The 57,671-nt window shown below is 61.4% G+C and carries 48 protein-coding genes and 1 tRNA gene (1 of these 49 cut by a window edge); 29 read left to right on the forward strand and 20 right to left on the reverse strand.

The features are described 5' to 3' along the window. The 7 genes from GXB78_RS25860 to GXB78_RS25890 all read left to right on the forward strand — a co-directional run. A protein-coding gene (locus tag GXB78_RS25860) for an autotransporter (protein ID WP_329517594.1) crosses the window boundary here: on the forward strand, nucleotides 1–1,154 show its final stretch. The gene continues 1,291 nt to the left of window position 1, outside the view; 1,154 of the gene's 2,445 nt are visible here — the last part of the coding sequence; the start codon falls outside the window, past its left edge; its stop codon occupies nucleotides 1,152–1,154. A 104-nt stretch (nucleotides 1,155–1,258) separates the two neighbouring features. After that, a complete protein-coding gene (locus tag GXB78_RS25865; protein WP_329517551.1) occupies nucleotides 1,259–2,323 on the forward strand; it encodes an NAD(P)H-dependent flavin oxidoreductase in 1,065 nt (354 codons plus the stop codon). A gap of 135 nt (nucleotides 2,324–2,458) precedes the next feature. After that, the gene (gene modA, locus GXB78_RS25870; RefSeq protein WP_329517552.1) at nucleotides 2,459–3,226 is read left to right on the forward strand and encodes a molybdate ABC transporter substrate-binding protein; all 768 of its coding nucleotides are present in this window, start codon (nucleotides 2,459–2,461) and stop codon (nucleotides 3,224–3,226) included. Next, nucleotides 3,227–3,907 carry a molybdate ABC transporter permease subunit gene (modB, locus tag GXB78_RS25875; RefSeq protein ID WP_065616245.1) on the forward strand — a complete coding sequence of 227 codons (681 nt, stop codon included), beginning with the start codon at nucleotides 3,227–3,229 and terminating at the stop codon, nucleotides 3,905–3,907. 3 nt (nucleotides 3,908–3,910) lie between these two features. After that, entirely contained in the window at nucleotides 3,911–4,990 is a 1,080-nt protein-coding gene (gene modC, locus GXB78_RS25880; protein ID WP_329517553.1) for a molybdenum ABC transporter ATP-binding protein, read from the forward strand. A 72-nt stretch (nucleotides 4,991–5,062) separates the two neighbouring features. Beyond that, nucleotides 5,063–6,100, forward strand: a complete 1,038-nt coding sequence (locus GXB78_RS25885) for a DNA topoisomerase IB (protein ID WP_329517554.1) — start codon at nucleotides 5,063–5,065, stop codon at nucleotides 6,098–6,100. Between the two features lie 242 nt (nucleotides 6,101–6,342). After that, nucleotides 6,343–6,573, forward strand: coding sequence for a hypothetical protein (locus GXB78_RS25890; protein ID WP_329517555.1), 231 nt, complete (start codon nucleotides 6,343–6,345; stop codon nucleotides 6,571–6,573). Between the two features lie 64 nt (nucleotides 6,574–6,637). Here the strand turns inward: GXB78_RS25890 and GXB78_RS25895 are convergent, their stop codons facing one another. Continuing rightward, nucleotides 6,638–6,805: a con-10 family general stress protein gene (locus tag GXB78_RS25895; RefSeq protein WP_329517556.1), complete on the reverse strand. Its 168-nt coding sequence runs from the start codon at nucleotides 6,803–6,805 to the stop codon at nucleotides 6,638–6,640. A 313-nt stretch (nucleotides 6,806–7,118) separates the two neighbouring features. Here GXB78_RS25895 and GXB78_RS25900 point away from each other — a divergent pair, with 313 nt between their 5' ends. The 5 genes from GXB78_RS25900 to GXB78_RS25920 all read left to right on the forward strand — a co-directional run bounded on the left by GXB78_RS25900 (nucleotide 7,119) and on the right by GXB78_RS25920 (nucleotide 9,409). Then, nucleotides 7,119–7,295 (forward strand): con-10 family general stress protein, encoded by a 177-nt coding sequence (locus GXB78_RS25900; protein ID WP_016774938.1) that lies wholly within the window; start codon nucleotides 7,119–7,121, stop codon nucleotides 7,293–7,295. A gap of 468 nt (nucleotides 7,296–7,763) precedes the next feature. Next, nucleotides 7,764–8,048, forward strand: coding sequence for a con-10 family general stress protein (locus GXB78_RS25905; RefSeq protein ID WP_253502332.1), 285 nt, complete (start codon nucleotides 7,764–7,766; stop codon nucleotides 8,046–8,048). A 97-nt stretch (nucleotides 8,049–8,145) separates the two neighbouring features. Then, nucleotides 8,146–8,697 carry an ATP-dependent Clp protease proteolytic subunit gene (locus GXB78_RS25910; RefSeq protein WP_329517557.1) on the forward strand — a complete coding sequence of 184 codons (552 nt, stop codon included), beginning with the start codon at nucleotides 8,146–8,148 and terminating at the stop codon, nucleotides 8,695–8,697. Nucleotides 8,698–8,903: 206 nt separating this feature from the next. Beyond that, nucleotides 8,904–9,161, forward strand: coding sequence for a DUF6555 family protein (locus tag GXB78_RS25915; RefSeq protein ID WP_042606839.1), 258 nt, complete (start codon nucleotides 8,904–8,906; stop codon nucleotides 9,159–9,161). Next, entirely contained in the window at nucleotides 9,158–9,409 is a 252-nt protein-coding gene (locus GXB78_RS25920; protein WP_329517558.1) for a hypothetical protein, read from the forward strand. The genes GXB78_RS25915 and GXB78_RS25920 overlap by 4 nt, the downstream gene beginning before the upstream one ends. A 12-nt stretch (nucleotides 9,410–9,421) precedes the next feature. Here the strand turns inward: GXB78_RS25920 and GXB78_RS25925 are convergent, their stop codons facing one another. After that, nucleotides 9,422–9,835, reverse strand: coding sequence for a cupin domain-containing protein (locus GXB78_RS25925; protein ID WP_329517559.1), 414 nt, complete (start codon nucleotides 9,833–9,835; stop codon nucleotides 9,422–9,424). Between the two features lie 123 nt (nucleotides 9,836–9,958). Next, the gene (locus GXB78_RS25930) at nucleotides 9,959–10,852 is read right to left on the reverse strand and encodes a transcriptional regulator GcvA (protein WP_329517560.1); all 894 of its coding nucleotides are present in this window, start codon (nucleotides 10,850–10,852) and stop codon (nucleotides 9,959–9,961) included. Between the two features lie 109 nt (nucleotides 10,853–10,961). On the opposite strand from GXB78_RS25930, the gene gstA reads away from it, so the two are divergent. The 3 genes from gstA to GXB78_RS25945 all read left to right on the forward strand — a co-directional run bounded on the left by gstA (nucleotide 10,962) and on the right by GXB78_RS25945 (nucleotide 14,358). Beyond that, entirely contained in the window at nucleotides 10,962–11,573 is a 612-nt protein-coding gene (gene gstA / locus GXB78_RS25935; protein WP_329517561.1) for a glutathione transferase GstA, read from the forward strand. Between the two features lie 71 nt (nucleotides 11,574–11,644). After that, nucleotides 11,645–12,025: a RidA family protein gene (locus tag GXB78_RS25940; RefSeq protein WP_329517562.1), complete on the forward strand. Its 381-nt coding sequence runs from the start codon at nucleotides 11,645–11,647 to the stop codon at nucleotides 12,023–12,025. A gap of 344 nt (nucleotides 12,026–12,369) precedes the next feature. Further along, nucleotides 12,370–14,358, forward strand: coding sequence for a peptidase U32 family protein (locus tag GXB78_RS25945; RefSeq protein WP_329517563.1), 1,989 nt, complete (start codon nucleotides 12,370–12,372; stop codon nucleotides 14,356–14,358). A gap of 113 nt (nucleotides 14,359–14,471) precedes the next feature. On the opposite strand, the gene GXB78_RS25950 is transcribed toward GXB78_RS25945, so the two are convergent. Beyond that, nucleotides 14,472–14,546 (reverse strand) — tRNA-Gln (locus tag GXB78_RS25950). Between the two features lie 307 nt (nucleotides 14,547–14,853). Here GXB78_RS25950 and GXB78_RS25955 point away from each other — a divergent pair. Continuing rightward, nucleotides 14,854–15,888 carry an alpha/beta fold hydrolase gene (locus GXB78_RS25955; RefSeq protein WP_329517564.1) on the forward strand — a complete coding sequence of 345 codons (1,035 nt, stop codon included), beginning with the start codon at nucleotides 14,854–14,856 and terminating at the stop codon, nucleotides 15,886–15,888. Between the two features lie 360 nt (nucleotides 15,889–16,248). On the opposite strand, the gene GXB78_RS25960 is transcribed toward GXB78_RS25955, so the two are convergent. Both GXB78_RS25960 and GXB78_RS25965 read right to left on the reverse strand, forming a co-directional pair. Then, on the reverse strand, nucleotides 16,249–17,274 hold the full coding sequence (locus GXB78_RS25960; protein WP_329517565.1) for a GlxA family transcriptional regulator: 1,026 nt from the start codon (nucleotides 17,272–17,274) through the stop codon (nucleotides 16,249–16,251). Between the two features lie 49 nt (nucleotides 17,275–17,323). Beyond that, nucleotides 17,324–18,253: a LysR family transcriptional regulator gene (locus tag GXB78_RS25965; RefSeq protein ID WP_329517566.1), complete on the reverse strand. Its 930-nt coding sequence runs from the start codon at nucleotides 18,251–18,253 to the stop codon at nucleotides 17,324–17,326. Nucleotides 18,254–18,367: 114 nt separating this feature from the next. Between GXB78_RS25965 and GXB78_RS25970 the strand changes: the two genes are divergently transcribed. The 5 genes from GXB78_RS25970 (at nucleotide 18,368) to phnE (ending at nucleotide 22,166) form a co-directional block, all read left to right on the forward strand. Next, nucleotides 18,368–18,766: a RidA family protein gene (locus tag GXB78_RS25970; RefSeq protein ID WP_253502364.1), complete on the forward strand. Its 399-nt coding sequence runs from the start codon at nucleotides 18,368–18,370 to the stop codon at nucleotides 18,764–18,766. A 157-nt stretch (nucleotides 18,767–18,923) separates the two neighbouring features. Further along, nucleotides 18,924–19,787, forward strand: coding sequence for a putative selenate ABC transporter substrate-binding protein (locus GXB78_RS25975; RefSeq protein WP_329517567.1), 864 nt, complete (start codon nucleotides 18,924–18,926; stop codon nucleotides 19,785–19,787). Continuing rightward, nucleotides 19,784–20,581: a phosphonate ABC transporter ATP-binding protein gene (locus GXB78_RS25980; RefSeq protein WP_329517568.1), complete on the forward strand. Its 798-nt coding sequence runs from the start codon at nucleotides 19,784–19,786 to the stop codon at nucleotides 20,579–20,581. Before GXB78_RS25975 ends, GXB78_RS25980 begins: the two co-directional genes overlap by 4 nt. Further along, complete coding sequence (locus GXB78_RS25985) at nucleotides 20,575–21,402, forward strand: PhnE/PtxC family ABC transporter permease (RefSeq protein WP_042606825.1); 828 nt, start codon at nucleotides 20,575–20,577, stop codon at nucleotides 21,400–21,402. The genes GXB78_RS25980 and GXB78_RS25985 overlap by 7 nt, the downstream gene beginning before the upstream one ends. Next, the gene (gene phnE, locus GXB78_RS25990; protein ID WP_329517569.1) at nucleotides 21,399–22,166 is read left to right on the forward strand and encodes a phosphonate ABC transporter, permease protein PhnE; all 768 of its coding nucleotides are present in this window, start codon (nucleotides 21,399–21,401) and stop codon (nucleotides 22,164–22,166) included. The genes GXB78_RS25985 and phnE overlap by 4 nt, the downstream gene beginning before the upstream one ends. A 13-nt stretch (nucleotides 22,167–22,179) precedes the next feature. On the opposite strand, the gene GXB78_RS25995 is transcribed toward phnE, so the two are convergent. Genes GXB78_RS25995 through GXB78_RS26010 form a run of 4 tightly spaced genes read right to left on the reverse strand, consistent with a single transcriptional unit; the run spans nucleotide 22,180 to nucleotide 28,461 of the window. After that, a complete protein-coding gene (locus GXB78_RS25995) occupies nucleotides 22,180–25,089 on the reverse strand; it encodes a bpX6 domain-containing protein (protein ID WP_329517570.1) in 2,910 nt (969 codons plus the stop codon). Continuing rightward, complete coding sequence (locus GXB78_RS26000; protein ID WP_329517571.1) at nucleotides 25,082–26,908, reverse strand: hypothetical protein; 1,827 nt, start codon at nucleotides 26,906–26,908, stop codon at nucleotides 25,082–25,084. Before GXB78_RS26000 ends, GXB78_RS25995 begins: the two co-directional genes overlap by 8 nt. After that, entirely contained in the window at nucleotides 26,909–27,343 is a 435-nt protein-coding gene (locus GXB78_RS26005) for a bpX5 domain-containing protein (protein ID WP_329517572.1), read from the reverse strand. After that, nucleotides 27,340–28,461, reverse strand: a complete 1,122-nt coding sequence (locus tag GXB78_RS26010) for an AAA family ATPase (protein ID WP_329517573.1) — start codon at nucleotides 28,459–28,461, stop codon at nucleotides 27,340–27,342. Before GXB78_RS26010 ends, GXB78_RS26005 begins: the two co-directional genes overlap by 4 nt. A gap of 271 nt (nucleotides 28,462–28,732) precedes the next feature. On the opposite strand from GXB78_RS26010, the gene GXB78_RS26015 reads away from it, so the two are divergent. From GXB78_RS26015 to GXB78_RS26040, 6 genes are all read left to right on the forward strand, one after another. Next, nucleotides 28,733–30,412, forward strand: coding sequence for an MFS transporter (locus GXB78_RS26015; RefSeq protein ID WP_042606823.1), 1,680 nt, complete (start codon nucleotides 28,733–28,735; stop codon nucleotides 30,410–30,412). Nucleotides 30,413–30,519: 107 nt separating this feature from the next. Next, a complete protein-coding gene (locus GXB78_RS26020; protein WP_042606898.1) occupies nucleotides 30,520–30,738 on the forward strand; it encodes a hypothetical protein in 219 nt (72 codons plus the stop codon). 230 nt (nucleotides 30,739–30,968) lie between these two features. Continuing rightward, nucleotides 30,969–31,163, forward strand: coding sequence for a type II toxin-antitoxin system RelB family antitoxin (relB, locus tag GXB78_RS26025; RefSeq protein ID WP_329517574.1), 195 nt, complete (start codon nucleotides 30,969–30,971; stop codon nucleotides 31,161–31,163). Continuing rightward, nucleotides 31,126–31,437, forward strand: coding sequence for a type II toxin-antitoxin system RelE/ParE family toxin (locus GXB78_RS26030; protein ID WP_329517575.1), 312 nt, complete (start codon nucleotides 31,126–31,128; stop codon nucleotides 31,435–31,437). The genes relB (GXB78_RS26025) and GXB78_RS26030 overlap by 38 nt, the downstream gene beginning before the upstream one ends. Before the next feature lie 294 nt (nucleotides 31,438–31,731). Continuing rightward, nucleotides 31,732–31,926 (forward strand): type II toxin-antitoxin system RelB family antitoxin, encoded by a 195-nt coding sequence (relB, locus tag GXB78_RS26035; RefSeq protein ID WP_056789559.1) that lies wholly within the window; start codon nucleotides 31,732–31,734, stop codon nucleotides 31,924–31,926. Between the two features lie 37 nt (nucleotides 31,927–31,963). After that, nucleotides 31,964–32,185, forward strand: coding sequence for a type II toxin-antitoxin system RelE/ParE family toxin (locus GXB78_RS26040; RefSeq protein ID WP_329517595.1), 222 nt, complete (start codon nucleotides 31,964–31,966; stop codon nucleotides 32,183–32,185). A 56-nt stretch (nucleotides 32,186–32,241) separates the two neighbouring features. On the opposite strand, the gene GXB78_RS26045 is transcribed toward GXB78_RS26040, so the two are convergent. The 9 genes from GXB78_RS26045 to gspG form a co-directional block, all read right to left on the reverse strand. After that, a complete protein-coding gene (locus GXB78_RS26045; RefSeq protein ID WP_329517576.1) occupies nucleotides 32,242–44,715 on the reverse strand; it encodes a filamentous haemagglutinin family protein in 12,474 nt (4,157 codons plus the stop codon). A 192-nt stretch (nucleotides 44,716–44,907) separates the two neighbouring features. Then, nucleotides 44,908–46,011, reverse strand: coding sequence for a substrate-binding domain-containing protein (locus GXB78_RS26050; protein ID WP_329517577.1), 1,104 nt, complete (start codon nucleotides 46,009–46,011; stop codon nucleotides 44,908–44,910). Nucleotides 46,012–46,449: 438 nt separating this feature from the next. Continuing rightward, nucleotides 46,450–47,661, reverse strand: a complete 1,212-nt coding sequence (gspF, locus tag GXB78_RS26055; RefSeq protein WP_329517578.1) for a type II secretion system inner membrane protein GspF — start codon at nucleotides 47,659–47,661, stop codon at nucleotides 46,450–46,452. Next, the gene (gene gspE, locus GXB78_RS26060; protein ID WP_329517579.1) at nucleotides 47,661–49,067 is read right to left on the reverse strand and encodes a type II secretion system ATPase GspE; all 1,407 of its coding nucleotides are present in this window, start codon (nucleotides 49,065–49,067) and stop codon (nucleotides 47,661–47,663) included. The genes gspF and gspE overlap by 1 nt, the downstream gene beginning before the upstream one ends. 843 nt (nucleotides 49,068–49,910) lie before the next feature. After that, complete coding sequence (gene gspD, locus GXB78_RS26065; RefSeq protein ID WP_329517580.1) at nucleotides 49,911–52,280, reverse strand: type II secretion system secretin GspD; 2,370 nt, start codon at nucleotides 52,278–52,280, stop codon at nucleotides 49,911–49,913. After that, nucleotides 52,277–52,825: a type II secretion system protein GspM gene (gspM, locus tag GXB78_RS26070; protein WP_329517581.1), complete on the reverse strand. Its 549-nt coding sequence runs from the start codon at nucleotides 52,823–52,825 to the stop codon at nucleotides 52,277–52,279. The genes gspD and gspM overlap by 4 nt, the downstream gene beginning before the upstream one ends. Further along, nucleotides 52,818–53,939, reverse strand: coding sequence for a type II secretion system protein GspL (gene gspL / locus GXB78_RS26075; RefSeq protein WP_329517582.1), 1,122 nt, complete (start codon nucleotides 53,937–53,939; stop codon nucleotides 52,818–52,820). Before gspL ends, gspM begins: the two co-directional genes overlap by 8 nt. After that, a complete protein-coding gene (gspK, locus tag GXB78_RS26080; protein ID WP_329517583.1) occupies nucleotides 53,936–54,856 on the reverse strand; it encodes a type II secretion system minor pseudopilin GspK in 921 nt (306 codons plus the stop codon). The genes gspL and gspK overlap by 4 nt, the downstream gene beginning before the upstream one ends. Nucleotides 54,857–54,903: 47 nt before the next feature. After that, the gene (gene gspG / locus GXB78_RS26085) at nucleotides 54,904–55,362 is read right to left on the reverse strand and encodes a type II secretion system major pseudopilin GspG (protein ID WP_024013159.1); all 459 of its coding nucleotides are present in this window, start codon (nucleotides 55,360–55,362) and stop codon (nucleotides 54,904–54,906) included. A gap of 148 nt (nucleotides 55,363–55,510) precedes the next feature. Between gspG and gspI the strand changes: the two genes are divergently transcribed. Next, nucleotides 55,511–55,897 carry a type II secretion system minor pseudopilin GspI gene (gene gspI, locus GXB78_RS26090; RefSeq protein WP_329517584.1) on the forward strand — a complete coding sequence of 129 codons (387 nt, stop codon included), beginning with the start codon at nucleotides 55,511–55,513 and terminating at the stop codon, nucleotides 55,895–55,897. A 366-nt stretch (nucleotides 55,898–56,263) separates the two neighbouring features. Here the strand turns inward: gspI and GXB78_RS26095 are convergent, their stop codons facing one another. Beyond that, a complete protein-coding gene (locus tag GXB78_RS26095) occupies nucleotides 56,264–56,623 on the reverse strand; it encodes a DUF6124 family protein (protein WP_329517585.1) in 360 nt (119 codons plus the stop codon). A 515-nt stretch (nucleotides 56,624–57,138) separates the two neighbouring features. Between GXB78_RS26095 and GXB78_RS26100 the strand changes: the two genes are divergently transcribed. Then, nucleotides 57,139–57,660, forward strand: coding sequence for a hypothetical protein (locus GXB78_RS26100; RefSeq protein WP_329517586.1), 522 nt, complete (start codon nucleotides 57,139–57,141; stop codon nucleotides 57,658–57,660). The last annotated feature ends 11 nt before the right edge of the window (nucleotides 57,661–57,671 follow it).

Raw genomic sequence — 57,671 nt, forward strand, 5'->3', positions numbered from 1 at the left:
GTTGGTGGGCCGTGGAGAACGGCATCTGGTTCAGCGCCACCGCGGTGAACGGCCCCTGGAGCGTGGCCACTTCGGTGCCAGCGGTGATTTATTCGATTCCGCCCAGCTCGCCGATGCACTACCTCACGTACGTCAAGGTTTACGAGTCCAGCGGCGATACCGTAGTCGTCGGCTACACGCCGGGCTATCAAGGCTCGAATATAGATCCGGCGAGCGGTGTCGTGGTGTACGGCACCGGTTATCCGTACACACCGTGGGTCGGCAGCGCCTGGTACGGGCCACCGGTGACTTATGGTTTCGGCGTCGCGATTCGCTACACACCCTGGACTGGCTGGACCTTCGGCTTCGGTTTCGGCTGGAGCTGGGGCGGCAGCACGATCGCCATGGGCTGGGGTTGGGGCGCGTATCCGTGGTGGGGCAATTACGGCTGGGGCTATGCGTGGGGTCCGCGTCTGTACCCGGCGCCCCTGGCCTGGGGCGGCGCGGCTTACGGTTATCGCGGCGGCGCCGTGGCGTGGGGCCCGGGTGGCTGGGCCGGAACCACCGGCAACATTTATCACCAGTGGGGTGATCGCGCGACCGTCAACCGTTACGGCGCCGGCTACAACGCCTGGACCGGCAATCGCTGGGCCGGCCAGGTCGGCGCCTCTTACAACTCGCGCACCGGCATTGCCGCCGCCGGGCAACGTGGCGCGGTGCACAACGCCTACACCGGCAACTACGCCGCCGGACGCAGTGGCGTAGCAGTCGGCCCGAACGGCAGCGCCATCGCCGGCGAACGGGTCACCGCTGGCAACGTCCGCAGCGGGACGCATGTCACCGCAAATCGCGGTACCGCTTACAACCCCAATACCGGAAACACCACGCAATACGGCGGCGTCCACGGACGCAATGGCGGCGCCGCGCGGGTCGGCGATAACGTTTATGCCGGGCGCGACGGCAACGTTTACAAGAAAACCGACAACGGCTGGCAGTCCGTGGCCGGCAGCGGTGTCAACCGAACCCGAGCCGCGAACAACAATGCCCAACTGCAGAATCTCAACCGCGAATCCGCCGCGCGCAATTTCGGCAACCAGCGCACGCACAACTTCAACCATTCTTCACAAATGATGAACCGCTCGTTTGGCGGGGGCGGCGGATTGCACCGACGCTGAAAAACTGCACATGATGTTCAGAATTTCAGACTGGCCCCGCATCCGGTTCTCCTGCTAAAACCGGGTGCCGTTCCTGCCCGTTTCATCGTTCGGAGAATTGCTATATGAGCCAATGGCCAGACACCCGCATCGTTGATCTTCTCGGTATCGAACTGCCGATCATCCAGGGCCCGATGGCCGGCGCAACCAATTCTTCGATGGTGATTGCCGTGTGCAATGCCGGTGGCCTCGGTTCAATGCCGGCAGCGATGCTCAGCATCGACCAACTGCGTGAAGAACTGAAAACAATTCGCCAGCACACTACCAAACCGTTCAACGTCAATTTCTTCTGCCATCAGCCACCAGCGCCTGATGAGCAGCGAGCCCGTGACTGGAAAAATCTGCTCGAACCTTACTACCGCGAACTGGGTGCAGATTTCGACGCGCCGACACCGGTTTCCAACCGAGCTCCATTCGACGAAGCCGCATGTGCAGTGCTCGAGGAATTCCGACCCGAGGTGGTGAGTTTTCATTTCGGGCTGCCGGAAAAAAACCTGCTCGATCGGGTCAAGGCCACCGGGGCGAAAATCCTTTCGTCTGCGACCACGGTCGAGGAAGCGATCTGGCTCGAGCAGCATGGCTGCGATGCGATCATCGCTATGGGCTATGAGGCGGGCGGCCATCGCGGGATGTTTCTCAGCGATGATCTGAGCACCCAGGTGGGCACTTTCGCGCTGGTGCCACAGGTGGTCGACGCGGTGAAAGTGCCGGTGATTGCGGCTGGCGCGATCAGCGATGCCCGGGGCGTTGCCGCAGCTTTCATGCTCGGCGCCTCGGCAGTGCAAGTCGGCACGGTGTATCTGTTCGCCGCGGAAGCGAAAGTCAGCGCCTCGCACCACAAGGCCTTGCGCAGCGCGAGGGAAAGCGAGACCGCCATCACCAACATTTTCACCGGGCGTCCAGCGCGGGGTATTGTCAATCGGGCGATGCGCGAACTCGGCCCGATGTCAGCGCAGGCGCCGGCCTTCCCGTTGGCCGGAGGTGCGCTGATGCCGCTGCGGGCCAAGGATGACGCCGACTTTGCCAATCTCTGGGCCGGTCAGGCGTTGACGCTGGGCAAGGATATCGGCAGCGCTGAGCTGACCCGGCAACTGGCCGAGGGAGCATTGGCAAAGCTCAACCGTCACTGAATTTATCCGGCGAGCGGATTTCTTCGCTCGCCACTGGGCGACGTCTCGCTATATATTTCCGTATACAGCGATTGCGCCCGCGTATCGGCGTTATCACCACCAGAGCACTAACCCGCCGATCACGGAGTTATTTACATGACCCAGGCTGCCACGCGCTTCGCTCCTGCCTGCCTCGCTTCATTTCTCGCTTTTTTCAGCATCGGCGCCGTGCAGGCTGACGAAGTACAGGTGGCGGTCGCTGCCAATTTCACCGCGCCGATCCAGGCTATCGCTGCAGAGTTCGAAAAAGACACCGGCCACAAACTGGTTGCTGCTTACGGCGCGACCGGCCAGTTCTACACCCAGATCAAGAACGGCGCGCCCTTCCAGGTGTTCCTCGCCGCCGACGATACGACTCCGGCAAAACTCGAGCAGGAAGGCGAAACCGTCAAAGGGTCGCGTTTCACCTACGCCATCGGCACGCTGGCGCTGTGGTCAGCCAAAGAAGACTACGTAGATGCGCAGGGCGAAGTGTTGAAAACCAACCGATACCGGCACCTCGCGATTGCTAATCCAAAAGCCGCGCCATACGGTCTCGCCGCCACCCAAGTGCTGGAAAAACTCAAACTGACCGACGCTACCGAAGCAAAAATCGTCGAAGGCCAGAACATCACTCAGGCCTACCAGTTCGTCTCTACCGGCAACGCCGAACTGGGCTTCGTCGCTCTGTCGCAAATCTACAAGGACGGCAAAGTCAGCAGCGGTTCGGCATGGATTGTCCCGGCCACCCTGCATGATCCGATCAGACAGGATGCAGTGATCTTGAACAAAGGCAAGGACAGCGCCGCCGCCAAGGCCCTGGTCGATTACCTCAAGGGCCCGAAAGCCGCTGCGGTGATCAAGTCCTACGGGTATCAACTGTAAATGTCGCTGACCAGTGCCGATTTCGCCGCGATCTGGCTGACCCTGAAACTGGCGTCGCTGACCACCGTGATCCTGCTGGTGATCGGCACACCAATCGCGTTATGGCTTTCGCGCACATCGTCATGGTTGCGCGGGCCGATCGGCGCTATCGTCGCCCTGCCGCTGGTGTTGCCGCCGACGGTGATTGGCTTTTATCTGTTGCTGGCGCTGGGGCCGCACGGTTTTCTCGGCCAGTTCACTCAATGGCTGGGGCTGGGCACGCTGACGTTCAGCTTCACCGGTCTGGTCATCGGCTCGGTGATCTACTCCCTGCCGTTCGTGGTGCAACCTCTGCAAAACGCTTTTTCAGCGATCGGCACGCGTCCGCTGGAAGTCGCCGCGACGTTGCGCGCCAATCCCTGGGATACGTTCTTCAGCGTGATCCTGCCACTGGCGCGCCCCGGTTTCATCACTGCAGCGATCCTCGGCTTCGCCCACACGGTCGGTGAATTCGGCGTGGTGCTGATGATCGGCGGCAACATTCCCGACAAGACCCGGGTGGTCTCGGTGCAGATCTACGACCACGTCGAAGCACTGGAATATGCCCAGGCGCACTGGCTGTCCGGGGCGATGCTGGTGTTCTCGTTTCTGGTGTTGCTGGCGCTGTATTCCAGCCGCAAGACCCGCGCAGGCTGGAGCTGATCGATGATTGATGTACGTCTGCAACGCACTTATCCGGGGTTCCAACTGGATATCGATCTGCAAGTGCCGGGCCGCGGCGTCACTGCGCTGTTTGGCGATTCCGGCTCCGGCAAAACCACCTGCCTGCGCTGCATCGCCGGGCTGGAGCGTGCGGAACAAGGTTTCGTACAGATCAATGACGAGGTCTGGCAGGACAGCGCCAAGGGCATTTTCGTACCCCCGCATAAACGTGCGCTCGGCTACGTGTTTCAGGAAGCCAGCCTGTTCCCGCATCTGTCGGTGCTGGCCAATCTGCAGTTTGGCCGCAATCGCATCGCCAGGTCGCAACGCCGGGTCGACATGAACCAGGCCACCGAACTACTCGGCATCGGCCATTTGCTCGAGCGTCATCCGGAGCATTTGTCCGGTGGCGAGCGGCAGCGCGTCGGCATCGCCCGCGCTCTGCTGACCAGCCCGAAACTGCTGCTGATGGACGAACCACTGGCGGCTCTCGACAGCCGGCGCAAAAGCGAAATCCTCCCGTACCTGCAACGCCTGCACGACGAACTGGATATTCCGCTGCTGTACGTCAGCCATGCGCAGGATGAAGTCGCACGACTGGCTGATCATCTGGTGTTGCTCAGCGATGGCAAAGCCCTCGCCAGCGGCCCGATCGGCGAGACCTTGGCGCGTCTGGACCTGCCCTTGGCCATGGGCGATGACGCAGGCGTGATCATCGAAGGCCAGGTCAGCGCCTACGACTCCACTTATCAATTGCTTAGCCTGCAACTCCCTGCTACTGAAATGAACATTCGCGTCACCCATGCGCCGATGGCCGTGGGCCAGGCCTTGCGCTGCAAGGTGCACGCGCGCGACATCAGTCTGGCGCTGCACAACGATGCCGCCAGCAGCATTCTCAATCGTCTGCCGGTTACGGTGTTCAGTGAACAGGCGGCTGACAATAGTGCCCATGTGCTGATCCGCCTGGACGCAGGAGGTACGCCGCTGCTGGCGCGGATCACCCGCTTTTCTCGTGATCAATTGGGCGTGCATCCGGGCCAGCGGCTGTGGGCGCAGATCAAGGCGGTGGCGGTGCTCGCGTAAATCATTCGGCACGACGGCCAGCGCCTGCGGTCAATCCAGTTACAGACTGCCGTATGACCGAAGGAAACCGCCATGCCCGATACCGTGCTGACAGATGCTCTGCCTGCCGATCTGCATTACGTCGATGACACTCAGCCTGGTATCACCCGGAAAAAACTGCGCGGCAAGTTCGTTTATTTCGAACCGTCGGGGCAGCGCATCACCGACCCGGACGAAATCAAACGCATCAATGCCCTCGCGGTGCCACCGGCCTACACCGATGTGTGGATCTGCGCCGACCCCTGCGGCCATTTGCAAGCCACCGGGCGCGATGCTCGCGGGCGCAAGCAGTACCGTTACCACGCACGCTGGCGAGAAGTGCGTGACGCCGACAAATATTCACGTCTGCGCGAGTTCGGCCTGGCCTTGCCAAAACTGCGGCGCAAGCTCGAGGCGCTGCTCGATGAGCCGGGTTTCAGCCGCGACAAGGTAATGGCCACGGTGATTACCTTGCTCGACGCCACGCTGATCCGCGTCGGCAATACCCAATATGCGCGGGACAACCGCTCCTATGGTTTAACTACGTTGCGCAGTCGGCATGTCGAGGTCAACGGCAGCGCGATCCTTTTCCAGTTCCGTGGCAAGAGCGGCATCGAGCACCAGATCACCGTCAAGGACCGTCGCCTGGCGCGAATCATCAAGCGCTGCCTGGAGATCCCCGGGCAGAACCTGTTTCAGTATCTCGATGAACACGGCGAGCGGCATACCGTTACCTCTTCCGACGTCAACGCCTATCTGCAAAAGCTCACCGGCGCGGCGTTCACCGCCAAGGATTACCGCACCTGGGCGGGCAGCGCCCTGGCCTTGTCGGTGCTGCGCGAGTTGCAGCATGAATCGGAAACCGAAGCCAAGCGCCATGTGGTCGAAGCCGTGAAGAATGTGGCCAAACAGTTGGGCAACACACCGGCAGTGTGCCGCAAGTGCTACATCCACCCCGCCGTGGTGGAACATTTCATGCTCGGCGCCCTCGCCGAACTGCCCCGCCCGCGGATACGCAAAGGCCTGCGCGCCGAGGAAGTGGCATTGGCGATGTTTCTCGAACGCATGTGCGAAGTGACCGAGGCGTCCTGATTCGCAGCAAAACGTAACCCCCTGTGGGAGTGAGCCTGCTCGCGATAGCGGTGTGTCAGTCGACATCTTCATAAACTGACAGTCCGCTATCGCGAGCAGGCTCACTCCTACAGGAGCTTCGCCGACGAGCTGAGTTGGGTATTTTTTGCACGATTGCTCAGGGCTTCTATAGTTGATCTGAAGGTTCGCGACACGCGGGCTTTTTGTTGCAACTCAGCCGTTTCATTGAACGGAGGTGTTCCATGTCAGAAAAAGAGTCCATCACCACCCTCCTCACCCTGCTCGACGCCCGCCAGGCGCGCCTCACAGCCGCCTGCAAAGAGATCGCCGACTGGGTCGATCATCAAGGCGGACACCCGACAGCACTGCGCATTCGCGATCGTCTGCATGACATCGAAAAAGATGCACCGCTGATCCGCGACACGCTGTCGACGCTCAAGCCGCTGGATCGGCCGCTGCCACGGTTCAGATAGAGTCAGCGTAGAAGTCCTCTCTGCATTGGCACAGAGAGGACGGCGATTGTTGGTTTCCAGCGCCTCAGTCACCCTTGCCCGTGCGCGCACCGCCATGACTGTGTTGCCCACCGACGCGCGCTTTCTCCGCCCGGTCGACTTTCACATTGACTGAAGTTCCGCCCTTCTTGCCGGCCTCCTTGATTTTTTGCGGATCCTCAGCGAATGGTTGCTCCTTGTGATGATTGGTCATGTTCATATCCTCGACATAGTTGTGACATACACTTCAGAGACTCTAGATCGAGCGAACCACGCTTCAACTTCCCGCCGACAAACGGTTGAGAAGCAAAGCGAAACGGTAACAAACCCTGACTTTCTCAATACTTTAAAAAGTTATACGAAGCGGCGAAAAATCAACAAACCGTATAAGTTTCATCACAAACTTACCGTTCATCGGGCTACGTAAAAATTTTCAAAACATTCTTCGCCGGCTCGTAATCGGAGTAGATGTCCGGTGCGACAACGGACATAACTAGCGAAACGTTAATTGATATCGGAGAGCTATCATGACCACAGGAAATAAAAATCCAGGTAACTTCGCAAACGATCGTGAAAAGGCATCTGAAGCCGGCAAGAAAGGCGGTCAGTCGTCCGGCGGCAACTTCGCCAATGATCGTGAAAAAGCATCCGAGGCTGGCCGCAAAGGCGGGCAGAACAGCCACGGTGGCGGTCGCAAATCCTGAGTAAGCGGTACAAGGGCAGCCTCGCTGCCCTTTGAAATCGGCTGATGGAGCGCAATCATGAGCATGGCAACAGATTTCGCACGAGGCGAAGTGCAACGAAACAAGGGAGCGGAAGTGTATCCCGAAGCAGCGCGCAGTTCGCACGTGACGAAGTCGGATATTCCACCGGTGTCACCTTGTGTTGAACGACAGCAAATAAGTCCGAGGCACAGGGAGCGCGTTCAGCAGGAATGTTATGAGCGCCGGGAATTGACAGTAAACTCTGAAAACTCCCGGACACCTGATGCAACGCCAACTTATGAGCGCTCTTCTTAGCACAAGGGTCAAACTTGTAGTTATAAGACAAGCCAGACCAACCAAAGCAAACGACATCAGTAAACTATATGAGTACTTTGCGGACAACGACGGCACGCAGTGTGTGCATCTTTGATTCGCAAGTGCCTGTACAGAGAAATGAGGAAGTTTGAAATGGCACAGGATAAACAACAAGGCAGCATGTCGGTTAATGAAGCAGGTAAAAAAGGTGGTGAAGCCACTTCGGCTTCGCACGACAAAGAGTTCTATCAGGAAATCGGCAGCAAAGGCGGCCAGAACAGCGGCGGCAACTTTGCGAACGATCGGGACAGAGCGTCCGAAGCCGGCAGCAAGGGCGGCCAGGGCAGTGGCGGCAATTTTGCCAATGATCGGGAAAAGGCTTCTGAAGCCGGACAGAAAGGTGGTCAAAACAGCCATGGTGGCGGGCGCAACAGTTGATGCGCCGGGTGCAGGGGAGCCTGGCTCCCCTGCACACTTTCATTCCAGCGAAATCACAGCTATTGCTTAGGAGTCCTGACCAGCCGAGGGAATCGCCATGCCTGTTCACGTCATCAACTTCACCGGCCCGATCAATGCCTCGACTTGCGGCCAACTGATCGATAAAGCCTCGCTCGCCGTAAAGGAAGATGCCCCCCGACTCATCGTCAACATCGCCACCATGGGCGGTGAGTGCAGTTACGGCTTCACCATGTACAACTTCCTGCTGGCCCTGCCCATTCCGGTGCATACGCACAATCTGGGAACGGTCGAATCAATGGGCAATATCGTCTTCCTCGCCGGCCAGCGCCGCACCGCCTGTACTCACAGCAAGTTTCTCTTTCACCCATTCCATTGGCACCTGCAAGGTTCAGTCGATCACTCGCGCATGTCGGAATACGCCATGAGCCTGGATTACGACTTGCACCTCTACGCGCAGATCGTCGCCGAACGTACGAGTCACGGGAAAAACGCGTTGGAGACAGAGAAATATCTGACCGCAGCTCCGCGCATCATCAATCCTGAAGAAGCCTTGCATTCGGGTTTGATCACGGCAGTAGAAGATACCGAGGTTCATGCGGACTTTGTCTGCTCGTGCATTTACTCCTGAAAGTCCCACTGAATAACGCGTCGTAGCGGGCGCGTTCCTGTCTGAATACCCCGCAAAACGATCGGAATGCCGGCCGAACTTGTACAGTCTCAGCGAGGCGTACAGTCTTCGAGACGCGTAATCAGCCGGTCATCACGCTCGCGTCAATTTCTCTGAATTATTCATTTCGCCAGATATCCCTCTTCTTAAGCAGCCGGAGGAAATGTATGAGCGGAGCGGATTTGTACGTGATCGATTACCTGCTTCACGGAAAGCCCAGGTCATTCGTCATTCGCACAAAAAACATGAACAATGCCGAAGCGTGGCAGTGGGCAAGTTGTGACGCGGGTATCGCGCCCATTCCCCGCCCCGGTCGGCCTCCGTTGAAACGTTTTTCCAAACCGATGGCGGAACGCTTTGGCGTGACCGAGGTGCAATGGCGAGAATCAGTGCCTCTGGTCTGGGAGGAGGATCACGTGAAATGACAGAGCACACATTGAAATTGGGTTTCGGCCGCTCCTGGGACGACGAGATGGCGGAAAACGTCGCGATGTTCCGCGAGGCCGATCTGCTGGAAGAAGCGGCTTACAGAATCATCGAGGACGACACGGACAATCCTGACGCCTGGGCCCGTTTCAGTGAAGCCAAGGCTCTGACCGACGCGAAACGAACGGCGGCCTATCAGGACTGGATGCGCATCAAGCGCGCGATGACCAAGCCGCGCTCGAAGTAGCGGAATTGCGCATCATGGCTTGAGGATCAGCAGGGGCTCGCCCTTGGGCACGATATAAGTCGCCAGTTCTACGCCCTTGTCGCTGCCAATGTTTTTCGCCACATGCGCCACGCCCGCCGGAATGAACAACGAATCGCCGGCCTTGAGAGTCACCGGCGCCTGCCCTTCAAGCTGATACTCGAACGTGCCGCTGATGACGTAGGCGACCTCGACGCCGGGGTGCGCATGCCGAGGCGCGCTGACGCCAGCGTCGAAATCGATACGCGCCTGAATCACCTCGCGATTGTCAGCGCCGAGATCCTGGCGAACCAGATCGGTGCGGCTCAGACCTTTCTGCCAGCTCTTCGCCGGCGCATCCGCTGCATGAGCGAAGCCGGTCAGGGAGGCGACGACAACGGCAGAAGCCAGAAACAGTGGACGGTACATGGTGGTGCCCTCTCAAACGTAGTGTTGGTGTGAGGGCTACTTTGGGCCCGGCATGTAAGGCGGATGTGTCTCGAAAGCCCGGTTTGGTGTTGTCGTGTGTATCCGCTGAGGGTTGATACACGCTTATACAAACGTGTCGCGGGCTACAGCCACAAGCCACTGTCTGAAAGCGCTGATCTTTGGCGAGTCAGCGGTTTCATGGGGCGTAACCAGATAGAAACCCAGATCATCCTGCAGGCGCAGGTCGAACGGTGCGACCAATCGTCCTGCACGCAGATCGTCGTTCACGTAAGTCGAACGCCCGATGCACCCGCCCTGCCCGTCAATTGCCGCCTGCACCGCCATCATCGCCAGATCGAAGGTCAGCTTCGCGCCATCGGCCAACTGCGCAGGCTGGCCTGCGGCGCTGAGCCAGGCCTGCCAGTCTTTAGCGGTGACACCACTGACTTGTACAAGGGTGTGACTGGCCAGATCTTGCGGTGTGTGCAATGTCGTCGCCACTGCTGGACTGCACACAGGAAACACCTTATCCGCCATGAGAAAGTCCGCGCGCAGACCTTTCCATTCGCCCCGCCCGTAGCGAATCGCCGCATCGATACCTCCTCGGCGGAAATCCACCAGGTCGGTTGTGGCGCTGATGCGCACATCGATGTCCGGAAACGCCTGCTGAAATGCCGGAAGTCGCGGCAATAGCCATTTCGACGCAACCGAGACCAGCGTGCTGACGGTCAACACACTGGACCCGCGCGACTCGAACAACTGTTGCGTCGAATGGCGCAACGCTTGAAAGGCCGAACGCACGCCCGGCAGGTAGGCGTAGCCTTCTTCGCTGAGCGCCAGGCCATCCTTGAGACGCAGGAACAATGCGACGCCCAACTCGGCTTCGAGGCGTCTGATCTGGTGACTGATTGCTGTCTGCGTGACATTCAACTCAGTGGCGGCCAAGGTAAAACTCATATGCCGCGCGGCCGCTTCGAATGCACGCAAACCATTGAGGGAAGGAAGTCTGGAAGTCATAAGATCAGAAAAGCGCATGAGAATTTGTCATACGCTAGCACTGCAAATGACCTTTGCGGAAGTTTCGCCCGCAGAGGATCGTGGCGCCTCAAACTTCCGGGGACGCGCCATGAAACTCTACTTTGCACCGATGACCTGTTCGCTTTCACCGCACATCGTTCTGCGCGAACTCGGCTTGCCGTTCGAGCTGATCCGCGTCAACAACCAGACCAAGCGCACGGCTGACGGCCGTGATTTGCGCGAGATCAATCCGAAAGGCTACGTGGCTGCGCTGCAACTGGATAACGGCGAAGTGCTCACTGAAGGTCCGGCGATCCTGCAGTTTCTCGCAGATCAAGTCCCCGAAAACGCCTTGGCTCCGGCCGCCGGTACGTGGGAGCGCACGCGACTGCAGGAGCATCTGAACTTCATCAGCTCGGAGATTCACGGCGCCAGCGCACCAATGTTCAGCGCGGAAATCCCGGAACCGGTCAAAGCAATTTTTCGACAGAAATTGTTCAAACGGCTTGATTACCTGAATCTTCATTTGGATTGTAAGGACTATCTGATGAGCAGCTTTGGCGTTGCCGACGCCTATCTGTTCACGGTGCTGACCTGGTTACCGACGTTTGATATCGACATCGCAGAGTGGCCAGCTCTGGCCACATATATGCAGCGCATTGGCGCGCGGCCCAGTGTGGTAGCGGCCATCGCGGCGGAAGAAGCGACTTTGCCAGTCTGAACACGCGCGGGCATGGCCGCAGGGAATCTGTAAACTGGCGCGATCTTCATTCACTCGAACAAGAGATGCCCATGGCCAATCAAGACATTACCTTCACGCCCGATCCGGACAGCGACTCGATTTCTTCCGACGTCGCCACGTTCGGCGGGATCATGGTCTCGACGCAGATCCCCACCCGCGCCGATGGCAGCCTGGAACTCGGCGGCATTACCGAGCAAAGCGAGTGCACGTTGCAAGCGCTGAAAGTCGCGCTGGAACGTGCGGGCAGTTCGATGGACCGGGTGCTGCATCTGACCATCTACCTCACCGACATGGCTGATCGCGCTGCATTCAATGAAGTGTACAAACGCTACTTCGCCAAGCCTTGGCCGGTACGGGCGGCGGTGGGCGTTGCGTCGCTGGCGGTTGAAGGGATGCGCGTGGAAGTGACGGCGATGGCGGCCAAGGGCTGATTGAAATTGCACAGCGTCATTTCCATTATTCTGGAATGACACAACCCCCTGTAGGAGTGAGCCTGCTCGCGATAGCAGTGTGTCAGGCAAAGATGCCTTGACTGACCGGGCGCAATCGCGAGCAGGCTCACTCCTACAATGGTTTGTGTGTAGCCGGGATTCCGAGTACACCGCGAAAAAACCCTGTGGGAGCGGGCTTGCCCGCGAAGGGGCCGGAACATTCAACACAACCGCCAACCGAACTGACCCGATCGCCAGCCACCATCGGGCAGCGCATACGTGCCCGCCGCGCGTTTCACGGGTAGAATGCGCCCCTTGCCCGTGACCGCCTGACTAAAAAAACTATGTCCTTGCCCAAGCATCACCTGGAATTGCTCAGCCCTGCCCGCGATGTCGCCATCGCCCGCGAGGCCATCCTGCATGGCGCCGACGCCGTGTACATCGGCGGCCCGAGCTTCGGTGCGCGCCACAATGCGTGCAACGAAGTCAGCGAAATCGCTGAGCTGGTCGAATTCGCCCGCCGTTACCACGCGCGCATCTTCACCACCATCAACACCATCCTGCACGACAACGAACTGGAGCCGGCGCGCAAGCTGATCCATCAGTTGTATGACGCCGGTGTCGATGCGCTGATCGTCCAGGACCTGGGCGTGATGGAGCTGGACATTCCGCCGATCGAGCTGCACGCCTCGACCCAGACCGACATCCGCACCCTCGAGCGAGCCAAATTCCTCGATCAGGCCGGTTTCTCGCAGCTGGTATTGGCCCGTGAACTGAACCTGAAAGAAATCCGCGCCATCGCCGATGAAACCGATGCTGCCATCGAGTTTTTCATCCACGGCGCGTTGTGCGTGGCCTTCTCCGGCCAGTGCAATATCTCCCACGCGCAAACCGGCCGCAGCGCCAACCGTGGCGACTGCTCCCAGGCCTGCCGCTTGCCGTACACCCTCAAAGATGAAAAGGGTGGCGTGATCGCTTACGAAAAACACTTGCTGTCGATGAAAGACAACAACCAGAGCGCCAACATCCGCGCGCTGGTCGAGGCCGGCGTGCGTTCGTTCAAGATCGAAGGTCGCTACAAGGACATGGGCTATGTGAAGAACATCACTGCCTATTACCGCCAGCGCCTCGACGACGTGCTCGAAGACCGCCCGGACCTGGCCCGCGCGTCCAGCGGCCGTACCGTGCATTTCTTCCTGCCCGATCCGGAAAAAACCTTCCACCGTGGCAGCACCGATTATTTCGTCACTGATCGCAAGATCGACATCGGCGCCTTCGATTCGCCGACCTTCACCGGCCTGCCGGTCGGTACCGTGGAAAAAGTCGGCAAGCGTGACATGCAGGTCGTCACCCACGAGCCGCTGTCCAATGGTGACGGCCTGAACGTGCTGGTCAAACGCGAAGTGGTCGGTTTCCGCGCCAATATCGCCGAGGCCAAAGGCGAGTTCGAAGAAGACGGCGAGAAGCGCTATCGCTACCGCGTCGAGCCCAACGAAATGCCCGAAGGCCTGTTCAAGCTGCGTCCAAGCCATCCGTTGAATCGCAACCTCGATCACAACTGGCAGCAGGCATTGCAGAAGACCTCTTCGGAACGTCGTGTGGCCCTGAGCTGGTTCGCCCGTCTGCGCGAAGAGCAGCTGGAAGTGACCGCGACCAGTGAGGAAGGCATCAGCGCCAGCGTCACGCTTAACGGTCCGTTCGGTGTGGCCAACAAGCCGGAACAGGCGCTGGAACAGTTGCGCGACCTGCTCGGTCAACTCGGCACCACCCAGTACCACGCCACCGACATCAAGCTGGATGCGCCGCGAGCGTTCTTCATTCCCAACTCGCAGCTCAAGTCCTTGCGCCGCGAAGTGATCGAAGCACTGACCGCCGACCGCGTCGCCGCGCATCCGCGTGGCGGCCGCAAAGCCGAAACCACGCCGCCGCCGGTCTACCCGGATTCGCACCTGACCTTCCTCGCCAACGTCTACAACCAGAAGGCGCGCGACTTCTACCATCGTCACGGCGTCAAGCTGATCGACGCTGCGTACGAAGCCCACGAAGAGCCGGGCGAAGTGCCGGTGATGATCACCAAGCACTGCCTGCGTTTCTCCTTCAACCTGTGCCCGAAACAGGCCAAAGGCGTGACCGGCGTGCGTACCAAGGTTGCGCCGATGCAATTGATTCACGGCGATGAAGTGCTGACGCTGAAGTTCGATTGCAAGCCGTGCGAGATGCACATCATCGGCAAGATGAAAGGCCACATTCTCAACCTGCCGCAACCGGGCAGCGTGGTCGGCCACATCAGCCCTGAAGACCTGATGAAAACCATCCCGCGCGCACCGCACTGAGTGATTGATGTGCGCGGTGCTTCGGCGCCGCGTACGTCGACTTCGCCAGGCCTGGCGAAATCGCAGGCATAAAAAAACGCCAACTTCTCGCGAAGTTGGCGTTTTTTTGTAGATGGCAGGGGCGGCTGGATTCGAACCAACGCATGGCAGGATCAAAACCTGCTGCCTTACCGCTTGGCGACGCCCCTTTAGCTCTGGTCAGCGGCTCCGTGAGGATCGCTGTGAGAACGGGGCGCAATTTATCAACATTCATTTCGTTTGGGAAGCCCGAGATGAAATATTTTTTGTTTTAAAACAGCCACTTATTATTTTCGCGCGAAAACGTTGGCTTTGGCCGCCGTGTATCACACTGTGTACGCGCCCCGCTGCTACACAACCCAATGCAAAAACGCCCTGTTGCGACACACAGCGGATACCTCGCCACGCTTCAATGCACCCAAGGTTTCAAGGGTTCATCCAGCCCCTTGGCCACAGGCTCGCAAAGGAGACGTCAGCATGAAACAGGCTCTGCACACCTCTAAAATCACCCACGCGCTCGGCTTGTCGGTCCTGGCGCTGTCACTGTTCGGCGCGGTCGGCAGCGCTCAGGCGCAAACCACAGAACCGGCCACCGCCAGCTATTCCGCGCCATCGCCTTTCGGTCCGCTGAAGTACGTCAAGGCTGGCGTACTCGATGTGGCCTACGCCGAAACCGGCCCCGCCGATGGCCCGGTGGTGATCCTGCTGCACGGCTGGCCCTACGACATTCACAGCTATGACGAGGTCGCGCCACTGCTGGCTGCCAAGGGCTACCGCGTGCTGATGCCCTATGCTCGCGGTTACGGCGACACGCAGTTCCTGTCCAAAGACACCCTGCGCAACGGCCAGCCGGCGGCGCTGGCCAGCGACGTGATCGACTTCATGGATGCGCTGCAAATCAAACAAGCGGTGCTGGGTGGTTATGACTGGGGCGCGCGCTCGGCGGACATCGTCGCGGCGCTGTGGCCAGAGCGCGTCAAGGCCCTGGTGGCGGTCAGCGGCTACCTGATCGGCAACCAGGCCGCCGGGCAGAACCCACTGCCGCCGAAAGCCGAATTGCAGTGGTGGTACCAGTTCTACTTCGCCACCGAGCGCGGCCGCGCGGGCTATGAAAAGAATACCCATGAGTTCGCCAAACTGATCTGGCAACTGGCTTCGCCGCAGTGGAAGTTCGATGACGCCACCTTCGACCGCAGCGCCAAGGCGTTGCAGAACCCCGATCACGTGGAAATCACAGTGTTCAACTACCGCTGGCGTCTGGGCCTGGTTCAGGGCGAGGCGAAATATGCCGCGCTGGAACAGAAGCTTGCGACTGCACCGTCGATCAGCGTGCCGACGATTACGTTGGAAGGCGATGCCAATGGAGCGCCGCATCCCAAGCCTGAGGACTATGCGAAGCGATTTACCGGGAAGTACCAGTTCAGGCTGATTGAGGGAGGTGTTGGGCATAATTTGCCGCAAGAGGATCCGACGGCGTTTGCGCAGGCTGTGATGGATGCGGATCGTCTCTGACAGACCCGCCCTCAAAAGCCCCTCACCCTAGCCCTCTCCCGGAGGGAGAGGGAACTGATTGGGGGATATTCCAGATTTACGCCGACTTGAACGATGTGCTTTGAATCCATATTCGACTCGGTCTTTCAGGTCGATGTAAAACATAAGACACCCCGGTCAGCTCCCGAGTGGGGGATGCTCAACAGTTACGCCGACCTGAAAGTGCTGTATTGAATCCATAATCGACCTCCATCTTTCAGGTCGATGTACAGCGCAAGACACCTCGGTCGGCTCCCTCTCCCTCTGGGAGAGGGCTGGGGTGAGGGCTTTCGAGGGTTACACCGGCCTGAAATCCGAAATGACCTCAGATTGATCAATGATCTATTTGACCAGCCGCTTCTCCTTCGAAGGCCGATAACCAAAGTACGAGCTATAACACTTGCTGAAATGGCTCGGTGAAACAAAACCACACGCCACCAGCACTTCCACCTGCGACAGTTCGGTGTGTTGCAGCAGGCGTCGCGCCTCGGTGATGCGCAGTTCCAGGTAATAGCGCTGCGGCGTGGTGCCCAGTTGTTCTTTGAACAAGCGCTCGAGCTGGCGCCGTGAGCGGCCGGCGTAGACCGCAAGTTGCTCCAGCTCCAGCGGTTCTTCGAGGTTGGCGTCCATCAGCTTGATCACTTCACGCAACGGCGCGCTGACGCAGATGTTTTCATCGGGTTTGATGCGCCGGTAGCGCGACTCTTCGAAAGCGAGGATGTCTTCGATGCCCTCGACCAGCGCCTTGCCGTGCAGGCTCTTGATCCAGTCCAACGCCATGTGAAACGCCCCGGACGGACTCGACGCGGTAAGCCGGTCGCGATCGATCACATAGGGTTCGCTGCTGACGTGGGTGCTCTTGGCGATTTCGGTCAGTGCCGGGCGATGTTCCGGGTGGATCGCGCAGCGATAACCATCGAGCAAACCGGCGCGGCCGAGAAACCACGAGCCATTCCACAACCCGGCCAGGCTCACGCCCCGCTCCGCCGCAGCCTTGAGCAAGCCGATGAATTCCTCGCTGGCGCGCAATTCGGTCCGGTAGCCACCGCATATCACCAGCAGATCCAGCTCGTTAAGCGCAGCAGAATCCAGACGCGCATCGGGGCGGATGACCAGGCCCAGATCGCTGATCACCTCGCCATCGCCGAGGCCGAAAGTGCGCGACGAAAAAAGCCCCGGGCGCAACAGGTTGGTGGTGACTACCGTGTCCAGCGCCTGGGTGAAGGCCGGTAACGAAAAATGTTCAAGCAAGAGGAAACCGGTGCGGGTCACGCCGGTGTTATCGGGGTTCTGTTCATTCAGATAGCGAAGGTTCTTGCCCTTCATGCCACCGCTGAATTGACGTCGTTCAATCAAGGTCGGGTCCATCGGTCGTTGTTATGCGAGCGATAGTTGGCCGGTTCTGCGCAAGAGTCAATCATGGCCGTGACTGGCGCGTCACGACTGGCGCCGGCGTAGCCATCAGCCCAACCACCCAATCAATAAAAACCCGCAACTTCAGGCTGACATGCCGATTCGGCGGATAGGCCAGATAAAGCGGCATCGGCTCAAGCTGCCAGCCTGCAAACAATTGCACCAACTCGCCCCGCGCCACATGCGCATCAGACATATACGTCGGCAGCCACAACACACCCATCCCGGCCAGTCCTGCCGCCAGATAGGCGTTGCCGTCGTCGACCGCGAGCACATGCCGGCCCTTGATCTGCAGGCGCTCGGCGCCATTGCGTAACGTGTACGGAAGAGGTTTACCAGTGCGAGCCCAAAGAAAGGCGACCACCCGATGATGGGAGTCTTCCAGTTCGCGCGGATGGTCGGGCGTACCTTCGCGATCCAGATAAGCCGGCGCGGCAAATACGCCCAATGGCAAATCGGCAAGCTTGCGCGCCATCAATGATTGGTCGAGCAATTCGCCGCCGCGCACCACGCAGTCGACGTTCTCATCGATGATGTCGACGATGCGGTCGCTGACGCCCATATCGATCTGGATGTCCGGGTAGCGCGCGTGAAAATCCGGCAAGGCCGGCACCAGGATCAGCCGTGCGAACGGGCTCGGCACGTCGATGCGCAAACGTCCGCGTGGCCGCGCGGCGGCGCCGGGGAGGCTGGTTTCGGCGTCGTCCATGTCAGCAAGCAACTTGACCACGCGCTCGTAATAGACCGCGCCATCAGCGGTGACGTTGACCTTGCGCGTGGTGCGGTTGAGCAGCTTGACCCGCAGCCGCGCCTCCAGTTGCTGCACCAGTTGCGTCACCGTGGTCTTGCTCATGTGCAAGGTTTCGGCAGCCTTGGTGAAACTGCCCGCCTCGACCACCCGGGCAAAGGCCTGCATCGCATCGAATCGGTCCATCCGCGCCCCTCGATTGTTTGGGATTTGCAAACAGTGAACGCCAAGCTTGCGCGTTTATCCGCGCACTGCAAATACCTAAAGTCGTTCTCATCAACCACTGATGGAGTCAGCACCATGTCCAAGCGCGACGTTGTTTTCCCGCCCGCCCGCCACGCTCTTTATGAGCGCCACCGCTATTCACCGGCGATTCGTTCCAATGGCTTTCTGTTTGTCTCCGGGCAAGTCGGCAGTCGCGAGGACGGTTCACCGGAGGCGGATCTGCGCGATCAGGTGCGCACGGCGTTCAACAACCTCAACGCGATCCTCGCTGCGGCTGGTTGCAGCTTCGATGATGCGGTGGATGTCACCGTGTTCATGGTCGACCCGCACTCGACGTTCGAAACGATCTGGAGCGTGGTGCCGGAGTTCTGGGGCGAAGCGCCGTTTCCGACGGTAACGGCGGTCGGCGTGACCTGGCTGGCGGGCTTTGATTTCGAGATCAAGGTGATTGCCAGACTGCCCGAAGCGGCTTGACCGGTACAGCACACAAACAGACACAACGCGCCGGCACGGAGGCTGGCCAATCTCCTCGCGAATGCGTATAACCTCGCCGTTTCGTCTACCCTGACGTGGCGCGCCGCTCTGCAGTGGCAGCCATTCGAATGTTGACGCTTACGAAACGGAGAATTCCATGCTCAAACGAACCCTGGCCCTCACCGCCGGCCTGGCCCTGTCCCTTTCTGCCCTGATGACGCAAGCCGCTGATGTTCTGCGCGTCAGCGCGATTCCCGACGAAGCCCCGACCGAGCTGCTGCGCAAGTTCGAACCGCTGGGCGCCTATCTTGAGCAGCAGTTGGGCATGAAGGTGCAGTTTGTCCCCGTCGCCGACTACCCGGCAGTGGTTGAAGCCCTGGCCACCGATCGCCTCGACATGGCCTGGCTGGGCGGTTTCACTTTCGTTCAGGCACGTTTGAAGACCGACGCCACTACGCCAGTGATCCCGCTGGTGCAGCGTGAACAGGATGCGCAGTTCACCAGCAAATTCATCACCGCCGACCCGAACGTGAAAAGCCTCGCCGACCTGAAGGGCAAGACCTTCGCCTTTGGTTCGGTGTCGTCCACTTCGGGCAGCCTGATGCCGCGGTACTTCATGCTGAAAAACGACGGCATCAAGCCAGAGGGTTTCTTCAGCCGCGTCGCCTACTCCGGCGCCCACGATGCCACCGTTGCCTGGGTGCAGGCCGGCAAGGTCGATGCCGGTGTGTTGAACGCCAGCGTCTGGCAGAAACTGGTCGACGCCGGCAAGGTCGACACCAGCAAAGTCAAAGTCTTCGCCACCACCCCGACCTACTTCGACTACAACTGGACCGTGCGCGGCACCCTTGATCCGAAGCTGGCCGCGAAGATCAAGAAAGCCTTCCTCGACCTCGACCCGGCCAATCCTGAGCAGAAGAAGATTCTTGATCTGCAGGCCGCCAGTCGTTTCATCGAGACCAAGCCCGAGAACTACAAGGGCATCGAGGAAGCCGCCCGCGCCGCCGAACTGCTGAAATGACCCTACGCCTCACCCAGGGCAGCCTGCGCCACGCCAATGGCGTCGATGCCCTTCGCAACATCGACGTGCAGATTGATGCCGGCGAACAGGTCGCGATCATCGGCCCGTCCGGCGCCGGCAAATCGAGCCTGCTCAATCTGCTGGCCACCGCGCTCAAGCCCAGCAGTGGCGACATCGAAGTGCTCGGCGAGCGCGCCTGGCACTTGTCGGCGCGCCAGCGTCAGCGCCTGCGTGCGCGCATCGGCCTGGTGCATCAGGCGCCGCCGATTCCGCCACGTCAGCGGGTGATCACGGCGGTGCTGGCCGGCAAACTTGGCCAGTGGAGTCTGGGCAAAAGTCTGTTGAATCTGCTGCATCCGCTGGATGTGGCAGGCGCCCGCGCGGCGTTGGCGCGGCTGGATCTGGGCGACAAACTGTTCGCCCATTGCCAGCAGTTGTCCGGCGGGCAGTTGCAGCGCGTCGGCATTGCGCGGGTGCTGTATCAGGCGCCGGAAATATTGCTCGCCGACGAGCCGGTGTCAGCGATGGACCCGGTGCTCGCCGACCATACGTTGTCGATCCTGTCGCGCCATGCCCGTGAGCACAACGTCACGTTGGTGGCGAGTCTGCACGCGGTGGATCTGGCGCTGGCGCACTTCCCACGGATCATCGGCTTGCGCGACGGACAGATTCTGTTCGATTGCCCCTCCGAGCAAGTCAGCCGGGACAAGCTCGATGCGCTGTACGCCAATGAACAACTGCAATCGCCAGCGCCGGCGGTCGCGCCTTTGATTGTGCAGATTCCGCGATGCTGAAAGCTGACTCACGGGACCCGGCGGCGTGGCCGCGATTGTTGCTGACGCTGCTGGCGCTGGCCCTGCTGTGGCCGGGCATTCAGCTCAGTGAGCTGGATCTGGGCGTGCTGTTTCAGGCCGATAGCCAGAACGAAATGGGCCGTTTCGTTTCGGCGTTCTGGCCACCGGCGCACGATCAAGCGTTCCTGCAATTACTTTTCAAAGCGACCCTGCAAACCCTGGCGATTGCCACGGCGGGCATGGCCCTGGCCCTGCTGCTGGCGGTGCCGGCGAGCCTGATCGCCAGCCGCGCGCTGTCACTCTCGGCGGCGTCACGCGGTGGCGTGCCGAGCCTGCCCGGGCGCTTGTTGCGCTGGCCGGTGCGCGGCTTGCTGATTTTTCTGCGCAGCGTGCCGGAAATCGTCTGGGCACTGTTGTTTGTCCGTGCCGTTGGCCTCGGCCCGGCGGCGGGGGTGCTGGCCATCGCCATCACCTACAGCGGCATGCTCGGCAAGGTCTACGCGGAGATTTTCGAATCCACCGACCAGCGCCCGGCGCACGCGTTGTTGCAGGCCGGCAGCGGTCGTTTGGCGGCGTTTGCTTACGGCACGCTGCCGAATGTCGCTGCCGAATTGCTCTCCTACACGGTCTATCGCTGGGAGTGCGCAATCCGTGCCTCGGTGGTGATGGGCTTTGTCGGCGCCGGTGGCCTGGGGCAACAGATCGACCTGTCGATCCGCATGTTCGCCGGCGGTGAAGTCGCCAGCATGTTGCTGACGTTCCTGCTGCTGGTGCTGTGCGCCGACCAACTCAGCCGCTTGCTGCGCTGGAGGCTGACATGAGGCGTCTGGTCAATCTGCTGCTGATCGTCGCCATCGCATTTGCGGTGTGCGCGTCCTTTGCCTATCTGGAGCTGGATCTTGCCGAACTGGGCAGCGCCAACAGCCTCAAGCAAATGGGCAGTTATGTGCAGCGTTTTCTCAGCCCTGACTTGAGCGCGGGCTACCTGAAAGCCATCGCCCACGGTTCGCTGGAAACCCTGGCCATGTCCGCGCTGGGCACCTTGCTTGCGGCATTGTTCGGCATCGTCCTGGCGCTGCCCGCCGCCGGGCGTTTCGGCTGGCCGCTGCAAAGTGCGGCGCGCCTGCTGCTCAATGGCTTGCGGGCGATTCCGGAGCTGGTCTGGGCGGCGCTGATGGTGCTTGCCGCCGGGCTCGGGCCGAACGCCGGCACCCTCGCCCTCGCCCTGCACACCACCGGCGTGCTCGGTCGGCTGTTCGCCGAAGCGCTGGAAAACACTCCGCCACAACCCGCCGAGGCGATTCGCTTACAGGGCGGCAATCCGATTCTGGCGTTCTGCTACGGCACCCTGCCCAACCTCGCTCCGCAACTGCTCGCCTACTGCCTGTATCGCTGGGAAAACAACATCCGCATGGCCAGCGTACTGGGTTTTGTCGGCGCCGGCGGCCTGGGCCAGATGCTCTATGTCAGCCTGAGCCTGTTCCAGGAAGCGCAGGCCAGCACAGTGATTCTGGCGATGCTGTTGCTGGTGTTTCTGGTCGACTGGCTGAGTGCCTGGAGCCGGCAGCGTTGGGTGAAAGCGTAGGCCGGCCCCTCAGTCAGTTCAGCGTCAGGTTGTGTTGTGTGACGGTGTCGACGTTGAAATGGCTTAATCGGCCCTGATCGTCGAACAGCACATGGTCGGCGCCAACGGCGCGCAGGCGAACGCCGTGGCGAGGCCAATGCAGTGTCACAATATGCCGCATGCTATTCGTGGCAACGAAGTGCCAGCGCATATCGTGATCGTTGACCGGATAACCGATGAACATCACATGTTCATGCCAGTGGGCATCCACCTGCTCATCCAGCGCCTTATTGATGTCCAGTTCCGGCAACGGATATTGATTGCACTCGTGTTGCCCCTCGATCACTAGTTCGGGAGCGCCGGCGTCGTTTTCAGGCAGAACCGTCATGACCTTGACCCGGCCATCGGCGTTGAGCAGATAGCGATCGGCAGAACCGATCGGTGAGACTTCGAGCCGCGTCATCAAGCGGCGCTCAGGCAATCGGTAATGCCATACCTGCGCGCCTTTCTCCGGTTCTGCCAGCCAAAGGGATTCGTTGTATACATCGTCTTTCAGAGCGAGGATCGGCGCAGGCAGGTCGCCCACGTGCCAAAGGGTTTCGAAGCCTCGATCGACATCCACCACCCGCACCTGTTTTCCGCGTCCGATCGTCCAGTTGGAACCGTTGAAGGTGCGACTGAACACGTCGAACATCTGTACCCCGAGATCGGTAGCCACGCATGTCGCCAGATCCAGTTTGCCGATGCGCCACACCTCGTCACGCCTCGCGAGCACCAGCGCCACCTGTCGCCCATGAGCCAGCACGATATGCTGGGCCGGCAACGCGAACTGGAAGAGTGTCCGTCCATGGGCATCAATTACCACCGCTCCGGCTTCGCCCAGCGCGAGCAGGTAGCGCTGATCTTCCAGCGGTACAGCGTCGAGGATCGCCCGACTGCCCCTTTGCGGCGCTTGCCACTGCAAGGGCAAGCCATCCTTGCTCCGTGCATGAGCTGCCGAGCGCGTCGGCAGTTGTTCTGGCAGATCAATCTGCAGAAGTCTGTCTTTGCTCATGCTGACCAGTGCCTGCAACTGCGTCTGCGACAGGCGCCCGTGCCCGTCCATCTGGTCGGCAACGACCGCGTGGACGGTAGCGCCCGCCAGCCAGGCCAGTGCGGCCGTATGCGCCTTATGTTGCAACAGACTTTCGGCCAATGTCGCACGTTCGCCGTGACGCGCAGGGTCGTCGCGCAATTGCTCGATGCGCTCAGCGTAAGCGATCAGGGTATCGGGCAGAAGGATCGCCCGTTTGACCAATGCCCCGACAGCAAGGCTGCCGCCAGCTGCCTCGGCATTCAACAACCATTGCGTCGCCCGCTGGCGCTCGGCCGTCAGCGGCCATAGCGCTTCGACAGCTTGCAACCAAAGCCCCTTGCGCGCCAACGACTCAGCCCATTCCAGGCGCAGGCGCTCAGCGAACAGAGGTGACTTGACCTGCAGCATGGCCACGGCATCTGCAAAAGCGTCATCACGGCGCGCAACCAACAAGGCGCGCTGCCAGTCGCCTGCCAAGCATAACAGCCGCACGATCGTCGCAGCGGGCATGTCCCAGGCCAGCGCAAGGTCGGCTGCTTGTTGTTCGCGACCGTGTTTTTCCAGATAGTCCAGTGCTTCGTCACGGACCTTGAGCAACTCGGCGAGCACAAACACCGCCTCTTCGATGCGCTGTTGCCGATCCAGCCGTTCGAAGCTCTGGCGGTAGATACGACGCAGATCGGTCTCGATGTCATGCTCGAAAACCATCGCCCTGGCCAGCGTGGGTTGCCTGCTGAGGGACAGATCCGCGCGGCGCTGCGGGGTACCGAACGATTGCTCTCCGCTGTGCTGCTCGGCGCCCAGGGGAATGGCGTGGCGCAGCGCTTCTGCAAGATCGCCGTCTTCGAACATTGCGAGCATGCGTTGGATATACGTCGCCTGACGTCTGCCGTAGAGCGCAGACAGCCGCGAATGTTGAGTCAGGCGCGTGACCCAGCGGCGCCAGAGCGCTGGTTTGTGTACGGCGGATTGTGCGCGAGCATGGATTGCGGGCCGCGATGGCGCCATTGAGGCAGATGGCGCCGTCGCTGCAGGCCGTCGCAACAAATACCGCAAACCCGCGAGAACCAGCGTCAACGTAATTGTTCCGATCAGCAATCCGACCACCACGGCGCCGATCTGTACCGACAGCGGCGTTACGCGATCCACCTCAATCGCGTGCACACCGCTGTGCTGGCTCTGATAGCCCATCCAGAACACCGCCAGCAACAACACCAGACTGACGACGAGTTTCATCCATGGCAGGGCAATTGGCTCAGGTGACGTCCAGCCAGTGCCCTCGGATTGTCGGGACTGGTGCGGCGCAGCCTTCGCCTTGTGCTGTCGTTCAAGCAGCGCCTGCATGACCTGTTGCTGTTGCGCACTGACCGGCTTCAACGCATCGCCGAGGATCTGGCGAACATCCGTATTGACTGGCAGTGGCTCGATCAGCGGTTCCGCCAGTGCCTGGCGACAATCGTAGGTATCGAGGAGCGTGACGCCTGTGATGTCCAGCCACTCACCGGGCGTCAACACCAGCGCATCGCGTAGATGCATGGCACTTACCTGACTGCCGCGCACCAGCCAGAGATCAGCCCGCGGCAAACATTGCGTTTCCTGCGGATCCAGCAGCGCCGAACACAGGGTATGGCCCACGTGAATCAGCGGCCAGCCGACTACCGCCTCGCACTGTACGGTCATCGTCTGCGCCAGGCAAAGCAGATCACCCTGCGCAAAACGATAGGCAGTGGCACCGGCTTGCCAGTTCTCCAGAAGCAGTTGTGCCCGCTCGTTGTGCGAGAAGCGCTCAGCGGAAAACCACAAACCTGCAATCCGTTGATGCCCGGTCAACAGCGGGCGGCGGATCAATCCTGCGTCCGTTTCATGCATGTTTGGCGTCCTTGTTTTCCGGTGCCTGATTACACAACACCCGCAGACGCATCAATCGTCGCGGCACCGAGTACACCAGCAATTCGCGGGCGTTGGTCAGTGCAGCGATCAGCCCGCTCAACGGACAGAAGCTGACTTTGGCAATGACGTCGCTGGTGGTGAACAGGGTCTCCCTATCGTCACCGTGGTGCAGGGCAATCGCCTGTTGACCGGGACTGAGCATCAGCAGCAGATAACGTTGGTTATCTTCGTGGAGCAGGCCAATGCCTTTCCAGCCGCGTGCCAGTTCCAGACGTACCGTCGCCATTGGCGACCCGGCGGCAGCAAACACAAGCCAGCTCTCGCATTCGTTATTCATCGAGCGCAAAGCGCAACCACCGAAACCGTTACGCCAACGGACGCTGCTCGCAAACAGGACCTGGCTGACGCCTTCGGCTTTTCCCAGCGCATGCGCGGAACCTCGTCCATCCGGATTGACCGAGTGCGCATGCAACCAATCGCCGTCACGGCGCACGTAGGCCAGGACATCACTGAATACCTGCGCCATCGACAGCACATTGTTCGCCAGACGATGGGTCTGCCCTGTTCCGGCAACGTCGCTGTTTTTCGGGTGCGTCACAATCCAGTAAGCCAGGTGCCCGTGGCTATCGAGCAGAAACAAGCGACTGGCGAGCCTGGCTTGCAAGCCCACGGCCGGAAGGAAATTTGCCGTGCCCGGCGGCATTTTCAGCTCTTCCAGGCCTGGCCTATCCACCGGCGGGCAACCTGGAATGCCCCAGAACGTGAGCTGCGCTTGATTGCTCAGGATGGCCCCGACAGCGCGACCGAAGAACAGCGCGCTCAGCGGCATGCGTTCCCTGCTCCACAGGATGCAGCGCACATCCAATGGCTTCTTTTGATGAAGCTCCGGCAGCCTGATCACCACCAGGCCCGGTGCATCGAGCATTTTCAGCGCGACACGGGTACCGGCACTGGATATTACCGGTTGCGACGTCAGCGCTACGCGCGGCGCGCTCCCCATGGCCGAAGGCGCAGCCGTGACGACCTCGCCCTCAAACTGGCCCTTGAGCAGTTGCAGGGCAAGGCGCTCGTCGGGCATCGGCAGCGACACGTGACGGCAATGCGCGGCTTGCACTTGCACCGATAGACTGCTGCCATCAAGGCTGCGAGACACTTGCACCGAATGGGAAGAGACGCGCCGCTCAGTCGCCGGCAGACGCTGCCCCACCCGCCAGCATTCGCCGATGGGCTGAGGCGCCCCCTGCAGCCAGCTACACCATGCCTGCCAGTGCGCATCGCTCACCGTGCTGAAAGTGCGGGCAGCGAGCAGTTGCTTGAGCCGGGTTGCGGAATCGAACGCGTGCAACTGCGGCTCATGCTGTAAAACGCCCCAGAGCAGTTGCGCGCCGGCCTCTTCGGCGCGGCGCGCCAACAGAATCAGCAAGACAATGTGTACCAGCCTGGCAGCGCCCAGTTGCAGCGGCCCGGCGTCGAACAGCACCACGATCAGCCGGCTGGCCTGGCGAGCGCGGCGTTGCGGTGCGAGAAACAGGTGTTCACCCACGGCCGCGCGGCGCAGAAACTCATCAGGCGCTTCATCAGCCAGCAGCCATTCACTACCAAGCAGCCGTTCGTACGGCCCGCGCCGCTGCAAATCGCCCAGACCATCCGGCTCAGGCACACCGCCCTGCTGCAAGCCCCGCAGCGGGCCAAGTGTCGGCGCCAGTCGTCCGAGCAGGTCGGCGAACAGTGGCAGTTGTTCCGGGGCGAACCATTGCAGCCACTCGCGCCAGGGGTGCAAGGATTCAGGTAATTGCATTCAGCGTCCTGCCCATAAATATTCGATGCGCTGTAAATGCGCTGCACTGACCGGCAGTTGTCGATCCAGAGGCACCACTGTCGGCGGATCCCGCCACAACAGCAGCGGCGTTCGCTGGAATTTTTCCGCCAGCGCGTGTGCCAGCAAATCTGTCGGCCTGTCCGGCTCCCAGCGGGTCGGCAACCACAGGTGCGGTGCATGAGCGTCCATTGCGGCGTAGGCGACGCCGTCGATCCAGGGCAGGTCCGCAGCGGCACCGGCCACCACCAGGACGTCGCGATTGGCCGTTGCTTGCAAACGTGAGGCCTGCTCCGTGGGCAGCAACAGCAACCGCGCATGCAGGCGCCGGGCAACGCCGCCCCACGCCACCGCGGCTTGAGGCGTGACCGGCACCTGCCGTGGGCGCCAGCCCCAGCTGAAAGAGCGGACAGTCATGCGGCAGTCGTCAGCAGACGCGCCACCTGACCGCGCAAATCCTGCAGCGACGCCGGGATCGTCAGGTCATCGAAGTTGGCATCGATCTCACGCAGCAGCCCTTCGAGCAGTGCGCTCGCCGGCGGCTCGGTACGGGCCAGATACTCTTCGGCAGTTTCCAGCAAGCGGCTGACCCGAGACATCGGTTGCAGTGTCGCTTCCTCGACCGCACTGAACAGATGGCGGTTACTGGACTGCGCCAACATCTCCCGCAGAATTTCGCGGCCGTGCTGCTGGGTTTCCCGGGTCGGCAACACGTACAGCAACGGCCACAGGTCGGCAGCGCTGGCGTGCAGGCGTCCGCTGAGCAACGTGGCGGCGGCGATCAGTCGTTGCGATTTGACGATACGTCGATCTGACAGCTCGATACCGGCTTCACGCAATTGGCGAATCGCTTGCGCCAGCGCCGGGCGAACGGTGCTCAGGTCAACGCTTTGCAACGCCTGTCCAAGGGTGTCCAGTTGAGTCAGACCGAGCAACTGTTGAACCGGCCGTTGTTCCGATTGCCAGCCGCCGGCGAGCATCGCCTCAAGCTGATTGTCCGGCACGGAATCGACAAACAGATGCAGCAGAAAACGGTCAGCAAACGCCGCCAGGGCTTCATCGTCCGGCAAACCATTGGAAGCGCCGACGCAGACACGCAACGGGCATTGAACGTGCGTATGACCACGCCGAAAGCGCCGTTCATTGAGCACGCCAAGCAGGGTGTTGAGGATGGCGGTGGACCCAAGGAAGACCTCATCGAGGAACACGATGTCAGCTTCGGGCAGCATGCCGCTGACGTCGGTTTCCACCGTGCCTTCGCGCAGCTTTTTCAGGTCCACCGCGCCGAACAGTTCAGAAGGTTCGGTGAAACGCCCCAGCAGGTATTCGAAATAGCGCCCGCCCATGGACTGCGCCACACGGCGTACCACGGCACTCTTGGCCGTACCGGGCGGGCCGATGACGAGGATATGTTCTTGCGCGACGGCGGCCAGAACAATCAATTCGGCCAACTGCTCACGCCCCACCAGTCCCTCGGTGGCGACCCGCACCGCCTGGCGAATTTGCGCCGCAGCGCTCTGCAATGAAGCATTCATGGGCATCGTCCCTGAAAAGTTAACTGTGAATAAGGCTGGTCGGCAGCTATCGGCCGCAAGCAACTTATCTTTAATCGACAACGCGAACAAATGGCCCAGTGGATATTCGCCAAAAGCTGATTATGCTTGAGGAAACCTTGCAGCCCTGCGAGGCGGTCAGACTGTGCAAGCTTCACGCTAGAGCAACGGCGGCAGATGCCAACGGGCCAGAGTGCGACAGGCAGTAACGGGGGACTCCGGCCTACAACAATAAGCACGACGGAGAACACCCATGGCCACAATCGACACAGCATCCACCGGCACACCGCCCCGCAGCGGCGGCATCACCAGGGAGGAGCGCAAGGTCATCTTCGCGTCCTCGCTGGGCACGGTTTTCGAGTGGTACGACTTTTACCTCTACGGCTCACTGGCGGCGATCATCGCCAAGCACTTCTTCGCTGGCGTCAACGAAACCACCGCATTCATCTTTGCCCTGCTGGCCTTCGCCGCCGGGTTTGCGGTGCGGCCGTTCGGCGCCATCGTCTTCGGGCGTCTGGGTGACATGATCGGGCGCAAGCACACGTTTCTGATCACCATAGTGATCATGGGCGTGTCGACGGCAATCGTCGGTCTGCTGCCCGGCTACGCGACCATCGGCGTCGCCGCACCGGTCATCCTCATCACCCTGCGTCTGCTGCAAGGTCTGGCGCTGGGCGGGGAATACGGCGGCGCGGCGACCTATGTGGCCGAACACGCGCCACGTAATCGGCGCGGCTTTTTCACCTCGTGGATTCAAACCACCGCCACCCTCGGTCTGTTCATGTCGCTGCTGGTGATTCTCGCCTGCCGCACGGCGCTGGGCACCGAAGCGTTCGAGGCGTGGGGCTGGCGGATTCCGTTTCTGCTGTCGATCATTCTGCTGGCCGTGTCGGTGTACATCCGCCTGCAACTGAGCGAGTCGCCGGTATTCCAGAAAATGAAGGACGAGGGCAAGGCCTCGAAAGCGCCGCTGACCGAATCCTTTGCGCGCTGGGACAACCTCAAAGTGGTGATCATGTCGCTGCTTGGCGGTACCGCCGGGCAAGCGGTGGTCTGGTACACCGGGCAGTTCTATGCGCTGTTTTTCCTTCTGCAAACCCTGAAGATCGACGCGCAGACCGCCAACCTGCTGATCGCCGGTTCGCTGCTGATCGGCACACCGTTCTTCGTGATCTTCGGCAGCCTGTCCGATCGCATCGGGCGCAAGCCGATCATCATGGCCGGATGCCTACTGGCGGCACTGACCTACTTTCCGATCTTTCATGCGCTGACTCAGTACGGCAACCCGGACGTGTTCGTCGCCCAGGAGAAAAATCCGGTCAAGGTGATCGCCAACCCGGATCAGTGCTCGTTCCAGTTCGATCCGGTGGGCAAGGCCAAATTCACCAGCTCCTGCGACCTGGCCAAGACACTGCTGGCGAAACGCGCGATCCCGTACGAGAACGTCGCCGCCGAACCGAACACGGTCGCGCAGGTGCGTATCGGTGATCGCGTGGTCGAGAGTTTCGAAGGCAGCGCCCTGCCCGCCGCCGACTTCAAGACCCGCAACGACGCCTTCACCGCCAACCTCGCCGCGGCGCTGAAAGACGCCGGTTACCCGGAAAAAGCCGACCCGGCGAAAATCAACTATCCGATGATGCTGCTTCTGCTGACCGTGCTGGTGATCTACGTGACCATGGTGTATGGCCCGATCGCCGCGTGGCTGGTCGAACTGTTCCCGACGCGCATCCGCTACACCTCGATGTCGCTGCCCTACCACATCGGCAACGGCTGGTTCGGCGGTTTCCTGCCGACCGTGGCCTTCGCGATGGTCGCGGCCACCGGCGATATCTACTACGGGCTGTGGTACCCGATCGTCATTGCAGTGGCGACGGCGATACTCGGCACGTTCTTCCTGCCGGAAACCAAGGACCGCGACATTCTCAAGGACTGAAAATCGCCGCGGTGCCCTCTCCTGCGGGAGAGGGCATGGCCCTGAAAAATTTCGAACGTCTGCCGCCGCGCTGTCTCCAATGTGTACACCAACAGGAGGCCCGCGCCATGAACCCCAACGACGACAAAACCCCCAACGCCCCGCCCACCGATGCCAGCGGCAAACCGGTGAACGTGGTCGAACGCGATCTGCAGGACCGCGATGGCAAGACCGAAGGCGTGGACAAGGTCATCACGCCCTCTTCCACTCGGGTCAAAGAGCAGGAAGCGGAAGAGCTGCAGCGCAAAGTCGATGAGATCGAGCGCAAGGTGGCGGACGGCAACTGAGTGCGGCGTGGCTTTGGCCGCCGCTTTGAGCGGCGGCTGTCAGCCCAATGACCAAAAGCAGATTTCCTACAGAATCGAACTACACCCCTGATCGGCTTCACGTGCATCACAAGCGAAGCGTCTGACAGATTTGCATCGTCTGTTTGGAGATGATGAGTCCCTCGTCCCGCCAGTGACGACAACGAGCCAACTCCCCCTTAGACTGCTTCACATTGATCATGGAGGTCATTATGAGCGCTGAACTTTCACTTATCGTTTCAGACTTCGAAACCGAAGAAGAGGCTGCGGATTACGACCTTTGGTTCCGTGCGCAGGTACAGGAAGCACTTGATGATCCGCATCCGGGCATTCCCCATGCGGAAGCCATGGTGATGCTCGACCAGATGATTGAAAAAAACCGCAGGAAGCGCCGCGCTGCAGGTTAAATGGAGCTACAAGGCTATTAGTCAACTGGCTGACATCTTTGAGTACATCGACCAATACAATTCCGGTGCATCGGTTTCATTGCGACGCAAAGCCGGAGCCGCAGCGCAAAAACTTTCTTCCATCCCCTACGGCTACCGATCCGGTCGGGTGCCTGGCACTCGCGAAATGGTGATCCATCCGAACTATCTTCTGGTTTATCGGGTGAACGGGGGTATCCAAATTCTGAGGGTACTTCACGCTCGACAAAAATATCCCCGGACCCATTCACTCTAAAAAAGGCGGCCATCCGGCCGCCCTCGGGGTACGAGCCGAGAATCGAGCCGCCGAAGACAACATGAGGACATGGGTTGGCGCCGAGCCATATTTTGGAAGCTGTCAGCCCAATCGCCAAAAGCTGATTTCCTACAGAATCGAACTACACCCCTGATCGACTTCACGTGCATCACAAGCGAAGCGTCTGACAGATTTGCATCGTTTGGTTGGAGATGATGAGTCCCTCGTCCCGCCAGTGACGACAACGAGCCCACATCCCCCTTAGACTGCTTCACATTGATCATGGAGGTCATTATGAGCGCTGAACTTTCACTTATCGTTTCAGACTTCGAAACCGAAGAAGAGGCTGCGGATTACGACCTTTGGTATCGCGCCAAGGTACAAGCCGCACTTGATGATCCACGCCCGCCTATCCCCCACGATGAGGCAATGGTGCTGCTAGGTCAGATGCTGGAAGAGAGACGCAAGAATCGACGCGCTGCCGGTTAGCTGGAGTAAACCGGCTCTTGGAGATCTGGCTGACATCATCGAATACGTTGAACAACGCAACACTGTCGCTTCAGTTGCACTGCACCAAAAGCTCAGCGCGGCAGCGCGAAGGCTTTCCTGGATACCGCATGGTTTCCGCTCCGGCCGAATACCGGGCACTCGCGAAATGGTCATCAACTCGAATTATTTACTGGTCTATCGGGTGACAGACCACATCAATATTCTGACCGTGTTGCACGCCCGTAAAAAATATCCATAACCACTCATAAAAAAAGGCGGCCAACCGGCCGCCCAAACGTACTACACGAGAGTCTTTTACAAAGACAGCTGCCCACGCTCCTCCTCGGTCAGCTGCTGTTTCGCCTGTTCATCCAGCGCCCCGGCGCCGAGTACCTGCACCGGGCTGTCCGGGTTGTAGCCCGTCGTCGGCGCTCGGCTGGCACCATCGCGCGTTGGTGCCAGTTGCTCGTTACCGAAGCTGAGTACCTGCACGGTGAACACCGAGGCCTGGTTCTGCCGCGCTGCTGCCTGTTGCTGACGGGCGACGTCTTCTGCCGCTTGGGTCGCCGAGGTAGCCGCCGAACTCGCCGAGGTGATTGCGCCGGTGTTGACCGCCGACACCACGGGCACGCCGGTCGCTTTGCCTTGCACGGAAATGTTCGCGGCGTTGACCACCGTCAGCGCGGCGATGTTGACGTTACCCGACACGCGGATCCCCGCCTCGCCGGCATCGATGGTGCCCAGTGGCGCGATCAGGTCGATGTTGCCCGGCGCCACTTCGGCGATCGGATTGAGTGTGGCGATACCGGCGCCGGTGCTCGGCACCGACGGCGACAGCGTGACGTTGCCCCAGGTGTCGTACACACGTTTCGGCGGTGTGTAGACCACGGTGGTTTTCGAACCGCGACCGGCGTTGATATCGCCCTCGGCGGACCAGCCGAGAATCGAGCCGCCGAAGGTGGTCATGATCCGGCTCTGGCCGAGCAGAATGCTGCCTTGCGAGTACAACTGAATGTCGCCCGAGCCCTGGGTGATGATCCCCGCTGTCGACGGTGGCGCCGCGCCTTCGATGCCGAACACCTGGCCACCGCCCGGCGTGAGCATCTGGATATCGCCGCCAAACAGCGTCTTGACCCCGGCGCCGCCGTACATCGTGATATCGCCGTCGTAGCGAATCGGATTGCCGGCCACATCAGTGGTCGGGAACAGCGCCGCAATGGCGTTGCGACCGCGCAAGTAACTGCCGGTGCGCGGGCCGTCGGCATCGGTATATTCCAGGCCACCGGCGCGCAATTCGGCGAAGTACACCTGGCGGGCGAAGATCGCCTGCTCGGTACTCGGCAGTGCGGCGAAGAAGGCTTGCGCCTGTTCGTCGCTACCCTTGAAGCCATAACCGAGGCTAAGCCAACTCTGCAGTTCTTCGACGTAGGTCTCGACCACTTTGCCCGGTTGCGCGCTGAGGGCCACAGCGGAGTCCGCGACGTTCTGCGAATTCAGGTATCGCGCGATGAAGCGCGAGTAATCCAGCCCTTGCGCACCAACACCCGCCTGCAACACCACGCTGGCGCCAGGGCGGCGATCGCCTGCCAACACCGGCCCGATGCTGGTGATGCTGGCCCGGTCCTCCATCAAAATGTTGCGTCCTGCGCTGACGTCAAGCACACCTGGGCCGCCGATATCAAAGCTGCTGTAAAGAATGTCGCGCCCCGCCGTAACCCGCGACACATCGTTTGGCCGGTTATGAATGAACAGGTTGCCGCTGGAAGCGATCTCTTCGTTGCTACGACCCATCCCGTCAGTCGGTACTTTGGTTGGCTGGCCCAGATAGGTGCCGGATGCGACGATGTCGCGGCCGGCGAGCATCCAGACCGGGCCGGCAGCTTCGTACCAGGTGCGCTGCGGTACGCCAAATTGGCTGAACGTCAGCGTTTCGCCGCTGCGCACCCCCACCAGGTCCCCGGTCAACGCATAGAACCGTGCCGGTCCCTGCACATCAGCAAGCCCCGAATAACTGTTGGCCCCGAACACAAACAACGGGTACAACGCGTTGGTTTTCGTCGCGACGCCGTCCGGGCTGTTATTGGTCATGATCGGCCGGCTCGCAAGGTTGTTGTCATAGCCGTTGAAGGATGGCGCAAACACTGTAGTGATTGCCGAAGGACTGGCGCCCGATTGATTGATCGCGTAACCACCGGCATAGATCGAGTCGCCTGCCAGCAGTTCCAGCTGACCCGCAGCCGACGGCGCCAGCAATAACGAGTAGCCCGACGCAGGCGGCGCATTGCCGGGGCTGTAGGTTGCCGAGGGACCGGCATAAATGGAGCCCTGGGCTGCCACCGCACGCAGGACCGACGGATAGACAAAGCGTCCGTCGGTCGGCGAGACGTTGTAGCTGGCATTGGTCAGCAGATCGCTTTCGGCCAATTGCGTGCTCGGCGTCAGGTTCCCCCCCGCCGAAAACAGATCGATCGCGGTGTGCTCGGTCCACAGCGAGAAGCCAGTCAAACCGCCGCCCGCATGGGCCACGCCACTGCCGTCGGTAAACGCCGTGGAGTTTTGCAGGCGCACACGCCCCGGATCCGCGGCGCCGCCCAGCACCAGATCGCCCCGCGTACTCAGGCGCATGCCCGAGTCACCGGGAATCAATACCAGACCGCCGGTGGCGCTGCTCAGGGTTGAGGTGAACGGGTCATAGGCGCGGACTTCGCGCGGATCCTGATCCTGCGCAAACGCGCCATATTGCAGATTGACGCCGCCCAACGCACTCGCGCTGACTTGCGCAGCACCGCGCAGGTTGATTACCGCACCTTGCAGATCGTGGCGCGGCGCTTGCGTTCCGTTTTCCCGCGCGCGGGCCAGTAGCGATGGGTTGAGCGAACCGCCCAGACGCATATCGATGTCGCCGCCACCGGTCAATTGCAGGCTGCCATCGCTCCGTACTCGTCCGGTGCTACCCACCGCAACGATCAGCCCCTGCCCCCGTGGATAAAAATTGGAGCGACCATCGCCGAGCGGATCAAGCATGCCGCCGTCGGCGCCCGCGCGCAGACTGATGTTGCCGCCGCCGAGGGTACCGAACCCGGTGAAACCGACAAGGTAAGGCGCCTTACCGGATTCGCCTGATAACGGCTGCGTTGCGTAGCTGCCGAAGTTGATCCACCAGGCTGTCGGTATCTCGCCATTGCCAGTGCCCTGGCGCCACAACCAATTGCCCACGGCCACGCTGGACACTTGCGGGCGGGTTTCGAGTTGTGGGTTCACAGCACGTTGCCCGATGACATCGCCCGACACCGACCCGCCGGCGCCGATCGTCAGATTGCCGCCCAGTTGCGGGTACCACGCTTGATAGAGGCTGTCACTGCCGCCATCGACCCATTTCTCGTTATCGCTGCCAGCGCTGCCAAGCACAGAACCGTCATCCGACAGACGCCCACGTGGCTGGTTGTAACGCGCCTCGACATCACTCGACTGCGTACCCGCCGTGTAAACACCGAAGGGTGATTCCATACTCAGGTTGCCAGCCGCCAGCACATCGAGGTCACCGGTGCCGGTGCGCAGCACGCTGAACATCTGCGTATGCGTCGACACCGTGGTGCCGCCGACATTGGGCAGGCACGAATTGGGATCGATATCGCACCAGAACAAATCACCCTCGGAAACCGGGGTACCGGTCGGCATGCCCAACATGTTGCCATCCGCCCAGAGGAACTTGGCGGGCGCGACACAGACACCAGGAATGTAATCGCACCAGAACATTTCATCTTCCTTGACCACCTCCCCGGCCGGGAACCCCAACGGGTTGTCCACCGCCCAGGTGGTGTCGAGAACTTTCGTGGTGACGAGCATGCCGTAATGCGTATCCGCCAGACGCAAATGACCTTCGCTGGTCAGCGGTTTGACGATACGAGTGTCGGCAGCGTCAAGGTCTGCCCCGGCAACCACGCGCATTGACCACGACGTGCTGCCCGACGGCAGCATGCTCGCCAGGGCCCAGTTGCGTCCTTGTTGCGTGCCGTTCAACGGACGCAAATCGATGTAGGCCGTGCCGTCAGCCAGCACTACGTTGGTCATCGACGGAATCAGCGAGCCGCGCAACAACGCCAATTCGCTGCTTAATTTCACCCCGACGATCTGGTTATCGGCAAACGTGCCCGGCAACGGCACGCCTTTGGGCCACAGCATCGCCTGCATGTCTGTGGCGGCGTTCAAGCGGGTTCCGGCCCCCAGGCGGCTGCCGGCTGGCAAGGTCACGTTGTCATTGAGCAAGGTACCGGCGGCGTACAGCAGATTGCCATCGGCATCATGCACCGCACCCGTCAACACCGTGCCGGCGGTCATTGTGTAAGGCCCGGCGAGGATGCCCTGGGTTGGCAACAGCGTGCCGCTGGCCAGCGTCGCGCCCTGTATCGGCAAGTCGTAATTGAGGGTCGTGCCGACCGGAAACAGCGTGCCTGGTGCCAGCGTTACCCCGGCGCCCGGAACGATCAGGTCACCACCGAAGGGCTGGATGCCCGGCACCAGTTTCCACCCGGCGTCGTCAACGGTTTCCGGCGGCGGCGCAAAGCCGTCGTTGATGCTGCCGTAGATATCGAGATTGCCACCCGCGCGGATCAGCAGGCTGCCGGATTCTCCCGAGCCATAAACGGCAGTTTTTTGCGTGTGTGGATTAAGGCTGGCATAGCGGTAACCGGACAAATCCAGATCGCCCTGCACCACCAGATCGCCATCGGCGGTGTTGCTGGCGATTTCTACGCCCGGGCGTAGATGGAACGCATCGCTATAAGCCGCGTTATTCAATCCGGCCAGTTTGCGTTGCAGCAAATCGCCGTTGCCCAGCGCCGCATCGATGAACGCAGTGCTGTCGGCATGGATACCGTCCAGATAAGCCTGATCGATCACCTGATATGGGCGTCCGCTGACTGCCACATCGGTGCCGTCGGCAGCATCGGTATAGCGCCGCGTGGCATTCAGGCCGATGGAGCGCGCGCCCTGAATATTCAGCACGCCACTGGCATCGATGGCAATGTCACCTGCGCCGATACGCGGTGCATTGAGCTCCAGCGTACCGCGCGACAAACCATCGTTCTGACCGGCCGCGCTGCCCATCGGAGCGTCGGTGCCATGGCGCAAATCGATCCGTGCGCCGGCGGCCAGCGTCAGCAGACCATCACCGGAATCGAGTTCGACCATGGCGCGGTTGGGGGCATCGATAATCTTGCCGTAGCTGTCGACCCGCAGCACACGACCATGGGCATCGAGCACGGCATTGCCGGTCAGGGTCAAACCGTTATTGGCGGAAAGACGAATGCTGCCGACCCGTTCGCCACTGGCGTCGATCAGGCCGTTCACGCGCAGACTGCCGTTGTCCACCGAGACGCTGACCTCGCCGGCCTTGAGGCCGTCGCCAATCAGCAGATCGCCCTGCTTGAGCTGGAAGCTGCGGCTGCCGAACACCTGCCCGCCATTCAGACGCTGGTTCAGCGCGGTAAACGCTTCGTTCAGATCGGCGCCCAAATGCTGCGCGCGGATGTCCACGCCGCCGGCCTTGTACGGCACGAGCGTGCCACCGGCATCGTAGTAACCACTGCTGGCGCCAAGGATCTCCCCCTGCAGATCGACCGTTCCCGCGTCCGCTGCCAGTGCGACGGCACTGAGATGACCAGCCTGATTGTTCTGCGCCGATAGGTCGATACGCGACCCGCTGGCCTGGCGGATATTGCCGCGATCGCTGTACAGCGCAACGTCGCCGCCCCAGCTGTACTTTGTGACGTCGTTGAACGGCAGCGCGCGTCCGGCCATGTCCAGTTGCGCAGCACCGGTCAGGTTCAGATCGTTCTCGGACCTGACCACCAGTTTGCCGCTGGCCAGCGCAATGCGACCGTCGAGCAGCACATTGCGCCCTTGCAGAGTCAACTCGGCTCCCAGAGCGTCAGCCACCGCCGCGTTGGCCACGCCACGCACGGTCAGATTGTCGCCGGCCTTGAGCAGGTTGACCGAGGCCGCCTCCCCCGTAAGCAACGGCGTGCGCAGATTGAGGTTGCCGCCGCTGTAGGCATAACCCGTCAGAGGATCGTAAGCGCCGTGCGCCTGGTACACCGAGAGGCTGCCCTTGTGGTTGGCGGTGATGCGCTCGCTGGCGGTGAGATTGACGGTGGCAAAGCCCAGCGCCAATCGGTTGTTCTGATCCAGGCCGTTGGGCTGCGGGTTCGGGCCATAACCGAACTCGATGCGTTGCGCCTGAATGTCCAGCGTACCGCTTCCCGTGCCCGCCCCGCCGCTGGCCACCGCACCCGGCGCCTGGGCCGCACCGCTCCAGATCAGGTTGGCGGTGCGAATGGTCGCCACGTCAGTGGCCTGGCCCATGCCATAGATGGCCGGCGTGGCGAGGGCCAGATTCTGCAAGCGACTGACGCCGGTCTGCGGATCGAGCGTATCGAGGCTGACGTTGCCGAAAAAGTTGAACGAATCGCGGGTGGTCAGGCTCAGGGTTTCCAGTGCTGGAGCACCGAACTGCGTGTCGCCGCGCAGCAGGCGATCGAGCACGTTCTGGTTCAGGTTCAGACCACTCGGAACCTGGCCCGCCGCCGCGATCGCTTCAGCACTACCGGCATTTATCGCACCGACTGCCAGAGCAAGGTGACGGGTACCAAAACGTACGGCCTCGTTGAGTTCGAACCGGTTATCGGTGGCGGCACTGATGCTGCCATTGGAATACAGCAGAGACGGCTGGGTGCACGGCTGTGCCGCGCAAGTGCCGATGCGGATACTGCCGGCCCCATCAAGACTGTTCCCGGCCGTCGGCGCGAGGACATTGGTCCAGCCGTTGGACACAACCAACAGGCTGGCGGCGCCCGGTTGATAAATGAAACCGTCGTTCGAGTCGTAAGGTGCTTTGCCCAGGCCGAGTGTGTTGATCCCCGCCCCCGCTTCGACGGTGATACCGCCGCTGGTGGTCGTCGTGCGTAGCAGCACCTCCGGCGCAGACAACACCGCGCCGTTACGCAAAGCAATGTCGGACGCATTACCGTCAAACCGTATGAAGTTACCCGCCGTGCCGTATTCGACGGTCGGCGTCGCGCCGAGGCTCAGGCGACCGGCACCGAGACGATTGAGGCTGTCGGCGTACACCGAAACGCCGCCAAAGCCTGGCGTGTGCGACTGTCCTTGCCCGAGCACTTCCAACTGCGTGGCCGACACGGTCGCGGTGCCGGCAACGCCGCCTGCACCGGGAGCGAACATGGCCTTGCCCTGGAAATTCATGCCGATGTCGTATTGATCGTCGGCAGTGAGTTTGAATATCAGCGACTTCGCATCCATCGGCGCCAAAGCCCGTGGCACACCCCGCCGGGCTGCATCGCTCTGGACAAACTGGGTGAAACTGGTTTCGTTGTACTGCGAATAGCGGCGTAGAACGTCGGCCGAGGTCAGGATCACCTGGCTCGGCAGGCTGTCGCGTAAAGCGCTGTTGGCGATCGACATCACACCGGCACCGGACCAGGAACCATTGCGCATTTTCAGCGCACCGGTGGTCATGCCCGGAGTTGCCTGGCCATTGACCTCGACCCGGAACGCGCCGGGCAGCAAGGCAAAGGTTGAAGGCAGCAAGGTGTAGGTTCCGGCGGCAAGGCCGGGTACACCGGCGCCGACGGTGATTTGCTGGCCAAGACGCGGATCGCTCGCACCCGCCTCGGCAAGCGCCGGCGCAAAAGCACTTTGGTTGCCCGGCACAATGGCGTACACCGGGTTACTGCCAAGCCCCGGCAAGCTGAACGTGCCATCGGCAGCGTTGCGCACCAGCGGATTGAAGCGGGCGTCGGTGGAACCGCCGCGCCCGGAAACGAAACCTGCGCCGCGCAGATCACCGCCGCCCGACAAGTCAATCAACGCATCGCTTTGTACATCGACGTACTGCCCGGTGAGGATCACGCCATCCAGGGCGCCGGCGATCCCGTGCAACGCCACGGATTTACCGTTGTAGCGATAGTCGATACCGTCGGTGGTGCCACCATAGGGCATGACCAGACCCGCGCCGCTGACCGAGGTGACACTGCCTGGCAACAGATGCAGCTCGCGGGTCTTGCCCAGCGCGCTCTCTCCCAACTGGATCAACCCCAACGGCGCGCGAATGACGCCGCCCTGCTCGATGGTTCCGGCCACCAGCAACAGGCTGCCAAACGCGGAATACGGCAAGGCCCGCGGCGCTTCGCCATGGCCGCTGATGCGCAATGTGCGGGCATCCTCGGCGATCGGGATCGGGCCCTGATAGCCGACACGGACATCGGCCGACACCCCGGTGGCGGGATAAATCTGCGCCGCGCGCAAGTTGAGGTCACCGGCTGTCCACAAGCGCGAGCTGCGTTCGTTGTCGTTCGGTGCGAGAAACCGCATGTCGCCACGACTGTCGAGAGTGACCTGATCGAAACCTCGACGGACGACGGCAAGGGCCGGCGCACCGAGCTGCGCAATCGTGCCTTCGGCGCCGAACGACAAGGTGTTGCTCAGATCGAGCAAATCAGCGGTGGCGGTGAATCGAGCGTTCGATACCTGTGTGGTAGGGGTGGCCAGCACCCGTGGACGCATGCTGATATCCGACGACAAGTATAAACCCAGCCCCGACAAGCGCATGTTCGGCGCGGCGAGATTGACCCGCGCCGTATCGCTGGCAGCCTGTGCCAGCGAGATCGAGCCGGTGTACAGATTCAAGCTTTGATTCATGCGCAGATCGACGTCGCCGGCGAAGGTAAGCAAGCCGTTACTCAACAGGCTCAGGTGATCGAAACCACCCGACATCAAACGCTCCGCGCTCAAGCGAGTCTGACCGTAACGCAACTGCGCCGCGCCTTCGCCGGCCTGCAGATTCGCCGGGAGCAGCGAGCCATCCGAGCCTTGGCTGATGATCATTTCACGCGGCGCACGCACTTCGTTGCTCGCCAGATTCATCTGGTAGAGCGGCGCGTCCTGGGCAATCTCCAGACGTCCACCCGACGCACCGACGCCACCCGCTGCTGCCTGCAACTGACCATCGAGGAACACGCCATTGTAAGAACTCAAGGCAATGCGCCCGCCATCGGTGGCGACGTCTGTCGATCCGACCCCGGCGACATCCAGAACTGCATGCGTGCCGGAGGCGTCCAGTCGCGCACCGTCGCGCACAATCACGTAGGCGTCGGCTGACGTCGCGGTGAGTTTCTTCGAATCGATCTCGCCACCGAGAATAATGCTGCCGCCCTTGCCGACCTGGCCGTACACCCGACCCAACGCATCCGAGGCGGTATAAGCGCGGCCGGCAACATCCAGCACCGCGTCTTCGCCGATCCAGATCGAACGGTTATGGGCTTGCGGGTCGGCGTTCTGCAGCCGGGTCGCCACGTCCAGCGAGCCAAACTGTTGCTGACGAATATCGAGGGTGCCGCCCCAAGCGTTCAATTGCCCGTTGACCGTAATCTGTCCGGCACCGCGCAGATTAATGCGCTGCCCTGGATCGACGCTGATACGTGCACCGTGGCCGATCGACAGCGGACTGTTCGCCGGGTCAATCAGCGCGAGATCACTGGAACCGGCCTGGAGCGTCAGACTGGCGCCGCCACGCTGGGTCAGAATGCCTTTGGCGGGGTTCTCCTGAAACAGTGTGGGGGTCCACAATTCGAGCGCTGTGCGCGGATCGACGCCGCTGGATTGGCGCGGCGCTGCATCGCCGAACCGATAAACCGGCATCACCACATCGACCTGAGCGCCTTCAGCGACTTCCAGACCGTTCAGGCCAGTGACGCTGAAACTGGCAAAACCTGTGCTGAACAGACTCGGGGCCAGATGCAGCGTGTTGTCGGCGAGTGCCCCGCCGGATCCACCGATCACAACCTTGCCGGACTGAATCGTCAGACTGCCGCCCCCGGCCACACCGTAGCCACGCACGTCGCCATCAAGGATCACCTGTGACGGCGTCGCGCCAGTCAGCGGCGTCGACTCCACGGTCACGTCGCCACCCTTGCCACCGCGCGTCTTGCCATTGGCCAACAGCGCCGCGCCGGACGATACGTCAAGCAGACTGCCGCTGCCCAGGCTGACCTTGCCGGTACTGCGCAACGACACCACACCGCCATTGAGGTAGGCCAGACTGTTGACGTCGTCCGGGTCGGTGCCCAGATTGCTCCACAGACCGCGCGCATCGAGTTGCACATCCTCGGCCACCGTGACCCCGACAGGCGTCCCGGCTGGCGTCGTCAATCCGGGGTTACCCGTCAAGACATCACCCAGATTAAGGCTGCCGCCGCGCGCCGTCAGGTTCGCATTGACCTGCACTTGCGGCCCGAACAAGGTGATGTCGCCACCTGAATCAACGGTGAGTGCCTGATCGATGACAATGGATTTCGCGGCGGCGACCTTCAACGCGCCGAGTTGAAAGCCGTTGAGCAGATCGCTGTCGAGAAACAGTTTACCGACCCGTTCCTGCGCCACGGCATCCGCCAGGCCGGGCGCTGTGAGCATTGCTGCGGGAGTTGCGCCGATCTGCACTTGATTCAATAGCGCATCGAGCTGGTATTGCAGGCCACCGGCAGTCGCCGACCAGGCCGGATCGTATTGCCCGACGATCAACTGGGCCCGGCGAGCACGTGCGGTCTGACTCTGCTCATAGCCATCAAGCACCGCGCGCGGGGCCTGGGTCTGGCGCTCGCCCTGGTACACGTCGCCAAGAATCTGCCCATCGACCAGCGCGTTGCGGGTGCCTATCACCAATTGGCCAGCGTCACGGCCGACGGTGTAGCCCGACTCCTGGCGCGACGTCGGTGCAATCAGCGGGTTATGGTAAAACCGGGTCTGGCCCCAACGCTCGCTGCTGTCTTCATAACCTTTATACAACCCGGTATAGAGCAGATCCCCCGGCGCCCGCGAGACTTCGTACAAACGTCCGTCAGCCCCTCGCAGCCAGCTCTGACGGATCTCGCCGCTCTGCACGTCAAGGGTGCCACCCGACAAGTTGATCAGCGAACCTTTCTCCGTGACCACGTCGTTGCCGGAAAAATTGACGCTGCCGCCCTGGGCCATCCATTCGCCGATAGTGTGCCCCTGAGTGCCCAGATAACCACCGACCTCGAGCAAACCGCCGGCGGTGTACCAACGGTCGGTGGCATAGCCGTTAGTGCCGGCCGGCACGTACACCAGTTCGCGGACATCAACCCAGATATCGTTACTGTTGAGTGCGCCGCCTTCGCGATTGACCGGTGCATCGCGTTGCTCGTTGCCCTGCACGTTGATCTTGATGTTGTTGGCTTCCATCGCCACTTTCACCCCGACAGCGCCGGCCACATCAATCAACGCGCCGTCGCGCACCAGGCTGCGGCGCCCCGCCGCTACCGCGACCTGGCCACCGGTGGCGAGGGTGATCGAACCGTTCTGAAATTCGACGCTGCCGCCACTGCCGATGTCGATGCGCGACTGATCACCACGGATGCGGTTGTTGGCACTGACGGCCTGTAGTGATGCGTCACGCTGACTGTCGAGCGCGGTGAGGTCGCTGCTGTCGAGCATGATCGCGGTAACGCTGCCTTGAGCCAGCGTGACGCTGCCGGCGCTGTCGCTCGCCGGGTTGAGCAAGTGCACAGTGCCGCGCGTGGCCACCGAGGTGCTTGCCAGCACCACACCGTTTTGCAGCACTTCATGGCCGGTCAGGGTGATGTCGCCAGTGGCGGCCTGGATCAGGCCATTGTTGCTGACCTTTCCGGCCACGGCGTCAGCCTTGAAGCCTGGTGTAACTTCGTTGCCGAAGGTCGTGGACGCGGCGTTGCCATCGGTACCTGAACCCTTGCGGATGTAAAAGCGGTCGCCTGCACCGAGTAGCGTCTGGCCTTTGGGGGTGCTGATGTTGCCATCGTTCTGCACCTCGTTGCCCAGCAGCAAGGCGTAGCCACCCGCGTCCGTCGACGCCTTGGGTGTATGGGTCTGGATACTCGCGCCACGTTCCACCAGCACCTTGCCGGCCGCGTCAGTGAAGGTCGGCTGGGTGGCGTTGCTGTCGAAGTACAGGCCCCGGTCGCGGAACTGGATATCGGTGATGTTGGCCGCGGCGGCCACCAGATTGCGCACGTTGACCTGGCTGCCGCCACTGAACACGATGCCGTTGCGGTTGATCAGCATCACCGTGCCGTCGCCCTTGATCTGGCCCTGGATCTGACTGGCGCGCGCGTTCGGATCATTGACCCGGTTGAGGACTGCCCAGTTGGACTGCTGAGCGAATTCGACCGTAGTGTTGCGGCCGACGTTGAAGGTTTCCCAATTGAGAATCGCCTTATCGGCGGTCTGCTCGATTTTCACGTTGGTCTTGCCATCGGCTTGCGTCTGCTGCGGCCCCTTGGCGTTCAGCCAACCCTGGGTGAGGCTGTTGTCGACCTTCAAGCCGCCCTCGCCCAATCCATCCGGCACGTTTTGCACACTGCCCAACGCCACCGCACGACCGGCGGCCTGAGCCGCCTGTTGCGCGGCAATCGCCGCCACGGTGTTGTTGAGCGTCTGCAATGAACGCTGCAATTGCTGATTGGCTTTTTGCTGCTGCGCCAGCGGCGGCGTCATGCCCGGCAGCCCTCCCATGCTCGGTCGAGCGGCCGTCGCTTGTTGCGCAGCGCCCTTGGCGGCAAACCAGCTGGAACTGAACGCCGTTTGCGCCTGCGCACTGCCCGCCACCAGACACAACGCCACCGCGTGCGCCAGTGGCTTGAGCAGCCACAGCGCCGGGTCGGCGACCTCACGCTTGAGCATCTGGACACGGGTACTGCGACGGGATGGGCGAGCGAGCATCACTACGAGATCCTTTTTTTATTGCCACATAAAGCTGCAGGCCAGCAAAAGCCCGCTGTTACGACATAGGCAGTTGGCGCGTGGCGCGACCGAACGGATGTCACACAAACTTCATGATTGAGGTGTAAATCGGCCAAAAAAAATGGCAGCAGCCCTAAGGCTGCTGCCATTTCATTGCGTGTGCAGCAGGACTTACAAAGGACGACCCACAGCGTTGCAGACGCTGGCGTTGTTGATGTCCAGGTTGTTGCCGGTGGAGTTGGTGACGAAGTTGGCGGTTACAGCGGTTTTCCAGTTGGTTGGAACCGGAATGAAACCGTGAGCTGCGGTTGCTACGGCGTTGCCCGGAGTGCTGTAGTGCTGGGTCAGGAACGCTTTGACATCAGCGGCCACGGCTGCGTCCTTGTAGCACTGGCCGAAGATGAAGTTGGTGTAAGCCGCCATCGCGTAACCGCTGGACGGGTTGGCAACCACAGGGGACCACTGCGCCGGGTTGGCCGCGTTGGTTGGCAGTGGAGCCGAAGCCAGCGCAGTGTTGACGTTGGCGCTGGTTGGCTGAACGCCGTTGATGCGGGCAACAACAGCGTTGCTCGCAGCGTTGACACCGTCCGGACCGACGTAACCGATCGAGCCGTCAACCGCGTTCACGGCCGGAGCAACATCAGCAGTGTTGGCCACACCTACCCAGTTCGACGGCAGCGCGGAACCGGCTGGCAGACGGGCGTTGGTGAAGGTGGTGTTGACCGCGAACTTGGTCGGGCAGATCGCGTTCAGGTGACGGCTGAGGATTTCGGTGGTGCCGCTCGAAGTCGAGCGGTAAACCACGCGGATGGCCGTGGTATCAGCAGTGCCCAACAGCGCGCCCCAGGTAGTCTTGGTGCCCGACAATGCATCGCACAACTGAGCGCTGGTGAGGTTAAGGGTGGTGTTGCCGGCTTTTTTGTACGGAATGGCAACCGAAGTGGCCACCGATGGCAGCTGGATCAGCGGGCCGTACGAAGCACCGAAGTTGGTGGTGTAGGTGCTGAGTTCCGCAGCGCTGAGGATCGAGTCGCTAGCGGCGAAGTGCACAGTGCCGGTGGTGCTGAACTGGGTAGCGTTGTTGGTCAGGAAAGCACTTTTGCCAATGCCGCTACCGGTCACGGCGTAGCTGAAGTTGGCAGGCAGGATGCTGTTGGCAGAACCTTTGTACAGCGCGGCAGGCAGCGAGGCGCCACCACCGGTTACGGCCATGGCTTGGGCGGAAGCCAGAGCGGCGACGGTCAGTGAGGCGGCGATCAGAGTGCGCTTGAACATGAAGAATCTCCTTTTCAACTTGGTTTGGAACACAGGTTTCGGAAGGCTTGCATGACACCGGGAGGTTCCACCGTGGTGGAGCCGCAGGGAGAAATTCGCAGTTTCCGGTGACAGATAAAGGAAAAAACCTCGGGAGCTGCGCGGGGATTTTTGTGCGGATTTCTCGGGTGTTTGCGGGGTATCGCAGGGCGTCTGGATCGCGGGTTTGGTTGAATCGGGCTGGAGCCGTTGGCGGGTGGTTGCAGATGACAGAATGGAGAACCCGAGGATGGTCGGATTGGCGCTCGGGTGGTGCTGAGGCTGGTGAAAAATATTTGAGTTTTGTGTTGTAGCGACTGGCGCTTTCGCGAGCAGGCTCGCTCCCACAGTTGAAATGCATTTCTCCTGTGGGAGCGAGCCTGCTCGCGAAGAGGCCGGCCCGGCCAACATCAAACCCGGCTACTGCACCAACTGATTGATCTCGATAATCGGCAACAACACCGCCATCACAATCACCAGCACCACCCCACCCATCACCACAATCATCAGCGGTTCGAGCAACGCGGTCATGCCCATCGCTCGTCGTTCAATGTCCCGGGAAAGCGTCTGCGCCGCGCGCTCGAGCATCGGCGGCAGCGAGCCGGTTTTCTCGCCGCTGGCGATCAGGTGAATCAGCACCGGCGGGAAGACATTCTCCACCCGCAGCGCCGCCGCGAGGTTGACGCCTTCGCGCACCTTGGCCGTGGCCTCGCTGACGCTCAGGCTCAAGCGGTCGTTGGACAGCGTCTGCCGTGCCGCTTCCAGTGCGCGCAACAGCGGAACCCCGGCGCCGCCGAGAATTGCCAGCGTGGACGCGAAGCGCGCGGTGTTCAGGCCGAGAATGAAACGTCCGAACAGCGGCAACTTCAACACCCGGTGATGCCAACTCAAACGCGCCGCCGGATTACGCAAATACAAACGCCAACTCCAGAACGCCCCGGCCATCAGCGCCGCACACAACCAACCCCAGGCGCGAATGAAATCACTGGCGGTGAGCATCGCCAGCGTCAGCCCCGGCAGATCCTGCCGCGCCTGAGAAAACGCGCTGACCACCTGCGGCACCACGTAACTGAGCAGGAAAATCACAATGCCGATCGACACCAGCCCGACCACACCCGGGTAGATGAACGCGGTGAGAATCTTGCCGCGCAGGTTGTTGCGTTCCTCGATGTAATCGGCCAGCCGCTCCATCACCTGGGCCAGATCGCCGGACTCTTCGCCAGCGGCAATCAGCGCCCGGTAAATCTCGGGAAAATCCCGTGGCCGCGACGCCAGCGATTCAGCCAGACGCATGCCGCTGCGCACATCGGCGCGCACGGCGCTGAGGGTCTGGGCGATGTGTTTTTTCTCGGCCTGCTCGACTGTGGCACTCAGCGCCGCTTCGAGTGGCAGGCTGGCGCCAAGCAGGCTCGCCAGTTGCCGCGTGGCCCACGCGAGGTCGTTGTCCGAGAGTTTGGCGCTGAACAATCCGCCGCCACCGTGTCGGGCAACGTTGCTTTCTTCATGCACCGTCAATGCCGTCAAACCCCGCCCACGCAAGGCACTGAACGCCGCGCTCTGGCTGTCCGCCTCAAGGTGCCCGGATTCGATTTTTCCCGTGGCGTCCGCCGCTTCAAAGCGATAGCGATTCATCAGGCGTCCCGTGTCACACGAAGGATTTCTTCCGGCGCGGTGGCACCGCTGCGAATCCAGCGTTCGCCGTCCTCACGCAGGCTGAACATCCCAGCTTTCGCTGCCGCCGCACGCAAGGCCTGCTCTCCTGCCCCTTGGTGAATCAGCGTGCGGATGTCGTCGTCGATGCAGAACAATTCGTGGATGCCGGTGCGACCGCTGTAACCGGTGTGGTTGCACGCCACGCATCCGACCGGGCGCCAGGTGCCGGGCGTGGCCGGGTCTTCCTGTTTGCACTGGTTGCACAGACGTCGGACCAAACGTTGCGCGAGGACGCCAAGCATTGATGACGCGAGGAGAAAAGGTTCAACGCCCATATCGATCAGGCGATTGACCGCCGACACCGCGTCGTTGGTGTGCAGCGTCGCCAGCACCAAGTGCCCGGTGAGCGAAGCCTGCACCGCGATTTGAGCGGTCTCGAGATCGCGGATCTCGCCGATCATGATGATGTCCGGGTCCTGGCGCAGAATCGCCCGCAGCGCGAGGGCAAAAGTCATGTCGATCTTGGCGTTGACCTGAATCTGGCTGATCCCCGGCAGGTCGTATTCGACCGGATCTTCCACGGTGAGGATGTTGCTGGTGCTCGCATCCAGCCGCGCCAGCGCCGCGTAGAGGCTGGTGGTCTTGCCGCTGCCGGTCGGCCCGGTGACCAGCACGATGCCGTGGGGCTGGCGGATCAGGTGGTCGAGTTTGGCCAGCACCTGCGCATCCATGCCCAAGGTTTCCAGCTGCAAGCGCCCGGCCTGTTTGTCGAGCAGGCGCATCACCACGCGTTCGCCATGGCCGGTCGGCACCGTCGACACCCGAATATCGATCGGCCGCCCCGCTACACGCAAGGCGATGCGCCCATCCTGCGGCAGGCGTTTTTCGGCGATATCGAGCTGGGCCATGATCTTGATCCGCGACACCAGCGCACCGTGCAAGGCCTTGCGCGGCGAGACCACGTCACGCAGGGTGCCGTCGACGCGGTAGCGCACCACTGAATGGGTTTCGAACGGTTCGATATGAATGTCGCTGGCCTCGTCGCGCGCGGCCTGGGTGAGCAAGGCGTTGATCATGCGGATCACCGGCGCGCCGTCCTGGGTGTCGAGCAGATCGGTGATTTCCGGCATGTCCTGCATCAGCCGATCGAGATCGACTTCGTTCTCCGCCGCGCCGACCACCGCCGCCGCACTGCCGGTGTCGGCGTAAGCGCTGGCGAGCAGACCGTCGAGCTCGTCATCGCGCACCCGCTCGACCTGCGTCGCACCGAACTGCCGGCGCACTTCACTGATCGACCAACCGGGCGTCGACGGGCACACCGTCAGCACATCGTCGCGCAGCAGAATCCGCTGCGCCTTGGCCCAGGCATACGGCAATTTACTCACGAGACACTTCTCCCAAGGACCCACGGCTGCACCTCATCCCTGTGGCGAGGGAGCGTGCTCCCGCTGGGCTGCGCAGCAGACCCAAACCCGGCAAACCGGTTTTTCCAGGTACACCGAGTGCAGCGGACTTGCGGCGGCTGCGCCCCCGAGCGGGAGCAAGCTCCCTCGCCACAGTCATCAGTCGGCTCAGAGGCATGGGCACCCTTGAACAGCGAAGCCCGAAGCAAAGACCACCCCTCCCAAAAGCGCACAGCCTCCCTGTGGCGAGGGAGCTTGCTCCCGCTGGGCTGCGCAGCAGACCCAAACCCGGCAAACCGGTTTTTCCAGGTACACCGGGTGCAGCGGACTTGCGGCGGCTGCGCCCCCGAGCGGGAGCAAGCTCCCTCGCCACAGTCATCAATCGGCTCAGAGGCATGGGTACCCTTGAACAGCGAAGCCCGAAGCAGAGACCACCCCTCCCAAAAGCGCACAGCCTCCCTGTGGCGAGGGAGGTTGCTCCCGCTGGGCTGCGCAGCAGACCCAAACCCGGCAAACCGGTTTTTCCAGGTACACCGAGTGCAGCGGACTTGCGGCGGCTGCGCCCCCGAGCGGGAGCAAGCTCCCTCGCCACAGTCATCAATCGGCTCAGAGGCATGGGCACCCTTGAACAGCGAAGCCCGAAACAGAGACCACCCCTCCCAAAAGCGCACAGCCTCCCTGTGGCGAGGGAGCTTGCTCCCGCTGGGCTGCGCAGCAGACCCAAACCCGGCAAACCGGTTTTTCCAGGTACATCGAGTGCAGCGGACTTGCGGCGGCTGCGCCCCCGAGCGGGAGCAAGCTCCCTCGCCACAGTCATCATCTGGCTCATAGTCGTGGGCCTGCTTCGATTGGCACCGCTTTGATCGTGGCGCGAGGACCTGAAGGTGGGACGCCCTCGGCCGCCGCTGGCAATTGCGGGGCCTGCATGTCCGGCATCGCCCAGCTGCGTTCCGGCTGCAAGCCGCCCTGGGCGCGGCGCATGAAGTCGTAGCGGTTGAGGGTGATGCTGCGCCCCGCTTCGCTGTCGCGAATGATGTACGGGCGCAGGAATACCATCAGGTTGGTCTTGGTGATCGCCCGGCGTTCGTTGCGAAACAGTGCGCCGATGCCCGGGATCGTCGACAGCCACGGCACCGCATCATTGCTCTGGCTGTAGCCGTCCTGGAGCAAACCACCGAGGACCATGATTTGCCCGTCATCAAGCAGGATGCTGGTGTCGATCGCACGTTTGTTGGTGACGATGCCGGCGGCGGTCACGCTGTTGGACGCGCGCTCATCGATGCTGCTGACTTCCTGATAGATATCCAGCTTGACCGTGCCGCCCTCGGAAATCTGCGGGCGCACATTGAGCTTGAGACCGACCTCTTCGCGAGTCACGGTCTGGAACGGGTTATTGCTGGTGCCCCCACCGCCGGTGACGTAGCTACCACTGACAAACGGGATGGTCTGGCCGACAAAAATGCTCGCCGCTTCGTTGTCCAGGGTCAGCAGGTTCGGCGTTGACAGCACGTTGGTGCCGCCCTTGCTCTTCAACGCCCGGGCCAGCACTTTCAGGTCGAGGATCTTGCCGATGCCGGGGATGTCGACGGTGCCGTTGACGTAGCCGAGGTTCAAACCCTGCGGCAGTACGTCGATGCTGTTCTTGGCACCCGTGTTGAGCCCCGCGCCACCGAGATTGGCGCCACCGATCACGCCTTTTCCGCCGAGATTGCCGGTCTGCCATTGCACACCGAATTCACTGGCATCGTCCTCGCCAACCTCAACGATCAGGCTCTCGATCACCACCTGTGCACGGCGCTGATCCAGCAAGTCGATGACCTCGCGCAAGTTGCGATACAGCGGCTCTGGCGCGGAAATCAGTAGCGTGTTGGTGGTGGCATCCGCCTGAATTGTCACGCCGCCAGCGCTGAAAGCCACGTTCTGCTCGCTGCTCTGCGTACCGCCATTGCTCGCCCCTCCGCCACTGCCCTGCGCATAGCTGCCGCCCGTTCCGCCGCTGCCAGTCGTCGTTGAAGTGCCCGTGCTCGGCGCATTGCTCTGGCCATTCTGCCCGGCATTGCCGCCGGTGCTGCTGCCCATGGCGCTGAGCACCGAACGCGCCGCATCACTGCTGCCGCTGTCGCTCTCGCCGGTGAGCAAACCGCGCAACGCCTGCGCCAGTTTCGCCGCTTGAGCGTTGCGCAGATAAACCACATGCAGATTGCTCGGATTGCTCTGGGCGTTGTCGAGTTTGTAGATCAGATTGCGCGCCAGCTCGGTGCGCTCTGGGCTGCCGGCGCGGATGATGATGGTGTTCGAGCGCGGGTCGCCAATCACCGCGATTTTCTGCGTCGGGTCGTTGCCCGGCGCATCAAGCAAGTCGGCCACCATCGGCGCGATGTCGGCGGCGATGCCGTTCTGGATCTGCACCACATCGGTGTCGATCGCGCTCGGCGTGTCGATGCTCTCGATCAGTTGCGCGACGCGGGTGAGGTTCTCGGCGTAGTCGGTGATCACCACGGTGTTGTTGCCCGGATAGGCATTGATCGGATTGTTCGGCGAAACGATCGGGCGCAGCACCGGGATCAGGTTCACCGCGTTTTCGTATTGCAGGCGAAACGTGCGCGTGAGCATGCCGTTGCCCGCTGGTTTGTCGGCGCTGTAGATCGGGCCGCCGAGCAGTTTCGCGTCGGCCTCGGGAACCACCTGCGCAACGCCGCCGACATCGACCACGCTGAAGCCTTGCATGCGCAACGCCGCGAGCAGCATGTCGTAGGCTTGGCGGGCCGGCACCTGACCTTCAGAGACCAAGGTCAGATTGCCCTTGACCCGTGGATCGACGAGAAACTGCTGCCCGGTGGCCCGCGACAGCGCACGCACAACCGCCTGAATATCGGCCTCGACGAAATTCAGCGTCACCGGTTGCTCGCCCAACGGATTACGCGCGACCGAGTTGCTCGGCGCGCCACCGCCACTGCGCCCACGCTGACTGATGTTGTGCAACTGCTTCGGCAGCGGTCGCGCCTGAGCCTGCGCCCGTTCGCGATCGGCCACCGCATCGCCGCTGCGCTGGGTATTGGCCAGCGGCCGCCCGAGCTCACTGTCGACCAACAGTGGCGGCTGATTCTGCGGGGCCGTGGTGCTGTTGCACGCGCTCAATGCCATCAGCAACAACGGCAACGCCAGACGTGCCGGTTTGCAGCGTGACTCCTTCATGAAGCTTCCTTAGCGCCCTGCGCCTGATCCATGCGAACGGTGCCTGACAATGTGCCGGCGGTGACTTCGGTCGAGGCCTCACTTGCGCGCTGCAACTGCGCCTCGACCACCTGCAGCGAAATTTGTGACGGCTGGCTGAGCAACCAGTCGAGCAGCACATCGGCGGGCGCGGCGTCGACATTCAACTGCCACGCGCCACCCTCCGCCGCTTGTAATTGGTAGTGCCCTGCGAGCCCAGCCGCTTGCAGACTTTGCTCCAGCGACTGGCCAACGCTTTGCCCCTGCGGACGCACATTGACGCTGCGCAACAGCACTTCCAGCGCTTCGGTCTGCGCGCGCAACTTGGGCGTTTCGCTCTGCCAAAAAGTGATCCTGGCCAGCGGCGGCTTGACCAGCGTCAGCCAGATCAGCAACCCGATCAGCACCACGGCCATGCCGGCGACCATGCGTTTTTCACGCAGCGCCAACGGCTGCCAACGCGCCTGCAACTGGCTGCTGAAGCGCTGCCAGCGCGCACGGTAAATCGCCAGCGTCGCCCTACTCATCGTCTGCTCCGCTGTCATCGTCTTCGTTGGTGTTGGCGCTGGATTCATCGGTCGGGCGCAAGGTCCAGCCTGCGTCATCGGCAGTGACGCTGATGCCGGCCTGGGCCAACGCGCTTTGCCAGTCCTTGTCGTTGCCGCCACGGTTTGCATCGCTGAGCAATGCCAGTTGCAAAGCACCGTCACGGTAAGTCAGGCGCTCGACACTGCCGGCCATGAACGGCATGCCCGTGCCGGCCTGCAACACCAGCCGATTGAAATTCTGAGCCGGGTCATCGACCGCGCCTTTTTGCCGCTGCTCCAGTTGCTGACGCGCCTGTTGCAGCGGGTTGAGAATTACCGGTAATTCGGGAAACGCCTGCTTCACCCGCTGACTCATCTGCGCCTTGAGCTGCTGGCCCTGCCGCGCTTCGCGAGCTGCGTACAGATTCAGGCCAATCACCCAGACTCCCACGGCCAACGCCACACAGCCGACAGCGCGACCCCACCCGCGCTGCTCGCCGCCGGTTTGCTGCAGGCCACCGTGCAAACCCCAACCCGGCAAGGGACCGATCCAGCGTTGTGCTGATCCGGCTTCGAACGATGCCTCGTCAACTCCGTCACCGAGCAACGGCTCAACCTGCGCATTATTCAAACTCTCGCGCCGGAGCAAATGACCGTCCGCCACACAAGCGACAACCCCCGGCAACACCGGCAGGCTATACGGCGCCGGATACAAACCGCGCAGACTCAACCCCGCCTGCTTGAGCACCGCCACCAGACGCTGCAAATGCTGCCGCGAAACCCAGGCAATCTGCACCTCCCCGCTCGCATCGCGAGGGCTGTGACCGATATGCATCTGGCTACAGTCGCCGAGCATCAACGCCTGCGCCGCGCACTGCACTGCTGCCGCCGTTTTGCTCGCGGGCAGCGGCGGCAGATCGATGCTGGCGAGCAAGCTGTCAGCCGGGTGCAGAAAGCACAGCAGCGGCGGTTGTTTTGGCCGTTGCCCCAACTCCCTAAGACTCAGCCGTTCTTCATGAATGAGCTGCCCCTGACGATCCAGCCAGGCGCAGCTCACTTCGCTGTGCAATTCCAGCTCCGCCAGCGGCGGCAGCGCAACGCGCAACTGGCTCATGCGCCCACCCGCGACCAGATCACCTGCGGCAGCCGATCCTCGCTGCGGTGCAGCAAAGCGTCGAGGCTGACCCGGCGCTGATCGCGCCGCGCCTCACCGCGCAAACGAAACCAGTCACTGGTGATGCCGACCTTGACGCTGCTCACTTCCAACTGCGGCATGCGCAAGCGGTTCACGAAATCGCCGCGATTGATAAACCAGCGCCCCGCGTCACGCTCGGCAATCAACGCCGTCGCCCGCTCCAGCGAAAGCCCCGGCACATAGGCCGCCAGCACCTGCGCCGTGGCGGTATTGCCGTTGATCCATGTCGTCGCCGGAATCACCGTCACGTACGGTGCCAGTTGGCCGATCAGCGCATCGGTCACGCCTTCGACGCTGCGCAAGTCATCGAGTGTGCGCAGCATCGGCACCTTCGGCAGTTGCGGTTTGTGATCAGCATCCGGCGAAGTCGCGCGGCCACTGTCGAAACCTGCTTTGCCAGTCGCGCCAATCTGCGCATTGAGCAGATGCGGATAACCAGCAATCACCCGCTCGCGGATGCGCTGGCTGACAACGGCGCTCACGCCGATCAGCTCACACAAGCGCTCGAACACCTGCACCTGCGCCGCATCGATCCGCTCGTTGGCAACCAGATTGCGCAAGTTGAACTTGCCCTGCTCGTCCTCCAGCCGCCCGGCAAAACCCGCCGCCAACAACGGCTGCGCCCAAGGCTGATCGCGCCGGGTCAACGGATCACGCAGCCGCGCATCCCACAGCAACTGCCGGCTGATCTCCAGACCACCCTGCGCGACCCAACGCCCGTGCACCCGCTGCTGATCGGCCTCCAGCGCACGGGTCGCCACGCTCTGACGCGTCAGCATCCCCGCCGCAATCACCGCCACCACGGCGGCAATCAACAACGCGCTGATAATCGCCATGCCCCGTTGCTTCGCCCCTTTGAGCGAACCTGTGTTCACGGCCGGCCTTACAACTGCCAGGAACCAATATCGGCATTCACGCCATCGCCGTCAGGCTGGCCATCGGCGCCGAGGGAAAAGATATCGACCTCACCATTCGCGCCCGGGTTGAGGTACTGATAAGGCCGGCCCCACGGGTCGTTCGGCAAACGCTCCAGATACGAACGCCAGTTGCTGTTCTTCGCATCCGCCGGCCGCTCGACCAACACCTTCAGCCCCTGATTCATGCTCGGATACGTACCGTGATCGAGGCGATACAACTTCAACGCCTGCATCAGCCCACCAATATCCTGCTTCGCCGCCGTCGCCCGCGCCTGATCCGGCCGATCAAGCACCTTGGGCACCACCATCGCCGCCAGAATCCCCAGAATCACCACCACCACCATGATCTCGATCAAGGTAAAACCCTGTTGACTACGCGGCATGCGCGGCGACTGACTGAGCGTGTTCAAAGGTGCGATATCCATCTCGACATTCCCTGGCTTGACCTGATTTCGACGCGCAGTGTTGCAAGAAGATATGTCAGGGATGTTGAAAATCCTCGGGTGTTTCCGTCGTCAAGCCGTCAAGGACGGGGGTTAGCGTCGAGGGCTGGGTTTTGGTTTTGGGCCATGTATGCGCGCGCGAACGCGAGAGGAAGGATTCACCCTGATTGAAGTGCTGGTGGCACTGGCAATCATCGCCGTCGCCATGTCAGCCGCCGTGCGTGTCGCGGGGTTGATGACGCAGAGTAATGGGCTGTTGCGGGATAGATCGATTGCGCTGATTGCGGCGCAGAGCCGGATGGCTGAGCTGCGCCTGGAGGGGCGATTGCCGAATGGGGTGAAGGCTGTTGAATGTGATCAAGGAAGATTGTTGTTGCGCTGCGAACAGGTAATCGCCAGCGCAGAAAATGGACGGCTGCTCAAGATTGGCATTCAGGTATTCGACCGCAACCAAGACGCCCCGCCATTGGCCAGACTGGAGACCTTGTTGTCACGGCCGGGAAGCCCCTCACCCTAGCCCTCTCCCGAGGGAGAGGGAACCGATACGGGGATGTTCGAGAGATACGCCGACCTGAACGCATCGCTCTGAATCCAGCATTGCTGAAGCCCAGCAAAGCCATAATCGCTAAGGTCTTCCAGGTCGATGTATAACGCAAAACACTTCGGTCGGCTCCCTCTCCCTCCGGGAGAGGGCTGGGGTGAGGGGCTTTTCTGCCGCGGTGCATAAACATCACAAATCCACAATCAACGCGGTCGTCCAAGTCGATGTAAACCGCAAGACACCTCGGTCGGCTCCCTCTCCCTCCGGGAGAGGGCTGGGGTGAGGGGCTCTTCTGCCGCACCTAAAATCCCAAGGCCCAGCGCCGGAACAAGGCCAACGACATCACCCCGCCACCTCCAAATTATCCATCACCCGATTCACCGCCAGCTCCCCCAGCATGATCAGTTGAGCAACCCCCAACAACGCCCGACGCTGCGGCGCTGGCAGCAAACTGGAAATGTCCTGAGCAATCGTCTTCGCCGAAGCAAGCGTTTCACTCGCATCGGCCAGCAATTCTTCATTCTTGGTATCCGCCGTCACCGCATACATCCCACGCGCCTTACGTGGCGGCGGCAGGAGATTGTTTGGCGACAGGTAATGATCGAGCGCGCGGTCAGCGGCTTCGTGGAGTTTGTTGGAGTCGAGGGATTCGTAGGGAGACGTGGGATCGGTTTCGGGTGGGCTGGGTGTTGGTTTGATCATGGTGAAGCTCCTTGATGACTGGAGCCGCCACCGTTCGCGGTCAAACAAACAGGGTGGCAGCTGTACGCGGGTTGACCGACCGGACATCAAGGAATCCGGCACACCCGAAGGTGTCCCACGCACAGCCACCGCAACAGAAATTCAGACAATGTCTGAATACGTGCAGAACGCTGGCGCGCCTTGATATTGAGCGGACGGTCAAATCCGATCGCTGATTCGTCAGCGACCGCACCACAATAGAACTCGCCCCCAAGGCGCACAAGCCGGCGGATTCTGGCGTAGCTGTAGGCAAAGGCGCAAGGATATGTAGCCTAGGAGCGTGACAGGGCATGTCTTTTTAAACACTAGCGTTTAGCGCGACCTCATTTTGTCACGTCTTCACTGATAGATCTGGTCCATCCGTGACCGCTTGAACGGCCACTCAAGCCTGATAAACAAAGGGCGCTCCCAACCAAAAGCGGACGTTATGATATTTGTGTAGTATCTGCCGCTTGCCCACCTGAACGAGGTGCCTGATGTCTGGCCGCTACTCGAAATCCTCTGCAAGAGCTGCCCTAGATCTGCAAAACGCACGTGTACTTTTGGGAAAGCGGCTGGGCGCGCTGCTGCACGACCAATACTATTTCAACGGCGAAAAAGATCTCGGAGACATAGGCGCTCTAGATTGGCATTTTGGCGACGGGGAAATTCTGTCCATGTATCTTTTGAATGATGGCCAGAGTGTAGGCGCGGACTCGGTGCCATCTGACACGCCAGCTCCCTTCGAAATAGAACCGAACGTGACCTATTCATGGAAGAGAGAAAACCTGCTCGCAGGCTCGTCAGCATCCCATCTCGAAAATAAGAGAATTTGCTCAGTGGAGGGAATTCTTGACTCATCGACAGAGCACGATCCATGGCTCGCTGGATTCAGAGTCAAGTTCGAGACCGGTGATTACTTGATTTACCTTAACCGAGGCGACAATGCCGTCGTCTTGATTAATACGCTACCGCCGACTAGCTCGGGCCTCGAAACTTGCTTCCTGACCTCCCTGTAACAGAGAGCTGG

Origin of the sequence: Pseudomonas moraviensis subsp. stanleyae, assembly GCF_036283065.1 — a bacterium.
GTDB classification, from domain to species: Bacteria; Pseudomonadota; Gammaproteobacteria; order Pseudomonadales; family Pseudomonadaceae; genus Aquipseudomonas; species Aquipseudomonas stanleyae.

Bases quoted from the DNA above. Each gene is read 5' to 3' on its own strand.
- GXB78_RS25865 (WP_329517551.1), top strand. From the start codon at position 1,259: ATGAGCCAATGGCCAGACACCCGCATCGTTGATCTTCTCGGTATCGAA.
- modA (WP_329517552.1), top strand. From the start codon at position 2,459: ATGACCCAGGCTGCCACGCGCTTCGCTCCTGCCTGCCTCGCTTCATTT.
- modB (WP_065616245.1), top strand. From the start codon at position 3,227: ATGTCGCTGACCAGTGCCGATTTCGCCGCGATCTGGCTGACCCTGAAA.
- modC (WP_329517553.1), top strand. From the start codon at position 3,911: ATGATTGATGTACGTCTGCAACGCACTTATCCGGGGTTCCAACTGGAT.
- GXB78_RS25885 (WP_329517554.1), top strand. From the start codon at position 5,063: ATGCCCGATACCGTGCTGACAGATGCTCTGCCTGCCGATCTGCATTAC.
- GXB78_RS25890 (WP_329517555.1), top strand. From the start codon at position 6,343: ATGTCAGAAAAAGAGTCCATCACCACCCTCCTCACCCTGCTCGACGCC.
- GXB78_RS25895 (WP_329517556.1), bottom strand. From the start codon at position 6,805: ATGACCAATCATCACAAGGAGCAACCATTCGCTGAGGATCCGCAAAAA.
- GXB78_RS25900 (WP_016774938.1), top strand. From the start codon at position 7,119: ATGACCACAGGAAATAAAAATCCAGGTAACTTCGCAAACGATCGTGAA.
- GXB78_RS25905 (WP_253502332.1), top strand. From the start codon at position 7,764: ATGGCACAGGATAAACAACAAGGCAGCATGTCGGTTAATGAAGCAGGT.
- GXB78_RS25910 (WP_329517557.1), top strand. From the start codon at position 8,146: ATGCCTGTTCACGTCATCAACTTCACCGGCCCGATCAATGCCTCGACT.
- GXB78_RS25915 (WP_042606839.1), top strand. From the start codon at position 8,904: ATGAGCGGAGCGGATTTGTACGTGATCGATTACCTGCTTCACGGAAAG.
- GXB78_RS25920 (WP_329517558.1), top strand. From the start codon at position 9,158: ATGACAGAGCACACATTGAAATTGGGTTTCGGCCGCTCCTGGGACGAC.
- GXB78_RS25925 (WP_329517559.1), bottom strand. From the start codon at position 9,835: ATGTACCGTCCACTGTTTCTGGCTTCTGCCGTTGTCGTCGCCTCCCTG.
- GXB78_RS25930 (WP_329517560.1), bottom strand. From the start codon at position 10,852: ATGACTTCCAGACTTCCTTCCCTCAATGGTTTGCGTGCATTCGAAGCG.
- gstA (WP_329517561.1), top strand. From the start codon at position 10,962: ATGAAACTCTACTTTGCACCGATGACCTGTTCGCTTTCACCGCACATC.
- GXB78_RS25940 (WP_329517562.1), top strand. From the start codon at position 11,645: ATGGCCAATCAAGACATTACCTTCACGCCCGATCCGGACAGCGACTCG.
- GXB78_RS25945 (WP_329517563.1), top strand. From the start codon at position 12,370: ATGTCCTTGCCCAAGCATCACCTGGAATTGCTCAGCCCTGCCCGCGAT.
- GXB78_RS25955 (WP_329517564.1), top strand. From the start codon at position 14,854: ATGAAACAGGCTCTGCACACCTCTAAAATCACCCACGCGCTCGGCTTG.
- GXB78_RS25960 (WP_329517565.1), bottom strand. From the start codon at position 17,274: ATGGACCCGACCTTGATTGAACGACGTCAATTCAGCGGTGGCATGAAG.
- GXB78_RS25965 (WP_329517566.1), bottom strand. From the start codon at position 18,253: ATGGACCGATTCGATGCGATGCAGGCCTTTGCCCGGGTGGTCGAGGCG.
- GXB78_RS25970 (WP_253502364.1), top strand. From the start codon at position 18,368: ATGTCCAAGCGCGACGTTGTTTTCCCGCCCGCCCGCCACGCTCTTTAT.
- GXB78_RS25975 (WP_329517567.1), top strand. From the start codon at position 18,924: ATGCTCAAACGAACCCTGGCCCTCACCGCCGGCCTGGCCCTGTCCCTT.
- GXB78_RS25980 (WP_329517568.1), top strand. From the start codon at position 19,784: ATGACCCTACGCCTCACCCAGGGCAGCCTGCGCCACGCCAATGGCGTC.
- GXB78_RS25985 (WP_042606825.1), top strand. From the start codon at position 20,575: ATGCTGAAAGCTGACTCACGGGACCCGGCGGCGTGGCCGCGATTGTTG.
- phnE (WP_329517569.1), top strand. From the start codon at position 21,399: ATGAGGCGTCTGGTCAATCTGCTGCTGATCGTCGCCATCGCATTTGCG.
- GXB78_RS25995 (WP_329517570.1), bottom strand. From the start codon at position 25,089: ATGCATGAAACGGACGCAGGATTGATCCGCCGCCCGCTGTTGACCGGG.
- GXB78_RS26000 (WP_329517571.1), bottom strand. From the start codon at position 26,908: ATGCAATTACCTGAATCCTTGCACCCCTGGCGCGAGTGGCTGCAATGG.
- GXB78_RS26005 (WP_329517572.1), bottom strand. From the start codon at position 27,343: ATGACTGTCCGCTCTTTCAGCTGGGGCTGGCGCCCACGGCAGGTGCCG.
- GXB78_RS26010 (WP_329517573.1), bottom strand. From the start codon at position 28,461: ATGAATGCTTCATTGCAGAGCGCTGCGGCGCAAATTCGCCAGGCGGTG.
- GXB78_RS26015 (WP_042606823.1), top strand. From the start codon at position 28,733: ATGGCCACAATCGACACAGCATCCACCGGCACACCGCCCCGCAGCGGC.
- GXB78_RS26020 (WP_042606898.1), top strand. From the start codon at position 30,520: ATGAACCCCAACGACGACAAAACCCCCAACGCCCCGCCCACCGATGCC.
- relB (WP_329517574.1), top strand. From the start codon at position 30,969: ATGAGCGCTGAACTTTCACTTATCGTTTCAGACTTCGAAACCGAAGAA.
- relB (WP_056789559.1), top strand. From the start codon at position 31,732: ATGAGCGCTGAACTTTCACTTATCGTTTCAGACTTCGAAACCGAAGAA.
- GXB78_RS26045 (WP_329517576.1), bottom strand. From the start codon at position 44,715: ATGCTCGCTCGCCCATCCCGTCGCAGTACCCGTGTCCAGATGCTCAAG.
- GXB78_RS26050 (WP_329517577.1), bottom strand. From the start codon at position 46,011: ATGTTCAAGCGCACTCTGATCGCCGCCTCACTGACCGTCGCCGCTCTG.
- gspF (WP_329517578.1), bottom strand. From the start codon at position 47,661: ATGAATCGCTATCGCTTTGAAGCGGCGGACGCCACGGGAAAAATCGAA.
- gspD (WP_329517580.1), bottom strand. From the start codon at position 52,280: ATGAAGGAGTCACGCTGCAAACCGGCACGTCTGGCGTTGCCGTTGTTG.
- gspM (WP_329517581.1), bottom strand. From the start codon at position 52,825: ATGAGTAGGGCGACGCTGGCGATTTACCGTGCGCGCTGGCAGCGCTTC.
- gspL (WP_329517582.1), bottom strand. From the start codon at position 53,939: ATGAGCCAGTTGCGCGTTGCGCTGCCGCCGCTGGCGGAGCTGGAATTG.
- gspK (WP_329517583.1), bottom strand. From the start codon at position 54,856: ATGGCGATTATCAGCGCGTTGTTGATTGCCGCCGTGGTGGCGGTGATT.
- gspG (WP_024013159.1), bottom strand. From the start codon at position 55,362: ATGGATATCGCACCTTTGAACACGCTCAGTCAGTCGCCGCGCATGCCG.
- gspI (WP_329517584.1), top strand. From the start codon at position 55,511: ATGCGCGCGCGAACGCGAGAGGAAGGATTCACCCTGATTGAAGTGCTG.
- GXB78_RS26095 (WP_329517585.1), bottom strand. From the start codon at position 56,623: ATGATCAAACCAACACCCAGCCCACCCGAAACCGATCCCACGTCTCCC.
- GXB78_RS26100 (WP_329517586.1), top strand. From the start codon at position 57,139: ATGTCTGGCCGCTACTCGAAATCCTCTGCAAGAGCTGCCCTAGATCTG.